Below are 50,573 nucleotides of genomic sequence, written 5' to 3' on the forward strand. Positions count from 1 at the left end.
GGGCTACAGATAGCCCCGCCGGCGTTTGAGGCGCGGGGTCTGGGGCGGAGCCCCAGGGAACGGAGGAAGGGCGGGGCGGGGAGAACTACCTCTGGGTCAGCGACAGCAGGTCTCGGGCCGGGCCAGCCGGGCGGGTGCCCGTGGGCCAGACGGCGCGCAGCGCCCGGGCCAGGGCGGCGCCAGGCACCGGCACCGACACCAGCCGCCGCGCCGCCAGCTCCTCCACCAGCGCGAGCTCCGACAGGACACACGGCCCCGCCCCGCTGAGCGCCGCCGCCTTGACGGCGGTGGTCGAGGCGAGCTCCAGCAGCGGCTGGGCCAGCCCCCCGGACGCGGCGAGCGCGGCGTCCAGCACCTGCCGCGTCCCCGACCCCCGCTCGCGCAGGATCAGCGGCGCCCCCGCCAGCTCCCCCGGCTCCACTCCGCGCGAGCGCCGCGCCCAGGGGTGGGTCGGGGCCACCGCCACCACCAGGCGGTCCTGGGCGATGACGGCCGAGTCCAGCCCCTCCGGGACGGTCAGCCCCTCCACGAAGCCCAGGTCGGCCTCGTGCGCGAGCACCCGCTGGGCGACGTCCGCCGAGTTCCCCGCGTGCAGCGAGACCGCCGTCCCCGGCCGCTCCCCGCGCAGGGCGATCAGCCACCCGGGCAGCAGGTACTCGGCGATGGTCATGCTGGCGGCCACCCGCAGCCGCGAGTCCCGCCGCCCGCGCAGCGCCTGCGCGCCCGCGTCGAAGGCCTCGGCGGCCTCCACCACCCGCCGGGCCCAGTCCGTGACCAGCGCACCCTCGGCGGTCAGCGTCGAGCCGCGCGGGGAGCGGTCCACCAGGGCGACGCCCAGGCGGGTCTCCATCGCCCGGATCCGGCTGCTCGCCGCCGGCTGCGTGATGCCCAGCCGGCGGGCCGCGCCGCTCAGGCTGCCGACCCGGGCCACCGTGAGCAGCAGCTCCAGCGCGCCCAGGTCCGGCACGCGGTGTGCGAGCGGAACCGTCTCCTCGTTACCCATAACATCAGTTTATGGCCTTATAGACGTGCGGCCTCTGCCGTACGGCCCTGGTCGACGGGACGCTGGACCCATGGCCACCACCGCCCCCGTGCACTTCCGAACCACCTCCCCCGCCGCCCCCCGGGCCCACAAGGCCCCGCGGCTGCGGGAGCTCGGCCCCAACTGGTACGCCTCCGTCATGGGCACGGCGATCATCGCCAACGCCGGCGGGACCCTCCCCTACCAGCTCCCCGGCCAGCGGGTCTTCTGCGAGCTGCTCTGGGCGCTGTCCGCCGTGGCCCTCGCCGTCCTGCTCGCCGCCCGCGCCGGGCACTGGCGCCACCACCCCGACCGGGCCCGCGCCCACCTCCTCGACCCCGCCGTGGCCCCCTTCTACGGGTGCCTGTCGATGGCCCTGCTGGCCGTCGGCGCCGGCACCCTGATCGTCGGCAAGGACCTGATCGGTACGGGCGCCGCCGTCGCCGTGGACACCGTGCTGTTCACCGCCGGTACCGCCGTCGGGCTGGTCATGGCCGTCGTGGTGCCCTACCTGATGGTGGTCCGGCACAAGGTCGAGGCCTCGCAGGCCAGCCCCGTCTGGCTGCTGCCCGTGGTCGCCCCCATGGTGTCCGCCGCCGTCGGCCCCCTGCTCGTCCCCCACCTGCCCGCCGGGCAGCCCCGGGAGGCCCTGCTGCTGGCCTGCTACGCGATGTTCGGGGTCAGCCTGCTGGCGGTCCTGCTGCTGCTCCCCCTGGTCTTCGGCCGGCTGATCACCCACGGTCCCCTGCCCCTGGCCCTGACCCCCGCCCTGTTCCTGGTCCTCGGCCCCCTCGGCCAGTCCACCACCGCCGTCAACCAGCTCGCCGACGTGGCGCCCGGCGCCATCGACGCCCCCTACGCCGGGGCGCTCGGCGCCTTCGCCGTGGTCTACGGGGTCCCCGTCATGGGCTTCGCCCTGCTGTGGCTGGCCCTCGCGGCCGCGATGCTGGTCCGGGCCGCCCGGCAGGGCATGGGCTTCGCGATGACCTGGTGGGCGCTCACCTTCCCCGTCGGCACCTGCGTGACCGGAGCCGCCGGACTGGCCCGGCACACCGGACTGGACGCCTTCGCCTGGCTGGCCGCCGCCCTGTTCCTCGGCCTGGTCACCGCCTGGGTGCTCGCCGCCGGGCACACCCTGCGCGGGCTGCTCACCGGACGGCTGCTCCCCGCCGCCGGGTGAGCGGCTACCGCGCCGCCCGTACGGCCGCCGCCAGGACCTGAGGGGCCTCCGCCAGCGAGGGCCCGTACCAGGTCAGGTGGCGGCCGCTGACGAGCGCGGACGGCAGGCCCGGGAAGGCCTCCGGGCCGTCGGCGGCGGTGAAGCGGTAGGGCTCGTCGGGCAGCACCACCAGGTCGCAGCCGCTCTCCGCGAGCTCCTGCGCCGGCACCCTCGGATACCGCTCCGGGTGCCCGGCGTACGCGTTGCGCACCCCCAGCCGGGCGAGGAGGTCGCCCGCGAAGGTGTCCCGGCCCAGCACCATCCAGGGCCGCCGCCAGATCGGCACGAAGGCCGTCCACTCCCCCGCGGGCTCCACGGCCGCCCAGGCCTCCTCGGCCCGGTCCAGCCACGCGGGCCGCTCCAGCCCCAGCGCCCCCACCAGGAGCCGGTCCAGCTCGGAGAAGGCCTGCGGGAGGTCCCGGACCTCGGTGACCAGCACCTCCAGCCCGGCCGCGCGCAGCTCCGCCACGTCGGGGGCCCGGTTCTCCTCCTCGTTGGCGACCACCAGGTCCGGGCGCAGCTCCACGACGGCCCGTACGTCGGGGTTCTTGGTCCCGCCGATCCGCCGGGCCTCCCCCAGCTCCGCCGGGTGCGTGCACCAGTCGGTCACCCCGGCCAGCAGGCCGGGCGCGCTCACCGCGACCGCCTCCGTCAGGGAGGGCACGAGGGAGACGACGCGCACCGGCTCAGCGCCCCGGAGCGGGCGGCTCGGAGGTGGCGTGGATGTGGTCGCCGACAGCCACGACCAGCAGCCGGGTGTCGTCGCTGACGGCCCTCCAGCGGTGGCGCACCCCGCCGGAGAGGAACAGCGCGTCCCCGCTCTCCAGCCGGTAGGCGCGGCCCTCGGCCTCCACCTGGCAGGCCCCGGAGACCACGTACATCAGCTCGTCGTTGCGGTGCTGGTACTCGCGGCCGGCGTCCTGGTCACCGTTGAACTCCAGCGCGTGCAGCTGGTGGTGGCCCCGGACGAGGGGGCGTACGCCGCCCACCGGCCCGAGTCCGGAGTCGTCGCCGGCCCGCACCAGGTCCACCGTGCGGGCGGTGTCGGAGGCGGCGAGCAGGTCGACCGCCGTGGTCTCCAGGGCGTCGGCGACCCGCTCCAGCGAACGCATGCTGGGGCGGGCGCGCTCGTTCTCTATCTGGCTGAGGAAGGGCACGGACAGTCCGCTGCGCGCCGACACCGCGGCCAGCGTGAGGTGGAGCGCGCGCCGCCGCTTGCGCACGGCGACGCCCACCCGCAGCGGCTGCTCCTTGGCGTCCTTCTCCTTGTCGTTGACGTCGAGGTCGCCGGCACCCGGAGCGCCCGCCCGGGCGTATCCGAATGCCGTGCCGTTCCCGCCGTCCGTGGCGTCCGCTGCGTCGGCGATGTGTCCGTCTTCCTTGCCGTTCATGTCGGGGCTGCCCTCCCCTACCCGTCGTCGCACATCGGTGTGCTGTAAGCACCTTACGCAGCAACCGCCCCCGGATTCGCGCGCAAGGGACCTCCGGGCCGTTCCCCGGCCGATTCCCGTACCCGGCCGGTCACCCTGCGTGGCCGCGACCGGCCCGCCACAGCACACGGTCGCCGTCGAGGATCACCGCGTCGCCGCCGGGGCGGACCAGGAGCCGGGCTCCGGGGTGGCCGGCGGTGCCGCTGCTCCAGGCCGCCGCGCCGTCGGCGGTGCGCACGGTGAGCTCGCCGTCGGCCGAGAAGGCGGCCCCGCTCCCCTTGCCCGCGGTGCCGGCGCTCCACAGGGGCTCGCCGGAGGGGTCGAGGAGGGCGAGGTCCCCGTCGGCGGCGAGGGTCAGCCGGGCGGCGCCGGCGTCGAGGACGTCGCCGGCGCGCAGGACGGTGCCGGGGTGGACCTCCACGGAGACGTCGAGCCTGCCTTCGGCCAGGGCCGTCAGGGTGGGGATCGAGGGGGTGAAGGCGTAGAGGGCGCCCTCGGTGTGGATGAAGCGGCCGAAGTCCAGGGTGGTGGCGCGGCTGCCGGTGCCGGACTCGCTTTCGAAGGCGACCGGGGAGCCGGGGCCGAGCACGGGGTCGGAGCCGGTGCGCGGGTTGCGGCCGGCCGGGAAGTCCGGCTCGTTGATCCACTGTCTGGCCACGAACTCGAACTGCTGGACCAGGTCGGCCTGGTAGGCGATGAACACCAGGCCGCGGGAGGCCCCGTTCGTGCCCCGGCCGGGCTCCTGCTGCGGATCGTACGCGGGGCCGTAGGGGATGCCGCGCCGGATGATGCGGTGGGTGTCGGTGACGGCGGGGTCCAGCGGGGGGCGGCCGGGGAGGGGGACGATGCCGTCGCGCGGGTTGCCCTTGCGGATGTGCGCGAACAGCGGGGTGCGCCAGCCCTGCGGGTCGTCGCGGTAGGAGACGGCGGTCGGGCCGGTACCGGCGGGGCAGGGCTGTTCGGCAAGCGGGCAGCCCGCGACGGGGGTGCCGCCGGGCCAGCGGCCCACCAGCCGGGCGGCGAGCCAGGTGTCGGTGGCGTCGGCGGGGGCGGCGCCGGCCCGCTTGAGGTCGGCGAGCCGCTCGCGGACCTGCGCCCACCAGCCGGGGACGTCCTGGGCGAGCCTGCGGACCACCTGGAAGGAGCCCCCGGTGGCCCAGGCGGGCAGCCCCGCGGGCCGCTGGCCGGCCTTCTCCCGGCCCACGAGGAACTCCCCGGCGGGGACCAGCCGGGCGCCGGGCTTGCCCAGGACGGTGTTCCCGGTCGCCGGGTCGGGGGCGTGGAAGCCGCGCACCCCGGGCTGGCTGATGCCGTCGGTGAACCCGAAGTGCTCGTGCCCGCGCAGCGCGCCGGGCAGGGTACCGGCGTCCTGCCGGAAGACGAGCACCCCCTGGGCGGGCCCCAGGGCGTTCAGGTGGCGGTCGACGGCCGCGGCGAGCTTCCTGGGGTCGTCCGCCGCGAGGTTGAGGACCGCGTGCACGGCGCGGTGCGGCCCCTCGCCGCCGAACAGCCAGGACTCGGGGGAGCTGTCGCCGGTGTCCCCGAGCGCCTCGGCCCGCTGGGCGGGGCCCTGGGCGAAGGCCTCGGCGGTGCTGCCGGGCGCCACGGCCGGGAAGGGGTCCCGCCCGGCCAGGAAGGCCAGGCCGGCATGGGTGAGGGAGAGCCCGGTCCACTGGGCGGAGAGGGAGGCCGGGTCCGTGCCGCCCGCCTTGACCCGGGCGGCGCTGAAGGCGGCGTTGAACTTCGCCATCTCCTCCGTGGTGGAGATCTCCGGCAGCAGCCGGCGCAGCCAGCGCCGGGCCAGGACCGGCTCGCGGAAGCGCAGGAACAACAGGCAGGCCTGGTCCTTGCGGGAGCCCGCCAGGATGTCGCCCTGGCTGCTGCGGTCGGAGCGCAGGGGCAGGTCCGCGGCGCCGTCGGCCCGGGCGGGTGCGGCCGCCGCGGGGACGGCCGCCGCGGGTGCGGCGGCCGACGGGGCCTGCGCGCTCGCCGCGGCCGCGGTGCGGGGGCACACGGCCAGCGCGGCGGCGGCCACCGCTCCGGCCCTGATGACGGTCCTGCGGGCGGGTGCGGTGGACTCGGCGGCATCCATCGGGGCTCCTGGGTGGGGCTGGGGCGGGACCGGGCGCGGCCGAGCGGCCCGCCGGTGATCAACACCCTCGGGGAGGAAGCCCCTGCGCGCTCGCCGGACGCACTGTTTGAGTGGTCATTCACCCACCAGGGGTGACGGGCTGCGGCCGGGCGGCGTTACGGCATCATCGCCTGCATGACGACGACCACACGACGGCTGATGCTCCTGGACACCGCGTCCCTCTACTACCGCGCCTACTTCGGCGTCCCGGACTCCGTGAAGGCCCCGGACGGCACCCCGGTCAACGCGGTGCGCGGGCTCCTCGACTTCATCGGCCGGCTGGTGCAGGACCACCGCCCCGACGACCTGGTGGCCTGCATGGACGCCGACTGGCGGCCGCACTGGCGGGTGGAGCTGATCCCCTCGTACAAGGCGCACCGGGTCGCGGAGCTCTCGGAGTCGGGCCCGGACCTGGAGGAGACCCCGGACACCCTCGCCCCGCAGGTCCCGGTCATCGAGGCGGCGCTGGACGCGTTCGGCATCGCCCGGGTGGGGGTCGCCGGGTACGAGGCGGACGACGTGATCGGCACCCTGACGGCCCGCGCCACCGGCCCGGTGGACATCGTCACCGGCGACCGGGACCTCTACCAGCTGGTCGACGACGCCCGGGCGCGCCGCGTCCTGTACCCGCTCAAGGGCGTGGGCACCCTCCAGGTCACCGACGAGGCCTGGCTGCGCGAGAAGTACGGGGTGGACGGCCCCGGCTACGCGGACCTGGCACTGCTGCGCGGCGACCCGAGCGACGGCCTGCCGGGCGTCCCCGGCATCGGCGAGAAGACGGCCGCCAAGCTGCTGGACGCGTACGGGGACCTGGCCGGGATCATCGCGGCGGTCGACGACCCCGAGTCGAAGCTGACCCCCACCCAGCGCAAGCGCCTGGACGAATCCCGCCCCTATCTGGCGGTGGCCCCGAAGGTCGTCAAGGTGGCGGCGGACGTCCCGCTGCCCCCGTTCGACCCGGCCCTCCCACAGGCCCCCGCTCGACCCGAGATGGTCGACGCGCTCGCCCATCGGTGGGGTCTGGGAGGAGCAATGTCACGCCTGAGCAGCGCGCTGCGCCGATAAGGTGCTAACTTAGGTAATCCTAAGCTTCGTAAGTACCAGGGGAGAGACCGTGGCAGAAGGACGCGCCCGTACCGTCGGCACCGCAGTGGTCGTACGCACCGAACGGCTGACACCGCACATGGTGCGCCTCGTTCTCGGCGGCGACGGACTGGCCGGATTCGGCGCGGGCGCGTACACCGACCACTACGTCAAGCTCCTCTTCGAACCCGAGGGCGTGCGGTACGCCGAGCCCTGGGACCTCGACGTGATCCGCGCGACCCACCGCCGCGAGGCCTGGCCCCGCCAGCGCGCCTACACGGTCCGCGCCTGGGACCCGGAGCGGCTGGAGCTGACCCTCGACTTCGTCGTCCACGGCGACGAGGGCCTCGCGGGCCCCTGGGCGGCCCGCGTCCAGCCCGGCGAGCCGGTCCACTTCCTCGGCCCCGGCGGCTGCTACGCCCCGGACCCGGTCGCCGACTGGCACCTCCTCGCGGGCGACGAGAGCGCCCTGCCGGCGATCGCCGCCTCGATGGAGCGGATGCCGCGGGGGGCGCGGGTGTACGCCTTCGTGGAGATCGAGGGCCCGCAGGACGAGCAGGACATCGCCACCCCGGACGGCGTCACCCCGATCTGGCTCCACCGCGGCGACCGCCCGGTGGGCGCGGCCCTGCTGGAGGCCGTCACCGGCCTGGACTTCCCCTCCCCGGACGTCCACGCCTTCGTCCACGGCGAGGCGGGCTTCGTGAAGGAACTCCGCCGCCACCTGCGTCTGGAACGGGGCATCGCGCGCGAGCGGCTGTCCATCTCGGGGTACTGGCGCCACGGCGAGACGGACGAGGGCTGGCGGGCCATCAAGCGCGACTGGAACGCCACGGTCGAAGCCGAACAGGACGTCCCCGCCGCAGCCGCCGCCTGACCCCTGCGGGGTGCTCCGCCGTCGCCGCTGCGCGGAGCCTCTCCCCGCCCCGCCCTTCCTCCGTTCCTCCCCCAGCTACCGCTGGGAGGTGCCCCCAGGGGCTCCGCCCCAGACCCCGCGCCTCAAACGCCGGCGGGGCTATAGCCCCGGGGCGGGGAGACGGCTCCGCGCAGCGGCCTCACCGCGCACCAAACCCACCCGAACGCCACAATGGCGACATGCGTACGCACCGCGCCGCCGCATTCGCCGGGGCGGCGATCCTGCTCACCGCCGGGACGGCCACGGCGGCGGAGCCGACTCCGCCCCCGCCGCCCAAGCCCCTCATCGGCGACGCCGCCGTCGCCAAGGCGGTGGCCCGGCTCGACGCCACCGTGGCGGACGTCATGCGCCGCACCGGCATCCCCGGCGTGGCGGTGGCCGTCGTCCACCGCGACAAGGTGCTCTACCTCAAGGGCTTCGGCCTCCGCCGCACCGGCGAGGCCGCCACCGTCGACCCCGACACCGTCTTCCAGCTGGCCTCCGTCTCGAAGCCGATCTCCTCCACCGTCGTCGCCGGAGCCCTCCGCGACCCCGCCGACTGGGACCGGCCCCTCGGCTCCTCCCTCCCCGGCTTCGCCCTCAAGGACCCCTGGGTGACCTCCCACGTCACCCCCGCCGACCTCTTCTCCCACCGCACCGGCCTCCCCGACCACGCCGGCGACCTCCTCGAAGACCTCGGCTACGACCAGTCGTACATCCTCGGCCACCTCCGCGAGGAGCCCCTCACCCCCTTCCGCGCCAGTTACGCCTACACCAACTTCGGCCTCACCGCCGCCGCCGAGGCCGTCGCCCGCGACCACGGCACCAGCTGGCAGAAGCTCAGCGCGGACACCCTGTTCAAGCCCGCCGGGATGACGCACACCAGCACCGAGTTCTCCGCCTACGCGAACGCCGCCGACCGCGCCTACGGCCACGTGAAGAACCCGGACGGCACCTGGAGCCCCCGCTACGTCCGCGACGCCGACGCCCAGGCCCCGGCCGGCGGGACCAGCTCCACCGCCCGCGACATGGCCCGCTGGCTGCGCCTCCAGCTCGGCGACGGCGTCCTCGACGGGAAGCGGATCATCCCCGCCGACCACCTGAACCGCACCCGCCTCCCCGAGATCGTCTCGCAGGCTCAGACCTTCCGCGGCGTCCCGCAGTTCTACGGGCTCGGCTGGAACGTCAGCTACGACGACGCCGGCCGGCTGCGCCTGGGCCACTCCGGGGGCTTCGAACTCGGCGCCAACACCAACGTCACCATGCTCCCCCTCGAACAGCTCGGCATCGTCGTCCTGACCAACGCGGCCCCGGTCGGCCAGGCCGACGCCATCGCCCTGGACTTCTTCGACACCGCCGAACACGGCGGGCCCACCACCGACTGGCTGGCCCTGACCGCCTCGGTGTACGCCCAGGAGCTCAACGAGGGCCACCGCTCGGCCACCGACTACGCCCACCCCCCGACCGGCGCAGCGCCCGCCAAGGCGGCGAGCACCTACACCGGCACCTACGACAACCCCTTCTACGGCCCCGCCACCGTCACCGCCGACGCCAAGGGCGCCCTCACCCTCTCCCTCGGCCCCAAGCCCCTGCGCTTCCCCCTGACCCACTACTCCGGGGACACGTTCAGCTTCGAGACCGCCGGCGAGAACGCCGTCGGCCGCACCGGGGTGACCTTCTCCGACGGCAAGGTCCGCATCGAGTACCTGGACGCCGAACACCTGGGCACCTTCACCCGCCGCTAGAGCGGGCCCCCTACCCTGGTCCCGGTGAGCCGCAGATCCCACATCCCTCCCGCACCCCTCCCCCAGCAGGACGGCATCGACCCCGTCCGGATGCGCCTGCCCCCCGACCCCGAAGGGCGCTGGCCGCACCTGGGCGACTACCTGACGGAGCGCTACGCCGGCACGCGCGGCGCCGAGTCCATGGCCCGGCTGCTCGCCCAGGGCCGGGTGCTCGGCGAGGGCGGGCGGGTGCTGCGACCGCAGGACCCCTACGAGCCCGGCGGCTGGCTCTGGTTCCACCGGGACATGCCGGCCGAGCCCGCCGTCCCGTTCCCGATCCGCGTCGTCCACCGCGACGCGCACCTCCTGGTGGTGGACAAGCCGCACTTCCTGGCGACCACCCCGCGCGGCAGCCACGTCACCCAGACCGCCCTGGCCCGGCTGCGCCGCGAGCTGGACCTGCCCGCGCTCAGCCCCGCGCACCGCCTGGACCGGATGACGGCCGGGCTGGTGATGTTCAGCATCCGCCCCGAGGACCGCGGCGCCTACCAGCTGCTGTTCCAGCAGCGCCGGGTCCGCAAGGAGTACGAGGCCCTCGCCGCCCACGACCCGGCCGTCTCCCTGCCCCGGACCGTCCGCAGCCACATCGAGAAGGTCCGCGGGCAGATGGCCGCGGTCGAGGTCGCGGACGCCGAGCCCAACGCCGAGAGCCTGGTCGAACTCGTCGAGACCCGCGGCACCCTCGGCCGCTACCGGCTCACCCCGCACACCGGGCGCACCCACCAGCTGCGGGTGCACATGAACAGCCTCGGCCTGCCCATCCTGGGCGACCCGGTCTACCCGGTGGTCGCCGACCCGGCCGACCCGGCGGACTACCGGCGCCCGCTCCAGCTGCTGGCCCGCACCCTGGCCTTCACCGACCCGGTCACGGGCCTCGCCCACCGCCTGGAGACGGGCCTGACCCTCCAGGCCTGGGACGACCCCGAGGGCTGGACGGCGGGCCCGCCCGCCGGCTAACGCCCGGGGGCCACGCCCGCGATGCGCAGCGCCGCGTCCGCCGCGGCTTCCGCGAGGGCCGCCGCGGGACGGGCCGGGTCGCAGCGGCGGACCAGCATGACCCCCTCGACGAGGCCGAAGACCAGGTCGCCCCGCACGGCCAGGGCGGCCGTGTCCGCGGCCAGTTCGGCCCCCACCGGGATCGCGCCGAGCAAGGCCCGGTAGTTGTCGCGCAGTTCGTCGCGCATCCGGCGGAACGGCTCCAGAAGGGGCCGGTGCAGCTCGGGCAGCAGGTAGAGGGCGCCCAGGTTGTGCGGCCCGCCGCACAGCAGCAGGACGTCCGAGCGGCACAGCTCCCACAGCCGGCGCGCGGCGGGCCGGCCGGTCTCGGCCAGCAGCCGGCGGGAGAGCGCGAGGGACGGGGCGACCGTGGACTCCAGGAGCTCGGCGAGCAGTTCCTCCTTGCCGCCGAAGTAGTGGTACATCGTGGCCTGCCGCATCCCGGCCCGCTCGGCCACCGCCCGCGTGGTGGTGGCCGCGTACCCCCGCACCGTGAACAGCTCGGCCGCCGCGCAGAGGAGTTCCTCGCGCGGCGGCCGGCCGCTCGGCGCTCTCAGCTGATCGGCACGCGGCCGACCGACCCGTCTCGGCCCTTCGTCACTTCCCCCGCTCATGCTCCGATCGTCGCACAGGAGGCGGCGACGGGATCATGGCCAGAGATGAGATCCGGCCGTCCACGAGCTCGGAGGAAGCCCCAAAGGGGGCTACCCCACCGAGCTGTAGGCCACGACACCCCGCAGCAGGGCGTCGACGGCCTTGCGGGCGTTCTTCGCCACCGTGCTCCCGCCGGACGAGGACGGCGGGGCGGTGGAGGCCGGTGCCGCCGCCGCGATCTGCCCGAGGACGTCGATGACCTGCTTGCACCAGCGCACGAAGTCACCGGCCGGCATCTCCGCCTCGCGCAGCACCTCGTCCAGGCTCTTGTCGGAGGCCCACTGGTAGGCCGCCCACGCGAAGCCGAGGTCCGGCTCGCGCTGGCCCACGCCCTCCGCCTGGTTGATGCGGTGCTCCTCCTCCAGGGCGTCGAGCCGGCCCCAGATGCGGACCATCTCACCGAGCGCCGCCTTCGCCGGGCCGTTCGGCACCTTCGGCGGGGCCGCGTCGTCGGACTGGCGGGCCTCGAAGACCAGCGCGGAGACGCAGGCGGCCAGTTCGGCCGGGTTCAGCCCCTCCCACACGCCCTCGCGCAGGCACTCCGAGGCCAGCAGGTCCAGCTCGCCGTAGAGCCGGGCCAGCCGCTTGCCGTGCACGGTGACCTCGTCCTCGCGCAGGTAGTCCAGCTCGGTGAGCAGCGCGTGGATCCGGTCGAAGGTGCGGGCGATGGTGTTCGTCCGGCCCTCGATGCGCCGCTCCAGCTGCTGGGTGTCCCGCTTGAGCCGGTGGTAGCGCTCCGCCCAGCGGGCGTGGTCCTCGCGCTCGTCGCAGCCGTGGCAGGGGTGCGCCCGCAGCTCGGCGCGCAGCCGGGCGATCTCGCGGTCGTCGGCCGCCGCGGCCCGGCCGCGCCGCTGCCGCTCGGGCTGGACGTTGCCGGCCTTGTTGCGCAGGGCGGTCGCCAGGTCCCGGCGGGACTGCGGGGAGCGCGGGTTGAAGGTCTTCGGGATCCGCATCCGGTCGAGGGCCTCGACCGGCACCGGGAAGTCGATCGCGGCGAGCCGCTTGACCTGCCGCTCGGCGGTGAGCACCAGCGGCCGCGGGCCCTCGTGGTACTCGTACCCTCGGTGCCCGTTGCTCCGGCCGCCCGGCACGCCCGGGTCCAGGACCAGAGCGAGCCCGGCGAACTTGCCCGTGGGGACGTGGATGATGTCGCCCGGCTTGAGCTTCTCCAGCGAACTCGCCGCCTGGGCGCGGCGCTGGGCCGCGCCCTGCTTGGCCAGGTCGGTCTCGCGGTCCTTGAGGTCGCGGCGCAGCCGCGCGTACTCCTCGAAGTCGCCGAGGTGGCAGGTCATGCCCTCGCGGTAGCCGTCGAGGCCCTCCTCGTTGCGCTGGACCTGGCGGGAGATCCCGACGACCGAGCGGTCGGCCTGGAACTGCGCGAAGGAGGTCTCCAGGAGTTCGCGGGAGCGGTGCCGCCCGAACTGCTGGACCAGGTTGACGGCCATGTTGTACGAGGGCTTGAAGCTGGAGCGCAGCGGATAGGTGCGGGTGCCGGCGAGGCCGGCGAGCTGCACCGGGTCCATGCCGCGCTGCCAGAGCACCACGGCGTGGCCCTCGACGTCGATGCCGCGGCGGCCGGCCCGGCCGGTGAGCTGGGTGTACTCGCCGGGGGTGATGTCGGCGTGCTGTTCGCCGTTCCACTTGACGAGCTTCTCCAGGATGACCGTGCGCGCGGGCATGTTGATGCCCAGGGCGAGGGTCTCCGTGGCGAAGACGGCCTTCACCAGGCCGCGGACGAACAGTTCCTCCACGACCTCCTTGAAGGTGGGGAGCATGCCCGCGTGGTGGGCGGCGATGCCGCGTTCCAGGCCTTCGAGCCACTCGTAGTAGCCCAGGACGTGGAGGTCCTCGGCGGGGATGGAGGCGGTGCGCTCCTCGACGATCTCGCGGACCTTCAGGCGCGCGGTGTCGTCGTTGAGCCGCAGGCCCGCGTAGAGGCACTGCTGGACGGCGGCCTCGCAGCCGGCCCGGCTGAAGATGAAGTTGATGGCCGGGAGCAGGTCGTCGTTGTCCAGGCGGGCGATGACCTCGGGGCGGCCGGGGGTCCAGATGCGGCTGCGGGAGCGGCGTTCGCGCTCGCGGTCGGCCTCGCGGACCATCTTGCCGCGGCGCCGGTCCTTGGGGCTGTAGCCGCGGGTGTTCTCCTCGCGGGCCATGCGCAGCAGGTCGGGGTTGACCTCGCGGCGGGTGGAGCCTCGGCCTCCGTGGTCGGACTCCTCCTCGAAGAGGTCGTAGATCCGCCGGCCGGCCATGACGTGCTGCCACAGCGGGACGGGCCGCTCCTCGGAGACGATCACCTCGGTGTCGCCGCGGACGGTGTCGAGCCAGTCGCCGAACTCCTCGGCGTTGGAGACGGTCGCGGAGAGCGAGACCAGCGTCACCGACTCGGGGAGGTGGATGATCACCTCTTCCCAGACGGCGCCGCGGAAGCGGTCGGAGAGGTAGTGCACCTCGTCCATCACGACGTAGCCGAGGCCGCCGAGCGCCTGGGAGCCCGCGTACAGCATGTTGCGGAGCACCTCGGTGGTCATCACGACCACGGGGGCATCGCCGTTGACGCTGTTGTCACCGGTCAGCAGGCCGACCTTGTCGGCGCCGTAGCGCTTGACGAGGTCGGCGAACTTCTGGTTCGACAGGGCCTTGATGGGCGTCGTGTAGAAGCACTTGCGGCCCTGCTGGAGGGCGAGGTGCACGGCGAACTCGCCCACGATGGTCTTGCCCGAGCCGGTCGGGGCGGCCACGAGGACGCCCTTGCCGGCCTCCAGTGCCTTGCAGGCCTCGACCTGGTACGCGTCCAGGTCGAATTCGTACATCTCGCGGAAGGGGGCCAGGGCGGAGGCCTCTTCGGCGGCGCGGATCCGGGCAGCGGCGTACCGCTCGGCGGGTGAGAGTTCTTCGGTCATCTTGCCCTCGAGCCTACCCGTCGCCCCTGACAACAGTCCCGATCATTTATCCGATCAGCCGGAGGGCGCCGGGGACGCACTCGGCGGTGACCGGGAGGGGGCCCAGGGGCTCGCCGTCCGCGTAGGCGGTCAGGCCGGGCGCCTCCAGGACCACTTTCGCGGCCCGGTGGACGGTGACCGCGGGGTGGCCCAGGTGCGTCCCCTGGTAGACCTGCGGGAACACCTTGAGCAGGGTGGCGCGGGAGCAGGCGCCGACGACGGTGACGTCGAGGAGCCCGTCGTCGGGCCGGGCGCCGGCGCAGATGCGCATCCCGCCGCCGTACGAGGTCCCGTTGCCGACCGCCACGAGCGTGGCCTCGGTCTCGACGGCGGGCCCGTCGTCGAGGGTGATCCGGTAGGGCCGGGGCCGGAAGGCGGCGAGCTCGGCGAGGATGGCGAGGTCGTACTTGAAGCGGCCGAGCGGCAGCCGCATCCGGTTGCCGCGGTCGTTGACCCGCGAGTCGAAGCCGGAGCACAGCACGGTCCCGTACCAGGTGTCGCCGACGCGGCCGAGGTCGATCTCCCGGATCCGGCCCTCCTTGAGGGCCTCGGCGGCCAGCCGGCCCGCGCGGGCCGGTTGCCGTACGGGCAGGCCGAGGGAGCGGGCGAAGTCGTTCCCGGTGCCGGCGGCGACCACGCCGAGCGGTGTGAGGGTGCCGGCCAGGGCCTGGAGGGCCAGGGAGACGACCCCGTCGCCGCCGACGGCGATCACGGCGCCGGTGCCCCCGCGGACGGCGGCGCGCAGCCGTGCGAGGGCGTCGGCGGCGTCGGCGCCGACGACGGTCCGCACCGAGAACCCGGCCTCACGGAGCGCGGAAGCGGCCGGCTGCGCGGCGTGCGCGCCCCGGCCGCGTCCTGCGGTGGGATTGACGAAGAGGGTGATCTCTGCGCTCATCCCGGGGAATCTACCTGTCAGGTGGCGTCGTCGTAACCGTTGATCTGGCGGCGGCCGCCGTCGGACTGCTCGGGCAGTACGGAGGGGGCCGGGGCCGTGTCCGCCCCGCCGATGGTCGAGGGGGTCAGGTCCAGCTCCGAGGCCTCGTCGTCGTCGAGGTCGGCGTCCGGGTTGGCGCGCCGGCGGCGGCGGTCGTTGAGCAGGCACACCCCGAGGGCCAGGAAGTACAGGGCCACGATCGGGGAGGCCAGGGTCAGCATGGTGATCGGGTCGCCGGTGGGCGTGGCGAACGCCGAGAAGATCGTGATGCCGAGGACCATGATCCGCCACCAGCTGCCGAGCCGCTTGGCGCTGAGGATCCCGGTGAAGTTCAGCAGGACCAGGATCAGCGGGAGCTCGAAGGCGAGGCCGAAGACCACGACCATGCGCGTCACCAGGTCGAGGTAGTCGTCGACCGGGAGCAGGTTCTTGACGTGGTCGGGGGTGAAGCCGAGGAGGATCTCCGCGGTCTGCGGGAGGATCTTGTACGCGAGGATCGCGCCGGCCAGGAACAGCGGGGCGCCGACGGCCACGAAGCTCAGCGTGTACCGCTTCTCGTTCTTGTGCAGGCCGGGGGCGGCGAACGCCCACAGCTGGTACAGCCACACCGGGGCGGACAGCACCATGCCCGCGGAGAGACCGACCTTGAGCGCGATGGAGAACGGGCCGGTCAGACCGTTGGCCGTCATCTCGGCGCAGGGGGCGCCGTTGCGCTGGTGGGTGGCACCGTTCACGCAGCCGACGGAGGAGAGCATCGGCTCCAGCAGGAAGTCGATGATCGGCCGGTAGAAATAGGCGCAGACGATCGTGATCAGACCGATCGCCAGGACCGACTTCAGCAGGCGGTTTCTCAGCTCACGCAGGTGCTCGACGAGCGGCATCCGCCCTTCGGCGTCCTTCGGACCCCGATCTCGTTTCCCCTGCTTGCGGGCGGACTTGAGCAACCCACGTCCCTTGTCTCGTTGCAAATGACCGGCGTGCCGGGGGGAGGCCCCCCGGGTGTCAGCCCTGGGCGGTGCGGCCGGGCTCGCCGACCGGACGGGAGCTGGTCACGTCACCGGGGGCGGCCTGGATGGTCCGCGGGGCGACGGGCTGCTGGGTGTCGGCGGCCGGAGCGGCGGCGGGCGCGTCGTCGGCCTCGCCGTCCTTCTTCATGGCCTTGGCCTCGCTCTTGAGGATACGGGCCGACTTGCCGAGCGAGCGGGCCATCTCGGGGAGCTTCTTGGCGCCGAACAGAAGCACGATCACAGCGATGATCAGAAGGATCTCGAGGGGCTTCAGATTGCCGATCATGTGTGTCTTCCTTACTCACCGAAACGGCTGGTTTGTGGTGGCCTCGTGGTACCGGACAGGCATCGTCCGGTACCTCTCTGACATGGATCGTAACCCCCGGGAGTGAACGCCCGGCAATCCCCGGGGGTGTCCGCGCTTGCCTGCGGCTCCGACGGTACGGGTCCGGCCGCGCGGTTTCCATAACCGGTACGTGAACGCCTGCGTACCGAGCGGCTAGGTCCGCAGCGAGCCCTCGCGCCGCGCGGCCCCCGCCAGGTCGGCCGCCGCCCGCTCCAGGTCCCCCGAGGCCTCGGTGATCCGGCGGCTGGCCGAGGCCACCTGGCCCGACAGCCGCCGTACCTCCAGGAAGACCCGCAGGGCCAGCACGGACAGGACGGCGACCCCGAGGAAGCCCAGGGCAATCGCAAGCATCGGCCACAGCATGGGACGAGCCTAGCGCCCCGCCCTCACAGGCTGCGCAGGGTGCTCACTCCCCCGCCGGTCAGCAGCTCCACGATGCGCTCACCGGCGGGTTTGCGGACCTGCGCGGAGCACTCGGGGCAGGTGAAGGAGTAGAACGTGGTCCGCCGGCTGCCGCCGATCGCCAGCCGCAGGGCGTCCGCCGCGAGCTCGAAGCGGGCCCGGCACTCGGGACAGGCGGCCTTGAAGGTGACCGGTTCCGCACCGGAAGATGGCGACATCTCTCCGCGCTCCCTCTAGACCTGTTCCCCGTACCCCGCGAGTGCTTCTGTGGCGGCCTTGCGGGCGCTGCGGGCCAGCTCGGGCGGCGAGACGATGCGCCCGTCACGGCCCAGGCGCAGCGCGAGCCGCCGCAGGGAGGCCGGGTCGGGGCTGCGCAGCACGATCCGCAGGCCCCCGTCGGGCAGCTCGTCGGCGCTGTCGTGCGGGTAGTACTCGGCGACCCAGCGGCCGCCGGGGCCGACCTCGACGACCACCTCGGGGTCCTCGGCGGCCGGCTGGACCAGGCCCTCCGACAGGTCCCGGGGCTCGATGGCGGGCGGTTCGGCGCGCTCGTCGAGGAGGCGGATCTCGGCGACCCGGTCGAGGCGGAAGGTGCGCCGGGCCTCCGAGAGGTGGCACCAGCCCTCCAGGTAGGTGTGCCCCACCGCGAAGAGGCGGATCGGGTCGACGGTGCGCTCGGTGAGCTCGTCGCGGGCGGGCGAGTAGTAGCGCAGCCACAGCCGGCGCCGCTCGGAGATGGCCCGGTCGACGTCGGCGAAGACCCCGCCCTCCGACTCGAAGGTCACCGACAGCCGGGAGCTGGCCCCGGCGGCCTCGCCGGCGGCCGCCTCCAGCTTGGCGGTGGCCCGCTGCAGGGCGTCGCGGTCGCTCTCGCGCAGCCCCGGCAGGGTGGCCACCGCACGGGCGGCCACCAGCAGGGAGGTGGCCTCGTCGGCGGCCAGCCGCAGCGGCTCGGCGGTGGACTCGCCCGAGGCGTCGGCGTTGTGCCACCAGATGCGGTCGCCGTCGGTGTCGATGTCGAGCAGGTCCCCGCCGCGGAAGCTGGTGCCGCACATGGGCAGGACGTCGAGGTCCGAGATCAGCTCGTCCTCGGTGATCCCGAACGCGCGGGCGACGTCCGCGACGTGCGCCCCGGGGCGCTCGCGCAGGTAGGTCACCAGGGACAGCATCCGGCGGGTCTGGTCGATGGCGTTCGCGGCCATGCTGGTACGTCTCCCCCTCAGGGCGTAGCTAGTGAAGTTCCTGGTCAGCCCTGGGCGACGGCGCGCAGCCGGTCGACCACGTCGGCCCGCAGGTCCGCGGGCTCCACGACCACGACGTCCGGGCCGAACTCCACGAGCCAGGCGTCCAGCCCGTGCCCGTAGGGGATCTCCAGCTCGTCCCAGCCGTCGGCGCCCTCGCGCACCGCGGTGGCCTTGGCCCGCAGCGGGTAGCCGGAACCGGCGCGCAGCCGGATCAGCGCCGACCGCTGGGCGCCCTCCCCGGCCCACGCCGCCACGGTCTCCCGCACGGTCACCACGTCGGGGACCTCGGCGGTGTACTTCCCGGCCCGGGAGCGGACCTTGCCGGTGATCCGGGAGAGCCGGAACACCCGCTCCGCACCGCGGTCACGGTCGTAGCCGGCCAGGTACCAGTGGCCGCGCCAGCACTCCAGGGCCCACGGCTCGACCTGGCGCGGCTCGGGCCGGGCGGCGTTGGACTTGCGGTAGTCGAAGACCACCGGGCGGCGGTCCCGGCAGGCCAGCATCAGCGGCTCGAAGGCCGCCTCGTGGACGGGGATGCGCGGCTCGATCGCACTGTGCTGCCCCTCGTACGGGTCGCCGGCCTCCGGCATCCCGCCCGCGCGCAGCTTCTGCAGGGCGCCGCTGGCCGCGCCCGCGAGGCGGGCCTGCTGCCAGACCTTGGCGGCCAGCCCGAGGGCGGCGGCCTCCTCGGCGTCCAGGGAGACGGGCGGCAGCCGGTTGCTGTCGCGGCGGGCCAGGTAGCCGGTCTCGCCCTCCAGGTTCTCCACCGTCTCGATCACCAGGCCGAGTTCGCGCAGGTCGTCCTTGTCCCGCTCGAACATGCGGTTGAAGGAGTCGTCGTTCCCGGCTTCGAGGTAGGCCTCGATCGAACCGCGCAGCTCGCGCTTGCTGAGGGGACGTCGGGTCCCCAGCAGACACAGCGCCAGGTTCATCAGCCGCTCGGCCTTGGCAATCGCCATCGACGCCCTTCCCCCACTTGCTCGACACACTCGTGACCGTTGACCGTACCGCCAAGCCGCTCCCCGGCAAAAGCGAGGGCCCCCGCCTCACGGCGGGGGCCCTGCGCGGTGACTGCCCGTGGATCAGGCGGCCATCAGGTCACAGACGAAGATCAGCGTCTCGCCCGGCTTGATGGCGTCGCCGGCGCCGCGGTCGGCGTAGCCGAGGTGCGGCGGGATGACCAGCTTGCGGCGGCCGCCGACCTTCATGCCCTGGATGCCCTTGTCCCAGCCGGCGATGACCCGGCCGGCACCCAGCGGGAACTGCAGCGCCGAGCCGCGGTTCCAGGAGGCGTCGAACTCCTCACCGGTGGAGTAGGCCACGCCCACGTAGTGGACCGAGACCACGGAGCCGGCCTTGGCCTCCGCGCCGTCACCCTCCCAGATGTCCTCGATGACCAGGTCGGCCGGGACCGGGAAGTCGGGGAAGTCGATCTCGGGCTTCTCGAGCTTGTCGCTCACGGAACTGCTCCTCATGCGTACGGATGCGGGCCCCTGACCGCGGAGGCGGAAAAGGGCAACCCCACCAGTCTTACACTGCGGCGACGATGTCCACGACGAAGACGAGCGTGGAGTTGGCCGGCAGGTCCTCACCCTGGGCCTGGTCCTTGTACGCCTGCTCCGGCGGGATCACCAGCAGCACGCGGCTGCCGACCTTCTTGCCCACCAGGCCCTTGTCCCAGCCCTCGATGACCTTGCCCTGGCCGATCTTCGTCGAGAACGGCTGCCCGGTCTTCCAGGAGTTGTCGAACAGCTTCGCCGCGTCCTTGCCCTGGTTCGGGGCCCACGCCGCACCGCTGTACTGCATGTAGACGGTCTGGCCGGACTTGACCTCCGGGCCCTTGCCCTCGATCAGGACCTTGTCGACCAGCTCCTTCGGCGGGTCGTTCTTCGGGATCGTGATCGTCGCCTCCTTGTCCTCGTCGGCCTTGACCTGCGGCAGGTCCGACGGGATGGGGGCCTGGGTGCCCTCGGCCTTCTTCGGCGGGACCTGGTCCACGTCGATCACGAAGACGATGTTGTCCTTCGGGCCCACGCCCAGCTTCGGCTGGCCCTGGTCACCGAAGGCCGCGGCCGGCGGGGCCACGACCAGCAGCCGGCTGCCGACCTTCTTGCCGAGCACGCTCTCGCCGAACACCGGCAGGATGTCCGTCGAACCGGCCTTGAACGGCACCGGCTCGCCGTCCTGGTCGTAGGAGCTCGGCAGGTCCTTGCCGCTCTTCCAGACCTTGCCCGTGAACCGGGTGATCACGAAGTCGTCCTTCTTGACCTCCGGGCCGGTGCCCTCCTTGAGCACGTTCACCACGAACTTGCCGCTCGGCTCACCCTTGGGGACCGTGATCTCGGCCTTCTTGCCCACGTCACCGGCCACCGTCGGCATCGGGTCGGCCGAGGCGACCGGCTTGGGCACCTCGGCGGGCTTGGAGGCGGAAGCCGACGGAGAAGCGTCCTTCTTCCCGGAGCCGTCGCCCCCTCCGCAGGCCGCGGTGAGCATCAGAGCCGGCACGATGAGCGCGGCAGCAAGTCGGCGTCGCACAGTGGTCCTCAGGGTCGCTGGAATGGTCCGTCGTAGCGGCCCACTCTACGGGCTGACCCCTGCGCCACAAGGCTCTGGCATGCGAGGACCCCGCACGCGAACGCGTACGGGGCCCCCGGCCGCACCGGTCACATACCGGCGATCAGCTTCTCCACCCGGTCGTCCACCGACCGGAACGGGTCCTTGCACAGCACGGTGCGCTGCGCCTGGTCGTTGAGCTTGAGGTGGACCCAGTCGACGGTGAAGTCCCGCCGCTGCTCCTGCGCCCGGCGGATGAAGTCCCCGCGCAGCCTCGCCCTGGTCGTCTGCGGGGGCACCGACTTGCCCTCGAAGATCTTCAGGTCGTTGCAGACCCGCTCGGCCTGCCCCTTGCGCTCCAGCAGGTAGTACAGACCCCGCCGGCGGTGGATGTCGTGGTACGCGAGGTCTATCTGGGCGACCCGCGGGTTGGACATGGTCATGTTGTGCTTGGCCCGGTAGCGCTCGATCAGCTGGTACTTCATGACCCAGTCGATCTCCCGGCCGATCCGGTCCAGGTCCTCGGCCTCGATGGCGTCCAGGGTGCGGCCCCACAGCTCCAGCACCCGCTCCACGGTCCCGGTACGGATCCCCCGCCGCTCGGCGAAGTCCAGGGCCTTGTCGTAGTACTCGCGCTGGATCTCCAGGGCGGAGGCCTCGCGGCCGCTGGCCAGGCGCACCTTGCGCTGGCCCGTGATGTCGTGGCTGACCTCGCGGATCGCCCGGATCGGGTTCTCCAGGGTCAGGTCCCGCATCACCGTGCCCGCCTCGATCATGCGCAGCACGAGGTCCGTGGCGCCGACCTTGAGCAGCATCGTCGTCTCGGACATGTTGGAGTCCCCGACGATCACGTGGAGGCGCCGGTAGCGCTCCGCGTCCGCGTGCGGCTCGTCGCGGGTGTTGATGATCGGACGGGAACGGGTGGTGGCGGAGCTGACGCCCTCCCAGATGTGCTCGGCCCGCTGGCTGACGCAGTAGACCGCGCCCCGGGGGGTCTGCAGCACCTTGCCCGCGCCGCAGATCAGCTGGCGCGTGACGAGGAAGGGAATCAGGATGTCCGCCAGACGGGAGAATTCACCGTGCCGGGCCACGAGGTAGTTCTCGTGGCAACCGTACGAATTGCCCGCCGAGTCGGTGTTGTTCTTGAACAGGTAGACGTCGCCCGCGATTCCCTCCTCGTGCAGGCGGCGTTCGGCGTCGACGAGCAGGCCTTCCAGAATGCGCTCGCCCGCTTTGTCGTGGGTGACCAGTTCGGTCAGGCTGTCGCATTCGGGTGTTGCATATTCCGGATGCGATCCCACGTCGAGGTACAGGCGGGCGCCGTTCCGCAGGAACACATTGCTGCTGCGGCCCCATGACACGACACGGCGGAAGAGGTAGCGCGCCACTTCGTCAGGAGACAGTCGGCGCTGTCCCCTGAACGTGCACGTGACGCCGTACTCGTTCTCCAGCCCGAAAATGCGGCGGTCCATGACTGAACATTACGCCTTCTGCCCTCTTCTGAAACCGGGTTCGAGAGCGGCGTTCCGATCAGTTTTTGATCAACTGCTCCGAAGCGGCCCCCGCGGACCCCGCCACGGTCCGGCTGCGGCCGCCCTTCGCGAGCACCCGCTGAGTGGCCGTCAGCACCAGGAACGCCGCCACGCCCGCGCCGCCCGCCACCGCGAAACCGGCCGTCGCCCCGCCCAGTTCCACCGCCGGACCGGCCGCCGCCGTACCGATGGCCGCGCCCACACCGAAGAAGGTCACCAGCCACGAGAAGGCCTCGGTCACCGTGCCCGCCGGGGCGTGCCGGTCCACCACGATGAACGCACAGGCCAGCGAAGGGGCCAGGAACACGCCCGAGAGGGCCGCCAGTGCCGCCATCGCCACCGGCCCGACCGTCACCATCAGCGGCAGGTAGCCCACCGCCAGCAGGCCCACCAGCAGCCGCAGCCGCCGCTCCGGAGCCCCCGCCCACTGCCGGCCGCCGTAGAACACACCGCCGACCAGCGCGCCCAGGCCCAGCGCCGCCATCAGCCAGCCGTACACCGCCTGCCCGCCGTGCCCGTCGGAGTACGCCATGGCCGCCACCGCGATCGAGCCCAGCGCCATGCCCACGAAGAAGAACGCGCCCAGCAGCGCCAGCAGCCCGCGCGAGCGCAGCGCGCCCAGCCAGTGCGCCTCGCGCGGCGCCGAGCGCCAGGTACGGGAGGGCTCCGAGAGCACCACCATCAGCACACCGGCCAGCCCCACGGCGTTGAGCACCAGCAGCGCGGCGGCCGGGGACCACAGCGCGACGCACAGCGTCACCAGCAGCGGGCCCACCGTGTACATGATCTCCTGGGCCACCGCGTCCATCGCGTACGCGGCGTGCACCCGCTCCTCACGGCCGCCCAGCACCGTCGGCCACAGGGCCCGCAGCCCGCCCTCCAGGGGCGGCGTGAACAGACCCGAGACCAGCACCGCCGCATAGGCGGCCGCCATCGAACCCGTCCCGGCCAGGGCCAGCCACACCATGCCCAGCGCGGAGACCAGCGCCGCCGGCAGCTGCACCCGCGTCTGCCCGTACAGGTCCACCGCCCGGCCCAGCAGCGGCTGCCCCACCGCGTTGGCCAGCCCGTACGCGGCCGCCAGCGCGCCCGCCAGGCTGTAGCTGCCGCCCTCGGAGCGGACGAAGAGGACGATCGCGATGGCGGCGGTGGCGTTCGGCAGCCGGCCCAGCAGCGTGCCCGCCAGGAGCCTCGCCGCGTACCGGGTCCTGAGCAGCTCCGCGTAACCCGCGGCCATGGGTGCCCCCTTCTGCCCGGACTCTCCGCCCGGGGTAATACGTATAACTCGACCCGTCATACGTACCATGGCCGCAGACCCGGGGTCCACCCCGCCGACCAGCCCCACCCGCCCCACCTGGCACTTCAGGAGCATCCTGTGACGAGACCCACCAGCCGCGACGTCGCCACCGCCGCCGGGGTCTCCCAGGCCACCGTCTCCCTCGTCCTCGGCGACAAATGGCGCGGCCGCGTCTCCGAACGCACCGCCGCCCACGTCCGCGAGACCGCCACCACCCTCGGCTACCGCCCCAACCTCGCCGCCCGCAACCTCCGCCTCGGCAGCACCCGCACCGCCCTCCTCGTCGTCCCCGCCCTCACCAACGAGTTCTTCGCCCGCGTCTACACCGGCGCCGCCCGCGTCGCCGCCGCCCACGGCTTCGGCGTCGTCCTCTACCCCTCCCCCGACGGCACCGGCCCCGCCCGCGACCCCTTCGCCTCAGCCCGCGCCGCCATCGACGGCGTCATCGCCTCCTCCATGGCCGCCGCGGCCCTCGACGCCATCGGCGGCGACGACCTCCCCCTCGTCATGCTCGACAGCGACCCCACCGCCGGCCGCGCCGCCGCCCACGTCAACCTCGCCATGACCGACGGCGTCCGCCAAGCCGCCGCACACCTCCTCGACCACGGCCACCGGCGCTTCCTCCACCTCGCCGCCGACGTCGACACCTGGACCTTCCACATCCGCGCCCGCGCCCTCGCCGCCCTCCTCGGCCCCACCACCGAGCTGCGCACCGTACGGGCCGCCCTCGCCGTCGACGCCGCCCGCACGGCCATGGAGACGGCCCTCGCGGACCCCGCGGACCGCCCCACCGCGATCCTCTGCGACGACGACGTCCTGGCCGCCGGCGCCTGCAAGGCCGCCCGCCGCCTGGGCCTGCGCGTCCCCGAGGACCTCTCCGTCACCGGCATCGACGACCTGGGCCTGGCCACCGCCGTGGAACCCGAGCTCACCACCGTCCGCCTCCCCGCCGAGCAGGTCGGCGAACACGGCATGAACGCCCTCCTCGCCGTCCTCGACGGCCGCCCCTGGACCGCCCCCGACATCCCCGTCGAACTCGTCGTCCGCGACTCCACCGGCCCCGCCCCGGCCACCGCCCCCTGACGCACGAAGGCCCCGGCCCGCCCCCGCTCGGGGGACGGACCGGGGCCTTCCCGACCCTCTCCGGAACTACTCGGCGTCGTCCTCCGGCGCCTCGTCGTTCGACACGGCGTCCACCTGGGCCGCCGCCGGAACCTCCGCCTCCAGCAACCGCGCCAGCTGCCGGCCCCGGATCCGCTTGAACTTGCGCTGCTGCGACCGCGTACGGTCCAGCACCGCGACCTCCAGCCGCTCCGCCGGAATGGCCTTGTCGGCCCCGTTGGCCTGGCTGGACAGCGCCTGCACCGCCAGCTTCAGCGCCTCGGACAGGGTCATCCCGTCCTGGTGCCGCTGGTCCAGGTAGTTGCTGATCTGCTCGGCGTTCCCGCCGACCGCGACCGAACCGTGCTCGTCCACGATCGAGCCGTCGTGCGGGAGCCGGTAGATCTGGTCCCCGGCGGCCGTCGCACCGACCTCGGCGACGACCAGCTCCACCTCGTACGGCTTCTCGCCGGCCGAGGAGAAGATCGTGCCGAGGGTCTGCGCGTACACGTTCGCCAGACCGCGCGCCGTCACGTCGTCACGGTCGTAGGTGTACCCGCGCAGATCGGCGTAGCGGACGCCGCCGATGCGCAGGTTCTCGTACTCGTTGTACTTGCCGGCGGCCGCGAAGCCGATCCGGTCGTAGATCTCGCTGAACTTGTGCAGCGCGCGGGACGGGTTCTCGCCGACGAAGACGATGCCGTCGGCGTACTGCAGCACGACGAGGCTGCGGCCGCGGGCGATGCCCTTGCGGGCGTATTCCGCCCGGTCGGCCATGGCCTGCTGGGGTGACACGTAGAACGGAGTCGACACCGGTTGTCCGTCCCTTTCTTCTGGGCGACGAGAGGACTGGTCAGAGCAGGGCGGCGCGCGGTCCGTCGGGCTCCTGGAGCCGACGGTCCGTCACCTTGCGGGCGAGCGCCTGCGACTCGTCCTCGTCCAGCCTGCGGAAACCCTCGTCGGTGATGACGGTGACGATGGGGTAGATGTGGCGGTAAAGGTCCGGGCCGCCGGTCGCCGAGTCGTCGTCGGCGGCGTCGTACAGCGCCTGCACGACCAGCGTGGTCGCCTGCTCCTCCGTCAGGTCGGGGCGGTAGAGCTTCTTCATGGAGCCCCGGGCGAAGATGGAACCGGAACCGGTGGCGGCGTAGCCGTGCTCCTCGGAGCGGCCGCCGGTCACGTCGTAGGAGAAGATCCGGCCCTTCTCCTTGCCCTCGTCGTAGCCGGCGAAGAGCGGCACGACCGCCAGCCCCTGCATGGCCATCCCGAGATTGCTCCGGATCATGGTCGAGAGCCGGTTCGCCTTGCCCTCCAGGGAGAGCGTCGCCCCTTCGACCTTCTCGAAGTGCTCCAGCTCCAGCTGGAACAGCTTCACCATCTCCACGGCCAGGCCGGCCGTACCGGCGATGCCCACCGCGGAGTACTCGTCCGCCGGGAACACCTTCTCGATGTCCCGCTGCGCGATCATGTTCCCCATGGTCGCCCGCCGGTCACCGGCGAGGACGACCCCGCCGGGGAAGGTGGCGGCGACGATGGTCGTCCCGTGCGGGGCCTCGACGACCCCCTCGGGAAGCTTCCGGTTCCCCGGCAGCATCTCGGGCGCGTGCGCGCCCAGGAAGTCCATGAAGGACGACGACCCCGGCGTCAGGAAGGCTGCCGGTAGACGCCCTGTGCCACGAGTGTTGGGTTCCACAGGTTTCCTTCCACGTAAGCGGCTGCACGCCTTGTGACGTCCGGCCGATCTTGAACTACGCCCCGGACCCTACCCGTCCGATGATCGTGACCAATCCATCCGCCGGGCGGCGCCGGCGGCCCTCGCCGCCGTACGCCGCCTCACGGTCACGCCATCCGGACCGGGGCCCGCTTCGGGGTAGATCCCGGCCACCCCCACGACGCCGGCGCAAGGCCGGACCGTTCTCGTGGACATGCCCCCACCCCAGCGAATGACCTTCGAATCGAAGGCCAAGAGGTATTACTGACCACCCTTTTGCACGAAGGAGCGCACGAAGTCCTCGGCGTTCTCCTCGAGCACATCATCGATTTCGTCCAGGACGGAGTCGACGTCGTCGGAGAGCTTTTCCTGTCGTTCCTTGAGGTCGGACTGCGCTTCCGCGGCCTGCTCCTCGACCTCTTCGGTCGAGCGAGTGGCCTTCTGCTGTCCGCCGCCGGTGTCCTTGGTCGCCATGTCTACCTCACCCCGCTCGGTTCGCGCGCTCACACGGAGAGACCCCGGGATTCGGGACCTCTCAAGATCAGACCCTACGCCGGACCCTACAAGGAGGGTCCGGCATTCGTCCCCGTACTTTCACAACGTCCGGCTGTCTTCATGATTCCCTCGCCGGGCGCCTTTCAGGCCCGCTCACTGCCCCGAAAGCACCCGCACCAGGTCCTCCGCCGTACGACAGCGGTCCAGGAGCTCCTTGACGTGCTTGCGGGTCCCCCGCAGGGGTTCCAGGGTCGGGACCCGCTGGAGGGAGTCGCGGCCCGGGAGGTCGAAGATCACCGAGTCCCAGGAGGCCGCCGCGACGTCGTCCGCGTACTGCTCCAGGCAGCGGCCGCGGAAGTACGCCCGGGTGTCCTCCGGGGGCTTGCTCTCGGCCCGCTCGACGGCCGGCTCGTCCAGGAGCCGCTTCATCTTGCCGCGGGCCACCAGGCGGTTGTACAGCCCCTTCTCGGGCCGTACGTCCGAGTACTGGAGGTCCACCAGGTGCAGCCGCGCCGCGTCCCAGCCGAGTCCGTCGCGCCTGCGGTAGCCCTCCAGGATCTCCCGCTTGGCGATCCAGTCCAGCTCCCCGGCCAGGCTCATCGGATCGGTCTCCAGCCGCCCCAGCACGTCCTCCCAGCGGCTCAGGACGTCCTTGGTCTGCTCGTCGGCGTCCGTGCCGAACCGCTCGTCCACGTACTTCCTGGCCAGCTCGAAGTACTCCATCTGGAGTTGTACGGCGGTCAGCGTGCGCCCGCTGCGGAGCGTGATCAGGTGCTGGAGGTCGGGGTCGTGGGAGACCTGGTGCAGGGTGCGCACCGGCTGGTCCACGGCCAGGTCGACGCTGATGAACCCGTCCTCGATCATGGACAGGACCAGCGCGGTCGTGCCCAGCTTGAGGTAGGTGGAGATCTCGGAGAGGTTCGCGTCCCCGATGATCACGTGGAGCCTGCGGTACTTCTCCGCGTCGGAGTGGGGCTCGTCGCGGGTGTTGATGATGGGGCGCTTGAGGGTGGTCTCCAGGCCGACCTCGACCTCGAAGTAGTCCGCGCGCTGGCTGATCTGGAAGCCGTGCTCGCGTCCGTCCTGGCCGATGCCGACGCGGCCGGCGCCGGTGTAGACGAGGCGGGAGACGAAGAAGGGGGTCAGGTGGCGCACGATGTCCGAGAAGGGGGTCTCCCGCTTCATCAGGTAGTTCTCGTGCGTGCCGTAGGAGGCGCCCTTGTTGTCGGTGTTGTTCTTGTAGAGGTGGATCGGCTGGGCGCCGGGCAGCTGGGCGGCCCGCTCGGCCGCCTCGGCCATGATCCGCTCGCCGGCCTTGTCCCAGAGCACCGCGTCGAGGGGGTTGGTGATCTCCGGGGAGCTGTACTCGGGGTGCGCGTGGTCGACGTAGAGCCGTGCGCCGTTGGTGAGGATGACGTTGGCGAGGCCGATGTCCTCGTCGGTCAGCTGGCTGCTGTCGGCGGCCTCGCGGGCGAGGTCGAAGCCTCGGGCGTCCCGCAGCGGGTTCTCCTCCTCGAAGTCCCAGCGGGCGCGTCGCGCCCGGTGCATCGCCGCCGCGTAGGCGTTGACGATCTGGGACGAGGTGAGCATGGCATTGGCGTTCGGGTGCCCGGGGACGGAGATCCCGTACTCCGTCTCGATCCCCATTACTCGCCGTACGGTCATGCGGCCCTCCTTGCCCGGCGGCGCTCCCGTTCGGGGGCGGCGCTCAAGTACCGCTGGTGCTCCGGTGCGTCATGTGCGGTGCCCGTCCCGCACTGCGCGACCGGCGGTACGGATGAGCCTAGAACCACTCCGCGCTGGTGGGGAGATCATTTCAGTCATTGACTTCGCCTTGTCACGGCCGGAAAAGGCGGGCGGTAAAGCAGGCGACTGCGGGTGCCGTGTGAGGCACCCGCAGCCGCCTCGCACCGTCAGAGGTACTGACCGGTATTCGCCACCGTGTCGATGGAGCGTCCGGTGTCCGCGCCCTGCTTTCCGGTGACGAGGGTGCGGATGAATACGATCCGCTCGCCCTTCTTTCCGGAGATGCGGGCCCAGTCGTCCGGGTTGGTGGTGTTCGGCAGGTCCTCGTTCTCCTTGAACTCGTCCACGCAGGCCTGGAGGAGGTGGGAGACGCGGAGGCCCTTCTGGTTGTGCTCGAGGAAGGCCTTGATGGCCATCTTCTTGGCCCGGTCGACGATGTTCTGGATCATCGCTCCGGAGTTGAAGTCCTTGAAGTACAGGACTTCCTTGTCGCCATTGGCGTACGTGACCTCGAGGAAGCGGTTTTCCTCGCTTTCCGCGTACATCTGTTCGACGACGGTCTGGATCATGCTGTGGACGGCCACCTGGGGAGAGCCGGAGTGCTCGCTCAGGTCGTCCGTGTGCAGCGGCAGCGAGGCCTTGAGGTACTTCGCGAAGATGTCCTTCGCGGCCTCGGCGTCCGGGCGCTCGATCTTGATCTTCACGTCGAGGCGTCCGGGCCGCAGGATCGCCGGGTCGATCATGTCCTCGCGGTTGGAGGCGCCGATGACGATGACGTTCTCCAGGCCCTCCACACCGTCGATCTCGGCGAGCAGCTGCGGGACGATGGTGTTCTCCACGTCCGAGCTGACACCGGATCCGCGGGTGCGGAAGAGGGACTCCATCTCGTCGAAGAAGACGATGACGGGGGTGCCCTCGCTCGCCTTCTCGCGGGCACGCTGGAAGACGAGGCGGATGTGCCGCTCGGTCTCGCCGACGTACTTGTTGAGGAGCTCGGGGCCCTTGATGTTCAGGAAGTAGGACTTGCCCGCCGCCTGTCCGGTCACCTCGGCGACCTTCTTGGCAAGGGAGTTGGCGACCGCCTTGGCGATGAGCGTCTTGCCGCATCCGGGCGGGCCGTAGAGCAGGATGCCCTTGGGGGGCCGCAGTTCGTGCTCCTTGAAGAGGTCCGGGTAGAGGTAGGGCAGCTCGACCGCGTCGCGGATCAGCTCGATCTGGTCGCCCAGGCCGCCGATCTTGTCGTAGTCGATGTCCGGGACCTCTTCGAGGACGAGGTCCTCGACCTCGCTCTTGGGGACCACCTCGTACACGTAGCCGGAGCGGGGCTCCAGCAGCAGGGCGTCGCCGGGGCGGATGGTGATGTCCAGGAGCGGCTCGGCGAGCCTCACCACCCTCTCCTCGTCGGTGTGCCCGACCACCAGGGCGCGCTCGCCGTCCTCGAGGATCTCCTTGAGGGTGACGATGTCCCCGGCGCGCTCGAACTCCATGGCCTCGACCACGTTGAGCGCTTCGTTGAGCATGACCTCCTGGCCGCGCCGGAGGTCTTCCGGGTCGACGCTGGGGCTGACGTTCACGCGGAGCTTGCGGCCGCCGGTGAAGATGTCGACGGTGCCGTCTTCGTTCGCCTGAAGGAAGACACCGAAGCCGGCCGGCGGCTGCGCGAGCCGGTCGACTTCCTCCTTGAGGGCCACGATCTGGTCGCGGGCCTCACGGAGGGTGTTCGCCAGTCGTTCGTTCTGCGCGGATACGCCTGCCAGATTCGTCTGGAGCTCGACGATCCGCTCTTCGAGAATCCTCGTGTGACGCGGAGAGTCGGCGAGCTTGCGGCGCAGGACGGCGATTTCCTGCTCGAGATAGGCAACCTGGCCAGCGGGGTCCTCAGACCCTCGCCCGGGCCGGATGCCGCGGTTGATGTCGTCGTCGTGGGCTGCCACGGTCCTCACCTCCTCCAAGGGGAGCTGGACGCTTCCTGACCCTACCTGGGCTGGTGGTGATTGAAACCCCTAGATCACAAAGACGGTAGGGGTGTGTCCGATCTTCACCCTTGCGTACTCCCTCACGCCAGGGAAATACCCACCCTTCAACATCGGAAAGCAGCCGGTTGTAAGGTCGAACTGTTCAACACCCGTCCGGGCCCGCGCGACTTGCCGGGAGCCGCTTCCGGAACGGTTCGATCAGAGCAGGGAACGGCAGGAGATATGACCGTGCAGCAGGAGGTTCCGACGGGTGGTTCCGGCGGCGCCGGAGAGCCCCTCGAGGTCTGGATCGACCAGGACCTCTGCACCGGGGACGGGATCTGCGTCCAGTACGCCCCGGAGGTGTTCGAGCTGGACATCGACGGTCTGGCCTATGTGAAGAGTCCGGAGGACGAGCTCCTCGTGGACCCCGGAGCGACCACTCCGGTTCCGCTGACGCTGCTCCAGGACGTGGTGGACTCGGCGAAGGAATGCCCGGGCGACTGCATTCACGTAAGGCGCGTTTCGGACAGGGTCGAGGTGTACGGCCCGGACGCCGAGTGACGGTTCAAACACGTCCGGCGGTCGAGTCCGTAAGCTCCTGGCGGAATGTTCCGCCGGTCCAGCGCCACTTGGCGAGCTGCTTGACGTCGGGGCTGTAGCGGGGCACGGAGGGCGAGGAGTAGCCCAGCAGACTCGCGGTGACGGTCCGGTCGCGGACCGTCAGGTCGGTCGCGGTGCGGCGCTTGGCGGCGTCGAGCAGGGTGGCGACGACGCGGGGCCGGGCTCCGGGCGCGGCTTCCTGGGTCAGTACGTAGATGGCGTGCGGCGGGGTGCCGGAGCCGGCGTCGCAGCGTACGGCGGCGACGGTCTCCGGGCGGTCGTCGCCGTCGAGGTCGCCCTCGGCGGTGGCGGTGACGGTCTGCGCGGCGCCCTTGCAGTCGAGCGGGTAGGTGACCGCGTGGGCGTCGGGGGCGGTGGCCCGCGGGCCGGCGGCGGTCTCGGGGGCGGGGGTGGCTCCGGTGGCCCGGTCGGGCTGGAGGAGGCCCGCGCCGGCTATGACGGCGGCCATGGCGGTGGCCGTGGCGACCCAGTGGACGGGCTTGGTCCGGTGGTGCGCGGGGTGTTCGGGCAACAGGTCTTCCAACGACGGGGCGGGGTCGGTGGGGCTGTGCGTCACGCGGGGTGTCTCCTGTACGAAGGGTGACGGTGAGCCAGCATCGTGCCACACCTCACACCGCGGTGGAACGGCCGGGTCCGCACCGGTCGGCGTGGGCAACGAAAAGGCGCTGTGGCGCAGTTCCGGGAGTGTTTCCGGGAACTGCGCCACAGCGCTTTCGTGTTGGGTCGCCGCCCGGGGCCGGGCGGCGGGGCGGTCCTACGCGGAGCGGTCGCTGCCCGGGCCGTCGTAGTCCTCGCCGTAGGCGCCCTTGGCGGGGCGGCGGCGGCGCATGGGCGGCTCGACGCCGTCCGCGAGGCGGCGGGCGGTGACGAGGAAGCCGGTGTGGCCGATCATCCGGTGGTCGGGGCGGACGGCGAGGCCTTCCACGTGCCAGTTGCGGATCATCGATTCCCAGGGCTGCGGCTCGGCGAAGCAGCCGATCTCGCGGATGGACTCGACGGTCTTGGACAGCTGGGTGGTGGTGGCCACGTAGCAGCAGAGGATGCCGCCGGGGACGAGGGCCTTCTTGACCGCCTCGAGGCACTCCCAGGGGGCGAGCATGTCGAGGATGACGCGGTCGACGTCGGTCTCGTCCAGGTTGTCCTGGAGGTCGCCGACGGTCAGCTTCCACGCGGGGTGGGGGCCGCCGAAGTAGCGCTCGACGTTGGCGGTGGCGATCTCGGCGAAGTCCGCGCGGCGCTCGTAGCTGTGGAGCATGCCCTGGTCGCCGATGGCGCGCAGCAGGAAGCTGCTCAGGGAGCCGGAGCCCACTCCCGCTTCCACGACGCGGGCGCCGGGGAAGATGTCGGCGAAGGCCAGGATCTGGCCCGCGTCCTTGGGGTAGACCACGGCGGCGCCGCGGGGCATGGACAGGACATAGTCGGGGAGCAGGGGGCGCAGCGCGAGGTAGGCGACGTTGCCGGTGGTGCGGACAACGCTGCCCTCGGGAGCGCCGATCAGCTCGTCGTGCGGGAAGGAACCCTTGTGGGTGTGGAAGTTCTTCCCGGCTTCGAGCGTGAACGTGTAGTGGCGGCCCTTGGGGTCGGTCAGCTGTACCTGGTCCCCGACCTCGAAGGGCCCGCGTCGGCGGGCGGCACCGGTCGGTTCGGACATGTGACCAGTGTATTGGCTTCAGGACTGGGGCCGCGCCATGGCCTTCACGAAGGCCTTCTCGACGTCGAGGGCGGACAGGACGCCGTAGATCTCGCCGCCGGTCTCGAGGACGAGGTATTCGGTGGCGGGGGTGGTGCGGAGGTGGTCGAGGAGGGCTTCGCCGGTGAGTTCCGCCGAAACCTTCATGCCGTCGGTGAGGTCCTGGGCGAGGGTGCTGACGGCGACCCAGGGGCGGCGGTGTTCGGGGACGGAGGCGATGGCGGTCTCGCGGACGATGGCGGTGGGGTCGCCCTGGCCGTCGACGACGACGAGGGCGCGGGCTCCGGCTTCGTCGGCGCGGCGGAGGGCTTCGGAGAGGGGGGTGGCGGCCTGGACGGGGATGGCGCGGCGGGTGAGGGTGCGGGCGCGCAGTTCGGGGAGGTGTTCGCGCAGGCGGGCCATGCGCAGGCTGTTTCCGGCGCCGGTCCAGATGATCGCGGCGAGGATGGCGGCGAGGAGGGCGTCCATGACGGTGTCCATGCCGCCGATTTCGCGGGTGGGGTTGCCGAGGACGCCGGTCTGGGTGATGAGGGGCAGGCCGATGAGGACGGTGACGGCGAGGGCGCGGCCGACCCAGGCGGCCGCGACGGTGCCGGTCATGGGTTTGCCGGTGAGGCCCCAGATGAGGGCGCGGAGCATGCGGCCGCCGTCGAGGGGGAGGCCGGGGAGCAGGTTGAAGGCGGCGACGAGGAGGTTGGAGACCATCAGGCCGGCGAGGAGTACGCCGGGGACGCTGGCGGGGTCGACGGCCTTCATGCCGAGGTAGAAGATCCCGGCGAGGAGGAGGGAGAGGAGGGGGCCGACGAAGGCGAGGACGAATTCGCGGCCGGGGGTCTCGGATTCCTTCTCGATCTCGGAGACGCCGCCGAAGAACTGGAGCTGGATGCGGCGCACGGGGAGTTTGAAGCGGAGTGCGGCGATGGTGTGCGCCAGTTCGTGGACGAGGACGGAGGCGTAGAAGGCGACGGCGAAGAAGAGGGAGACGAGGTAGCGGGCGGGGCCGAGGTCGGGCAGGATCCGGTCGAGCTGGTCGCCGAAGACCCAGGTGATGAGGGCGGCGACGAGGAACCAGCTGGGCGAGACGTAGACGGGTACGCCGAAGGGGCGGCCCATGAGGATGCCGCCGCCCGGTTCGGAGCGCTTGGCGGGGCGCTCGCCGGTTTCGTCGGTGTCTGCCACGTCTGTCCTTCGTTCGGTGCGTTTGCTTCCAGTGTGGTCCACGTCGTGGGTGGGGCGGCGTGGGGGCGCTGTTGCGCGGTGTGATGCTCCGATCATGCAGGGCGATGGGCCAGGAGTCGATGGTATGCGCGTGCTGTCGGTCCCGGGTCGTAGGGTTTTACGCATGACGACGATCCCCGGCGCCGGTTCCGCCGACGCTTCCCCGGGTGCTGCCCGGCCCGCCTCGCTGTCGCCTTCGCGGGCGGGCGATTTCATGCAGTGCCCGTTGCTGTACCGGTTCCGGGTGATCGACCGGTTGCCGGAGAAGCCGAGTGCGGCGGCGACGCGGGGGACGCTGGTGCATGCGGTGCTGGAGCGGTTGTTCGACCATCCGGCTGCGGAGCGGACGGTGCCGCGGGCGAAGGAGCTGCTGCCGGGCCAGTGGGAGCGGCTGCTGGAGGCGAAGCCGGAGCTCTCGGAGCTGTTCCCTTCAGGGGACGGGGGCGCGGGGCTGGCGGGGTGGCTGGCGGAGGCGGAGGCGCTGGTGGAGCGCTGGTTCACGTTGGAGGACCCGACGCGGCTGGAGCCGGTGGAGCGGGAGTTCTTCGTGGAGACGGAGCTGGAGTCGGGGCTGCGGCTGCGCGGGATCATCGACCGGGTGGACGTGGCGCCGACGGGTGAGGTGCGGATCGTCGACTACAAGACGGGCAAGGCGCCGCGGCCGGAGTACGCCGAGGGTGCGCTGTTCCAGATGAAGTTCTACGCGCTGGTGGTGTGGCGGCTGAAGGGTGTGGTGCCGCGGCGGTTGCAGCTGGTGTACCTGGGCAGTGGTGACGTGCTGACGTACGACCCGGTGGTGGCGGACCTGGAGCGGGTGGAGCGCAAGCTGCACGCGTTGTGGGAGGCGATCTCGGAGGCGACGGAGACGGGCGACTGGCGGCCGCGGCCGACGAAGCTGTGCGGCTGGTGTGACCACCAGGCGGTGTGTCCGGAGTTCGGGGGCACTCCCCCGGTGTATCCGCTGGCGGTCGTGCCGAGGCCGGGGCGCCCGGAGGGTTCCTGAGGGCGGGGCCAGGGCAGAATGGGCGGCGCCGAAGCCGTCCGATGAATTCGAGGTACCTCCTGTGGCGATCCGCGTCCTGCTGGTCGACGACCAGCCACTGCTGCGCACCGGCTTCCGGATGATCCTGGAGGCGGAGCAGGACCTGGTGGTGGTGGGTGAGGCCGGGGACGGTCTGCAGGCGCTGGAGCAGGTGCGGGCGCTGCAGCCGGACGTGGTGCTGATGGACATCCGGATGCCGCGGATGGACGGGGTGGAGGCGACGCGGCAGATCACGGGTCCGGAGCGGAACGGGCCGGCGAAGGTGCTGGTGCTGACCACGTTCGATCTGGACGAGTACGTGGTGGAGGCGCTGCGGGCGGGGGCGAGCGGGTTCCTGTTGAAGGACGCTCCGGCCAATGAGCTGGTGCAGGCGATCCGGGTGGTGGCGGCGGGCGAGGCGATGCTGGCGCCGAGCATCACGCGCCGGCTGCTGGACAAGTACGCCGGTCATCTGCCGTCGGGTGAGGAGAGCGTCCCGGACGTGCTGGGGACGCTGACCGAGCGCGAGGTGGAGGTGCTGAAGCTGGTGGCGCGGGGGCTGTCGAACGCGGAGATCGCGGCGGACCTGTTCGTGAGCGAGACGACGGTGAAGACGCACGTGGGTCATGTGCTGACGAAGCTGGGCCTGCGCGACCGGGTGCAGGCGGCGGTGTACGCGTACGAGAGCGGTCTGGTGCGGCCGGGCGCGCAGTAGCCTGCGCGTTCCGGACGCGCGTCCGCCCCGGCTCCCTTCGCGGGTGCCGGGGCGGACGTGTGTCCGGGGCGGGTCAGCCCTTGCTGATCTCCCAGAAGCGGAAGACCGTGGAGGCGTCCAGGGACCACTGGAGGCCGGTGACGTTCTGGCGGGCGACGGCGTACTGCTTGCTCTGCCAGAGCGGGAGGATCGGGAGCTCGTCGGCGACGATGTCCTGGAGGCGGGTGTAGTCCGGGTTGGCCGCGGTGCGGTCGGACTTGGTGGAGGTCGAGGGGATGATGGTCCCGCTGATCTCCTTGTTGTCGTAGTTGTTCATCAGGACGTTGTCGGGCCCGAAGAACGGCTGGGTGAAGTTGTCGGCGTCCGGGTAGTCGGGGACCCAGCCCTTGACGTAGACGCCGTACTTGCCGGCCTTGATGTCCTTCTCGTACTGCTCGAACTCGACGGACTTCACGTCGGCGTCGAACAGGCCGCTCTCGTTGAGCTGCTTGGCGATGACCTGGAACTGCTGGTCCGTGGAGGGGCCGTAGCGGGTCGGCGTGGAGTACAGCGTCAGCTTGATCTTGCCGGTGATGTTGGCGGCCTTGAGGACGGCCTTGGCCTTCTCGGGCTGGGGGCTGCCGCCGTAGCGGTCGAAGTAGGGGGTGGTGTGTCCGGCGATGCCGGCCGGGACGATCGAGTACAGCGGGACGGCGGTGCCGGAGTACACGTCCTTGACGAGGGCGTCGCGGTCGACGAGGTACGCGATGGCCTTGCGGACGGGGAGCTTGCCGACGACCGGGTCGTTGACGTTGAAGACCATGTGCTGGACTTCGGCGCCGGTGCCCTGGACGACGTCGACCTTGTTGTCGCCGGTCTTGGTGGCGGCGAGGCCGGCGATGTCCTTGGCGGCGAGGCCGCGGAAGGCGAAGTCGACGTCGCCGCTCTCCAGGACGGTCTTGAGGCCGGCCTGGTCGCCGTTGAAGAACTTCAGGGTGACGCCGGTGTTGCGGGCCTTGGCCTTGCCGCTGTAGGTGTCGTTGACGGAGAAGTTGGCGCTCTTCTCGCTGAAGGAGTCCAGCTTGTAGACGCCGGAGCCGATGGCCTTGTTGTCGGTGCGGAGCTTGTCGGCCGGGTACTCGGCGTGGTCGACGATGGCGCCCGCGCCCGACGCGATCTTGCTCGGGAAGGTCGCGTCGGGGGTCTTCAGCTTGAAGATCACCGTGCGGTCGTCGGGGGCGTCGATGCTCGCGATGGAGGCGAGCATGACGGCCGGGCCGCTGGGGTCGTTGATCTTCAGGGTGCGCTCGAAGGAGAACTTGACGTCCTTCGAGGTGAGGCTGTGGCCGTTGCTGAACTTCAGGCCGGAGCGCAGGGTGCACTTGTACACCCTGCTGTCGCCGCCCTCGAAGTTGCAGGCCTGCGCGGCGTCCGGCTCGGGCGTGGTGCCGCCCTTGGGGAAGCTGAGCAGCGACTGGAAGACGTTGTTGAAGAGCAGCCAGGAGCCCGGGTCGTAGCCGGACGCCGGGTCGGTGGACTTCACCTTGTCGGATATGCCCATGACCACGCCCTTGCCGTCGCCGGCGGCCGAGCCGTCCTGCGAACCGCAGCCGCTGAGCAGCGCGGCGGCCGTGGCCGCCCCGAGCGGGGCCACCAGCCACTGGTTACGTCTCTTCACGCGATGTCCTTCACAGTTCTTGTCTGATCCTTGCGCCGGCCTGCGACGTCCGCCGCCGGTTGCCGCCGGTCTCAGCCGCTGACGCCCCGGCCGAGTTCCCACAGCTGGAGGTCGGAGATGGCGTTGACCGACCATTCCACTCCGGTGATCCCGTCGCGGGCGGCGACGTACTGCTTGCCCTGCCACAGGGGCAGGACCGGTACGTCGTCGGCGACGATGTCCTGCATCTCCGTGATCGCGGGGACGGCGACGTTGCGGTCGGCGGCCTTGCGGGACTCGGGGATGAGCTTGGTGCGCACCGTGGTGTTGGCGTACGGCGTGCCCAGGAAGTTGTCCTGCTCCAGGAACGGGGCGAGGAAGTTGTCGGCGTCCGGGTAGTCGGGGAACCAGCCGAGCCCGTAGGCGGCGTAGTCGCCCTTCTTCTGGGCGGGGCGGAAGTCGGCCCACTCGTTGCCCTGGACGGTGATGTCGAACAGCTGGGTGGAGTTCAGCTGGGTCTTGAGGGCCTGGAACTCGGCCGCGGTGCCGTCGCCGTAGTGGTCGGTGGTGTAGTTCAGCGTCAGCTTGACCGGGGTCTTGATCCCGGCGGCCTTCAGCAGGTCGGCGGCCTTGGCGGTGTTGGCCTCGCCGTACTTGTTGAAGAAGGAGTTGACGTGGCCGTTGACGGTGGTGGGGACCAGCGAGTACAGGGGCTGCGCGGACTTGCCGTAGACCTTGGAGATGACGTTGTTGCGGTCGACGGCGGCGGCGAGGGCCTGGCGCACGGCCTTGTCCTTGACGGCCGGGGCGTCGGTGTTGAAGCCGATGTAGCGGATCTCCAGGCCCGGCATGGGGACGAGCTTGACGCCCTTGGGGGGCTTGGCGGAGAGCTCGGTGATCTGGGCCGGGGAGAGCGTGCGGGAGACCATGCTGATGGAGCCGTCGGAGAGCGCCTTGGTGGCCGCGGCCGAGTCGGGGAAGGTGCGCAGTTCGACCTTGTCGTTCTGCAGCTTGATGTCGCCCTTGTAGTGCGGGTTCTTGGTGAAGACGGCCCGGACCAGGTGGTTGTCCTTGACCTCGGGCTTCATCGTGTACGGGCCGGAGCCGTCGACGGCGAAGCCGTTGCGGAGCTTCTTGGCGTCGTAGTTCTTCTCGCTGACGATGCCGGCCGCGGGGGTGGCGAGCTTGTACGGGAAGGTCGCGTCGGGGGTCTTCAGGTGGAAGACGACGGTGTCGGTTCCCTTGACCTCGACGGTGTCGAGGGTGGAGAGGAGCGAGGAGGGGCCGTTCTCGTCCTTTATGGCGCGGACCCGGTCGATGGAGAACTTGACGTCCTTGGCGGTGAGCGGGTCACCGTTCGCGAACTTCAGGCCCGGCCGCAGGGTGCAGCGGTAGCTCTCGTTGTCGTTGTCGGTGAAGCGGCAGTCGGAGGCCGCTTCGGGGACGGGCTGGCCGCCGCCGCGCGGGGTGTGCATCAGCGTCTGGACCGTCTGGCGCAGGATGTTCCACGTGGTGGCGTCGTACGCGTAGGCGGGGTCGAGCGGGGCGGGGGCGTAGTCGGCTGCCTCGAACCGGTCGGTGGTGCCGACGACGATCGCTCCGGACCCTGCTCCCGTTCCGCTCGCGCTGCCGCATGCGGACAGCGCGGGGGTGAGCAGGCCTATCGCGGCCGTCAGCACCATGGTCTTGCGGTTCATGCTGGAAGTACTCCCTCACCCGGCACTTGTTAAGCGGCGTAGAGGGCACTGCGCGGCGGTCGCCCGTTCAGGGCGGAACGATCGGGCCGGTGTTTGACGATCGGTCCACGCGCGTGCCGGCGCAAGGGTGTGCGGCCGGTACGGCAGAGGTGCGTGCGGAGTGCCCGCGATGACATTAGTGGCCCGGGACGGGGTGGCTGGAACCAGCAGGAGTTGGGGCGTAATCGCACCGTGATGGGCGCGGACTGACCGCTTATGCCGGAGTCTTCGCAGATGGTGTCAGGAGATGATCAATCCGGACACATGGGAAGCCCCTGGAGGCTCGGGGCAGGTCCGGCGAAGGCTGCGCGGGTGACCAAAGTCACCCGCTCCGCCCACATCGTCGGGATGGAATTTCGGCCTCCGGACCCGGGTACGGAAGATCCTTCCGCGGGAGGGGGGACCCGCGCCCGTTCCGTCCGGTACGGACGGTGTGCGCTCAGTTCATCGGAGTGATGAGGGAGCGCAGGAAGGACAGGTCCACGTCCTCCAGCGAGCGCACGACGGTGCGGCCCGGGGCGGGCTCGATCAGGCCCACGGAGGGCACGGCCACGACCCGGCAGCCGGCCGCCTCCGCGGCCGCCACCCCGGTGGCGGTGTCCTCGATGACGGCGCACCGCGAGGGGTGCGCGCCGAGGCTCTTCGCGGCGAACAGGTAGGGGTCGGGGTGGGGCTTGGTGCGGGGGACCTCGTCACCGGCGACGGTGAGGTGGAAGCGGTCGCGGCCGAGCGTGAGCAGGACCTGGTCGATGACGCGGCGGTGGGAGGCGGAGACCAGGGCGGTGGGCACGTTGTGCCGGGCGAGCTCGCTCAGCAGCCGTTCGGCGCCGGGCATCAGGGGGACCTGCTCGGCGATCCGGGCCTCGAAGCGCTCGTTGAGCAGGACGCTCAGCTCGGCGAGGCCGATCTCGGCGCCGGTCGCCTCGATCAGGAAGGAGGCGCTGCGGCTCATGGGGCCGCCGACGACCACGTCCCGCCAGGCCTCGTCGAGGCGGTGGCCGAGCTCCTGGAAGATCTGCGCCTCGATCTCCCACCAGAACCCCTCGGTGTCGACGAGGGTGCCGTCCATGTCGAGCAGCACCGCCTGCAGGGCGTGCCCGTCGGCCGTGTGGACGACGGGAGCGGGAACGGTGCTGGTCATGCGTACGCCTCTCTCCGGGGACGACAAGGCCGGTCACCTCGGAGCCGTGGGGCATCCCCCTCGGGAACAGGTGACCGGCCTGTATGGGACCGACCAGTGTACGCCGGTCTGTGTCAGCGTGCGTTGAAATATTTCGCTTCGGGGTGGTGGATGACCAGAGCATCGGTGGACTGCTCGGGGTGGAGCTGGAACTCCTCCGAGAGGTGGACCCCGATCCGCTCCGGCTCCAGGAGGGTGGCGATCTTCGCCCGGTCCTCCAGGTCGGGGCAGGCCCCGTAGCCGAGGGAGAAGCGGGCTCCCCGGTACTTGAGGTCGAACATGTCCTCGATGGCGGCCGGGTCCTCGCCGCCGAAGCCGAGCTCGGAGCGGACGCGGGCGTGCCAGTACTCGGCGAGGGCCTCGGCGAGCTGGACGGACAGGCCGTGCAGTTCGAGGTAGTCGCGGTAGGAGTCGGACTCGAACAGCTTGGCCGTGGCCTCGCCGATCTTCGAGCCGACGGTGACCACCTGGAGGCCGATGACGTCGGTCTCGCCGGATTCCTCCGGGCGGAAGAAGTCCGCGAGGCACAGGCGCCGGCCGCGGCGCTGGCGCGGGAAGGTGAACCGGGTCCGCTCGTTGCCCTGCTCGTCCAGGATGAGCAGGTCGTCGCCCTTGGAGACGCACGGGAAGTAGCCGTAGACCACGGCCGCTTCCAGGAGGTTCTCGGTGTGCAGCTTCTCCAGCAGGCCGCGCAGGCGCGGGCGGCCCTCGTTCTCGACGAGCTCCTCGTAGGTGGCGCCGCCGGCGCGGGCCTGCTTGAGGCCCCACTGGCCCTTGAACAGCGCGCCCTCGTCCAGCCAGGAGGCGTAGTCCTTGAGCGGGATGCCCTTGACCACGCGGGTCCCCCAGAAGGGCGGGGTGGGCACCGGGTTGTCGACGGCCACGTCGGACCGGCCGCCCGGCTGCTCGGGCTCCTCCACCTGGAGGGCGGGAGTGTCCCGCTTGGCGACGCGGCGCTGCTTGAGCTCGGGCAGGGTGGCGCCGGGGACGCCGCGCTTGACGGCGATCAGGGCGTCCATCAGCCGCAGGCCCTCGAACGCGTCACGGGCGTAGCGGACCTCGCCCTCGTAGATCTCGTGGAGGTCCTGCTCGACGTAGGCCCGGGTCAGGGCGGCGCCGCCCAGGATGACCGGGTAGTCGGCGGCCAGCTTGCGCTGGTTGAGCTCCTCCAGGTTCTCCTTCATGATCACGGTGGACTTGACCAGGAGACCCGACATGCCGATGACGTCGGCCTTGTGTTCCTGGGCGGCTTCCAGGATCGCGGAGACGGGCTGCTTGATCCCGATGTTGACGACGTTGTAGCCGTTGTTGGTGAGGATGATGTCGACGAGGTTCTTGCCGATGTCATGGACGTCGCCGCGGACGGTGGCGAGCACGATCGTGCCCTTGCCCTCGTCGTCGGTCTTCTCCATGTGCGGTTCGAGGTAGGCCACCGCCGTCTTCATCACCTCGGCCGACTGGAGCACGAACGGCAGCTGCATCTGGCCCGAGCCGAACAGCTCACCGACGACCTTCATCCCCTCCAGCAGGGTGTCGTTGACGATGTCGAGGGCGAGGCGGGTCTGGAGGGCCTCGTCGAGGTCCGCCTCCAGGCCGTTCTTCTCCCCGTCGATGATCCGCCGCTGAAGCCGCTCCTCCAGGGGCAGCGCGAGGAGCTCCTCGGCGCGGCCGGCCTTCAGGGACTTGGTGTTGACCCCCTCGAACAGGGCCATCAGCTTCTGCAGCGGGTCGTAGTCCCCCTCGCGGCGGTCGTAGATCAGGTCCAGGGCGGTGCTGACCTGCTCCTCGTCGAACCGCGCGATCGGCAGGATCTTCGACGCGTGGACGATCGCCGAATCCAGACCCGCCTTCACGCACTCGTCCAGGAAGACGGAGTTCAGCAGGACGCGGGCGGCCGGGTTCAGACCGAAGGAGATGTTCGACAGACCCAGCGTCGTCTGCACGTCCGGGTGACGGCGCTTGAGCTCGCGGATCGACTCGATCGTCGCGATCCCGTCCCTGCGCGACTCCTCCTGACCCGTGCAGATCGTGAAGGTGAGGGTGTCGATGAGGATGTCCGACTCACGGATCCCCCAGTTCGACGTCAAGTCCTCGATGAGGCGCTCCGCGATCGCGACCTTGTGCTCGACCGTGCGGGCCTGGCCCTCCTCGTCGATCGTCAACGCGATCAGCGCCGCCCCGTGCTCCTGCGCCAGACGGGTCACCTTCGCGAACCGCGACTCCGGACCGTCACCGTCCTCGTAGTTCACCGAGTTGATGACGGCGCGCCCGCCCAGCTTCTCCAGACCCGCCTGGATCACCGGGACCTCGGTGGAGTCCAGCACGATGGGAAGGGTGGAAGCGGTCGCGAAACGGCCCGCCAGCTCCTGCATGTCCGCGACACCGTCACGACCCACGTAGTCCACACACAGGTCCAGCATGTGCGCGCCCTCACGGATCTGGTCCCGCGCCATCTCCACACAGTCGTCCCAGCGCGCCTCCAGCATCGCCTCACGGAACTTCTTCGACCCGTTCGCGTTCGTCCGCTCACCGATCGCCATGTACGAGGTGTCCTGACGGAACGGCACCGTCTGATACAGGGAAGCCGCCCCCGGCTCGGGCTGGGGGGTGCGCGCGGTGATCGCCGTACCGCGCACCCGCTCCACGACCTGCCGCAGGTGCTCGGGGGTCGTCCCGCAGCAGCCGCCGACCAGCGACAGCCCGTACTCGCGGACGAACATCTCCTGCGCGTCCGCCAGCTCCGACGCCGACAGGGGGTAGTGTGCCCCCTGCTTCGTCAGCACCGGCAGACCCGCGTTCGGCATGCACGACAGCGGGATGCGGGCGTTGCGGGCGAGGTAGCGCAGGTGCTCGCTCATCTCCGCCGGACCCGTCGCGCAGTTCAGACCGATCATGTCGATGCCCAGCGGCTCCAGGGCCGTCAACGCCGCACCGATCTCCGAACCCAGCAGCATCGTGCCGGTGGTCTCGACGGTGACGGAGCAGATCAGCGGGACGCTGACGCCGAGGGCGTCCATGGCGCGGCGGGCGCCGATGATGGAGGACTTGGTCTGCAGGAGGTCCTGGGTGGTCTCGACGAGCAGCGCGTCGGCGCCGCCGGAGATCAGGCCTTCGGCGTTGACCTGGTAGGCGTCGCGGATCTGGGCGTAGGTGATGTGCCCGAGGGTGGGCAGCTTGGTGCCGGGGCCGATGGAGCCGAGGACCCAGCGCTGCTGTCCGGTGGAGGCGGTGAACTCGTCGGCTACCTGGCGGGCGATGCGGGCGCCGGCCTCGGAGAGCTCGAAGTTGCGTTCGGGGATGTCGTACTCGGCCAGGGCCGCGTAGTTCGCTCCGAAGGTGTTGGTCTCGACGCAGTCGACGCCGACCGAGAAGTACGCCTCGTGGACCGAGCGCACGATGTCGGGGCGGGTGACGTTCAGGACCTCGTTGCAGCCTTCGAGCTGCTGGAAGTCTTCCAGGGTGGGGTCCTGTGCCTGGAGCATGGTTCCCATGGCTCCGTCGGCGACGACCACGCGGGTCGCGAGCGCCTCTCGGAGGGCATCGGCCCGGGTCTGGGTGTCTGCGGGCGGGTTCGGCAACGAGGCCATGGTTGAGCTCCCTGGGATGCGACGGCTGTCGGCTTTGCACCCCCGCTGTGTCAGGGGTGCACGCGGTCAGGGTAACCGCGCCGCACCCGCCCCGGTGAGGGCGTCCCACGTGGCGGACTGCATTCTGTGCGCGGGAGTCGCACGGACGGGTGCCCTGGTCGGCGGCTCACCGGAGAACACCCAAGCATGCACGAGGTCGGCATCGACCGATAGTGTTCGGCATGGTCGAACTACGTCAGCAGGAGGCTGCGCGATGGCACGGAACATCCAGTCGCTCGAACGAGCCGCTGCGATGCTGCGGCTCCTGGCCGGCGGGGAGCGCCGGCTGGGCCTGTCGGACGTGGCGTCCGCCCTGGGCCTGGCCAAGGGCACGGCCCACGGGATCCTGCGCACCCTGCAGGCCGAGGGCTTCGTGGAGCAGGACCCGGCGTCGGGGCGCTACCAGCTGGGCGCGGAGCTGCTGCGGCTGGGCAACAGCTACCTGGACGTGCACGAGCTGCGCGCGCGGGCGCTGGTGTGGACGGACGACCTGGCCCGGGCGAGCGGCGAGAGCGTGTACGTCGGGGTGCTGCACCAGAGCGGGGTGCTGATCATGCACCACGTGTTCCGGCCGGACGACAGCCGTCAGGTGCTGGAGGTGGGGGCCATGCAGCCGCTGCACTCCACGGCCCTGGGCAAGGTGCTGTCGGCCTACGACCCGGTGGCGCACACGGAGGCGCTGGACGCGGAGCGAGAGGCGTTCACCCCGCGCACGGTGACCGACGCGGTGGGCTTCGAGGAGGTCCTGGACCTGACCCGGGCCCGCGGCTGGGCGGCCGACGTGGAGGAGACCTGGGAGGGCATCGCCTCGGTGGCGGCGCCCATCCACGACCGGCGCCGGATGCCGGTGGGCGCGGTGGCCGTCGCGGGCGCCGTGGAACGGGTCTGCGGGGAGTCCGGGGAGCCGCGTCCGGCCCTGGTCGCCTCCGTACGGGACTGCGCCCGGTCGGTTTCGCGCGATCTCGGAGCAGGCCGGTTCTGAGCTTGACCTGACCCCCTTCGGTCCACCCTTTGGCGGCTTTCGGCGCCATTCGGGTGGACCTTTTCGTTTCCGGACCGACCATTGGCCGGATTTGGGCGATCGTACCGAGTGGTAACGATCCGGTTCTTTGGCCTGGTCAGGCCTTGACGCGTTCTGAACCCAGGCGGAAAACTGCCGTTCATCGGTCGGCATTGTCGAACACCTACCGGCAATACGCGTTAGGCTATGGGCGAGGCCATGGACCGGTGAAGCACTCACCGAGTGTGCGGACGACCGGAGGGACCCGGTGTCCGCGCACCCCTGGACGTAAGACAAAGGAGTCGCGGGTGTCCAGCTCCGACATCTTCATCGGCGAGACCATCGGTACCGCCCTGCTCACTCTGCTCGGCGGCGGCGTGTGCGCCGCCCTCACGCTCAAGAGCTCCAAGGCCCGCGGCGCGGGCTGGCTCGCGATCACCTTCGGGTGGGGCTTCGCCGTCCTGATCGCCGCCTACGTCTCCGCGCCGAAGTCCGGCGCGCACCTCAACCCGGCGGTCACCGTCGGCATAGCCGTGAAGACCGGCGAGTGGGGTGACGTCCCGGTCTACCTGGCGGGCCAGCTGCTCGGCGCCATGATCGGCGCGGTCCTGATGTGGATCACCTACTACGGACAGTTCCGCGCCCACCTGGCGGACCCGGAGAACATCAAGGACGCCAAGCTCGGTCCCGAGGACCCGCACCCGCACGACGTCGCCGGCCCGGTGCTCGGCATCTTCTCCACCGGCCCCGAGATCCGCAACGTGGTCCAGAACCTCGCCACGGAGATCATCGGCACCTTCGTCCTCGTCCTCGCGATCCTCACCCAGGGCCTCCAGGACGACGGCAAGGGTCTCGGCGTCATCGGCGTCCTGATCACCTCCTTCGTCGTCGTCGGCATCGGCCTCTCCCTCGGCGGCCCGACCGGCTACGCCATCAACCCGGTCCGCGACCTCGGTCCCCGCATCGTCCACGCCCTGCTCCCGCTGCCCAACAAGGGCGGCTCCGACTGGGGGTACTCCTGGATCCCGGTGGCCGGCCCGCTCGTCGGTGCCCTGCTCGCCGGCGGTCTGTACAACATCGCGTTCGCCTGATCAGCTTCGGCCGCGTTCGTAAGATCCGCACCGCCCTCCTGATTCCGCCTACTCAACAGATCTGCCAGGAGCAGCCACCATGACCAGCAGCACCGGCCCCTTCATCGCCGCGATCGACCAGGGCACCACCTCCTCCCGCTGCATCGTCTTCGACCGCGACGGCCGCATCGTCGCCGTCGACCAGAAGGAGCACGAGCAGATCTTCCCGAAGCCGGGCTGGGTCGAGCACGACGCCACCGAGATCTGGACCAACGTCCAGGAGGTCGTCGCCGGCGCCATCGCCAAGGCCGAGATCACCGCCGCCGACGTCAAGGCCGTCGGCATCACCAACCAGCGCGAGACCACCGTCCTGTGGGACAAGAACACCGGCGAGCCGGTGCACAACGCGCTGGTCTGGCAGGACACCCGCACCGACGCCCTGTGCAAGGAGCTCGGCCGCAACGTCGGCCAGGACCGCTTCCGCCGCGAGACCGGCCTGCCGCTCGCGAGCTACTTCGCCGGCCCGAAGGTCCGCTGGCTGCTCGACAACGTCGAGGGCCTGCGCGAGCGCGCCGAGGCCGGGGACATCCTCTTCGGCACCATGGACTCCTGGGTCATCTGGAACCTCACCGGCGGTGCCCAGGGCGGTGCGCACGTCACGGACGTGACCAACGCCTCGCGCACCATGCTGATGAACCTGCACACCCTGGCGTGGGACGAGAAGATCGCCGAGTCGATGGGCGTCCCGCTCAACGTGCTCCCCGAGATCAAGTCCTCCGCCGAGGTCTACGGCCACGTCAAGGACGGCGTCCTCGCCGGTGTCCCGGTCGCCTCGGCGCTCGGTGACCAGCAGGCCGCCCTCTTCGGCCAGACCTGCTTCGCCGAGGGCGAGGCCAAGTCCACGTACGGCACCGGCACGTTCATGCTGATGAACACCGGCGACAAGATCATCAACTCCTACAGCGGCCTGCTGACCACGGTCGGCTACCAGATCGGCGACCAGAAGCCGGTCTACGCCCTGGAGGGCTCCATCGCCGTCACCGGCTCGCTGGTCCAGTGGATGCGCGACCAGATGGGCCTGATCAAGTCCGCGGCCGAGATCGAGACCCTGGCCTCCTCCGTCGAGGACAACGGCGGCGCCTACTTCGTGCCGGCCTTCTCCGGCCTGTTCGCGCCGTACTGGCGTTCCGACGCCCGCGGTGTGATCGCCGGCCTCACCCGGTACGTCACCAAGGCGCACATCGCCCGTGCCGTCCTGGAGGCCACCGCCTGGCAGACCCGCGAGATCACCGACGCCATGACCAAGGACTCCGGCGTCGAGCTGGCGGCCCTCAAGGTCGACGGTGGTATGACCTCCAACAACCTGCTGATGCAGACGCTCTCGGACTTCCTGGACGCCCCCGTGGTCCGTCCCATGGTCGCCGAGACCACCTGCCTCGGCGCCGCCTACGCCGCCGGCCTGGCCGTCGGCTTCTGGCCGGACACCGACGCCCTGCGCGCCAACTGGCGCCGCGCGGCGGAGTGGACCCCGCGCATGCCCGCCGACCAGCGGGACCGCGAGTACAAGAACTGGCTCAAGGCCGTCGAGCGGTCCATGGGCTGGATCGACGACGAAGACGCCAGCTGACGCACCAGCTGTCGAATCGACGAGGAGCTGAAGAGACATGAGCACCCTGCAGAGCGTCCCCGCACTGGGCACGCACCCGACCGCCGGCTCGAACCCGAGCCGCGCCGAGACCCGTGAGCAGCTGGCCAAGGCCACGTACGACCTGCTGGTCATCGGCGGTGGAATCCTGGGCACCTCGGTGGCCTGGCACGCCGCGCAGTCGGGTCTGCGGGTGGCCATGGTGGACGCCGGCGACTTCGCCGGCGCCACCTCCTCCGCCTCCTCGAAGCTGGTCCACGGCGGTCTGCGCTACCTGCAGACCGGCGCGGTCAAGCTGGTGGCCGAGAACCACCACGAGCGGCGGGTGCTGGCCAAGGACGTGGCCCCGCACCTGGTCAACCCGCTCACCTTCTACCTGCCGGTCTACAAGGGCGGCCCGGTGGGTGCGGCCAAGCTGGGCGCGGGCGTCTTCGCCTACTCCGCCCTCTCGGCCTTCGGCGACGGCATGGGCAAGGTCATATCCCCGGCCCGTGCCGTCGCCGACAACCCCGGCCTGAAGACCGACAACCTCAAGGCCGTCGCGGTCTACTACGACCACCAGATGAACGACTCCCGCGTCGCCGTGATGACGGTCCGCGCGGCCGTCGAGTCGGGTGCGGTCGTCCTCAACCACGCCGAGGTCACCGGCCTGCGCATGACGCGCGGCCGGGTCTCGGGCGCCGAGCTCAAGGACCGCCTCGACGGCACCGAGTTCGGCGTCGACGCCCGCGTCGTGCTCAACGCCACCGGCCCGTGGGTGGACCACCTGCGGCGCATGGAAGACAAGCACGCGCTGCCGTCGATCCGCCTCTCCAAGGGCGCGCACATCGTCATGAAGCGCAAGTCGCCGTGGAAGGCCGCCATGGCCACCCCGATCGACAAGTACCGCATCACCTTCGCCCTGCCGTGGGAGGACCAGCTCCTGCTCGGCACCACGGACGAGGTCTACGAGGGCGACCCGGCGGACGTGCGCGCCACCGAGAAGGACATCCAGCAGATCCTGGACGAGGCCGCCTTCTCCATCAAGGACACCGACCTCGACCGCTCGCTGATGACGTACGCCTTCGCCGGCCTGCGCGTGCTGCCCGGCGGCCCCGGCGGCGTCGAGAAGGCCAAGCGCGAGACGGTCGTCTCCGAGGGCGCGGGCGGCATGCTGTCCGTGGCCGGCGGCAAGTGGACCACGTACCGCCACATCGGCCGCGTGGTCATGGACAAGCTCGCCAAGCTCCCCGGCAGCCCGCTGACCGAGGACATGGAGCCGGTGAAGTCCCTCGTGCGCCGCGTCCCGCTGCCCGGTGTCGCCAACCCGAACGCCGTCGCGCACCGCCTGCTGGTGGACCGCGAGCCCGGCGCCCGGATGGACCCGCTCACCGCGCGCCACCTGGCCTCGCACTACGGCTCGCTGGCCTTCGACATCGCCCGTCTGGCGAACGAGGACCCGGCGCTGGCCGAGCGCATCCACCCGGACGGCCCGGAGATCTGGGCGCAGGTCGCCTACGCCCGTGACCACGAGTGGGCCGAGACCGCGGACGACGTGCTGCGCCGCCGTACGACGGTGACCGTCCGCGGCCTGGACGACGAGTCCGTGAAGGCCCGCGTCGAGGAGATGCTGGCCCGCAAGGCATAGCTCGTACGCAGGTGGGGAAGAGGGGCGGTTCCGAGGGGAACCGCCCCTCTGTCGTGGGCTGTGGCGGCCGACCCCACAAGGCTTAGGCTTTCCCACGTACACAAGGAACTTCGGAAGGAGACCTGGGTGATCGAGCTTGAGGGCGTGCCCGAGCTGATCGACCCGGTCATGGTGGCCGCGTTCGAGGGCTGGAACGACGCGGGTGACGCCGCCTCCGGTGCGGTGGCGCACCTGGACCGGGAGTGGAAGGGCGAGGTCTTCGCGGCGCTCGACGCCGAGGACTACTACGACTTCCAGGTCAACCGGCCGACGGTGTTCCTGGAGCACGGGGTCAGGAAGATCACCTGGCCGACGACGCGGCTGTCGGTGGTCCGGATCGGCGGCGCGAAACCGCGGGACCTGGTGCTGGTGCGGGGCATCGAACCGTCCATGCGGTGGCGGTCGTTCTGCAACGAGCTGCTCGGTTTCGCGCACGAGCTGGGCGTGGAGATGGTCGTCATCCTCGGCGCGCTCCTCGGGGACACCCCGCACACCCGGCCGGTACCGGTCAGCGGGGTGACGTCGGACCCGGACCTGGCGCGGACGATGGACCTGGAGGAGACCAAGTACGAGGGTCCGACCGGGATCGTGGGCGTGCTCCAGGAGGCCTGTACGCACGCGGGGGTTCCGGCGGTGTCGCTGTGGGCGGCGGTGCCGCACTACGTGTCGCAGCCGCCGAACCCGAAGGCGACGCTGGCGCTGCTGAACCGGCTGGAGGACCTGATCGACGTCAGGATCCCGCTCGGGGAACTGCCGGAGGACGCGCGGGCGTGGCAGCTGGGGGTGGACCAACTGGCCGCCGAGGACAGCGAGGTGGCGGAGTACGTCCAGACGCTGGAGGAGGCGCGGGACACGGCGGACCTCCCGGAGGCGTCGGGGGACGCGATCGCGCGGGAGTTCGAGCGGTACCTTCGGCGGCGGGATCCGTCGGCGGGCGACCCCTCGGACGGGTCGTACCTGCGGGACACGTCGGGAGGTCCCCGCGCCCCCAAGCGCAAACCGGAGCCTTCGGCCGAGGAGCCCCCGGCGACCCCGCCGGAGCCGGACGAGCCGCGGGACGAGTCCCCCGAGGCCTGACGGTCCGATTCGGGCGGGCGGGGTACGGCTGCCGCTGCGCGGGGCCGGTCCCCTACCCGCCCTTCACCCGTTCTGGGGGGGGGGGGGGCCCCCCCCCCCCCCCCCCCCCACACCCCCCCGGGGGGGGGGGGGGGCGGGGGAGCGCGACCCCCCGGGGGGGGGGGGGCGGGCGGCGGGGGTGGCCACCGCGA

At 71.5% G+C, this 50,573-nt stretch carries 42 protein-coding genes and 1 pseudogene; 14 read left to right on the forward strand and 29 right to left on the reverse strand.

The genetic code is table 11. From position 1 onward, the window contains the following. Positions 1 to 85: 85 nt before the first annotated feature. Positions 86 to 1,003, reverse strand: coding sequence for a LysR family transcriptional regulator (locus tag ACFVXK_RS13010; RefSeq protein ID WP_389611565.1), 918 nt, complete (start codon positions 1,001 to 1,003; stop codon positions 86 to 88). 70 nt (positions 1,004 to 1,073) lie between these two features. On the opposite strand from ACFVXK_RS13010, the gene ACFVXK_RS13015 reads away from it, so the two are divergent. Beyond that, the gene (locus ACFVXK_RS13015) at positions 1,074 to 2,201 is read left to right on the forward strand and encodes a TDT family transporter (RefSeq protein ID WP_389611566.1); all 1,128 of its coding nucleotides are present in this window, start codon (positions 1,074 to 1,076) and stop codon (positions 2,199 to 2,201) included. Positions 2,202 to 2,205: 4 nt separating this feature from the next. Here ACFVXK_RS13015 and ACFVXK_RS13020 read toward each other — a convergent pair whose 3' ends face one another. From ACFVXK_RS13020 to ACFVXK_RS13030, 3 genes are all read right to left on the reverse strand, one after another. Further along, positions 2,206 to 2,922 carry a helical backbone metal receptor gene (locus ACFVXK_RS13020; RefSeq protein WP_389611567.1) on the reverse strand — a complete coding sequence of 239 codons (717 nt, stop codon included), beginning with the start codon at positions 2,920 to 2,922 and terminating at the stop codon, positions 2,206 to 2,208. A gap of 4 nt (positions 2,923 to 2,926) precedes the next feature. Then, positions 2,927 to 3,631 (reverse strand): helix-turn-helix domain-containing protein, encoded by a 705-nt coding sequence (locus ACFVXK_RS13025; protein ID WP_389611568.1) that lies wholly within the window; start codon positions 3,629 to 3,631, stop codon positions 2,927 to 2,929. Positions 3,632 to 3,761: 130 nt separating this feature from the next. Next, on the reverse strand, positions 3,762 to 5,762 hold the full coding sequence (locus ACFVXK_RS13030; protein ID WP_389611569.1) for a peroxidase: 2,001 nt from the start codon (positions 5,760 to 5,762) through the stop codon (positions 3,762 to 3,764). 198 nt (positions 5,763 to 5,960) lie between these two features. On the opposite strand from ACFVXK_RS13030, the gene ACFVXK_RS13035 reads away from it, so the two are divergent. The 4 genes from ACFVXK_RS13035 (at position 5,961) to ACFVXK_RS13050 (ending at position 10,520) form a co-directional block, all read left to right on the forward strand. After that, positions 5,961 to 6,866: a 5'-3' exonuclease H3TH domain-containing protein gene (locus ACFVXK_RS13035; RefSeq protein ID WP_389611599.1), complete on the forward strand. Its 906-nt coding sequence runs from the start codon at positions 5,961 to 5,963 to the stop codon at positions 6,864 to 6,866. A gap of 49 nt (positions 6,867 to 6,915) precedes the next feature. Further along, positions 6,916 to 7,761 carry a siderophore-interacting protein gene (locus tag ACFVXK_RS13040; protein WP_389611570.1) on the forward strand — a complete coding sequence of 282 codons (846 nt, stop codon included), beginning with the start codon at positions 6,916 to 6,918 and terminating at the stop codon, positions 7,759 to 7,761. 218 nt (positions 7,762 to 7,979) lie between these two features. After that, complete coding sequence (locus ACFVXK_RS13045) at positions 7,980 to 9,524, forward strand: serine hydrolase (RefSeq protein WP_389611571.1); 1,545 nt, start codon at positions 7,980 to 7,982, stop codon at positions 9,522 to 9,524. A 24-nt stretch (positions 9,525 to 9,548) separates the two neighbouring features. After that, on the forward strand, positions 9,549 to 10,520 hold the full coding sequence (locus tag ACFVXK_RS13050) for a pseudouridine synthase (protein WP_389611572.1): 972 nt from the start codon (positions 9,549 to 9,551) through the stop codon (positions 10,518 to 10,520). On the opposite strand, the gene ACFVXK_RS13055 is transcribed toward ACFVXK_RS13050, so the two are convergent. The 13 genes and pseudogenes from ACFVXK_RS13055 to ACFVXK_RS13115 form a co-directional block, all read right to left on the reverse strand. Next, the gene (locus ACFVXK_RS13055) at positions 10,517 to 11,173 is read right to left on the reverse strand and encodes a TetR/AcrR family transcriptional regulator (protein ID WP_389611573.1); all 657 of its coding nucleotides are present in this window, start codon (positions 11,171 to 11,173) and stop codon (positions 10,517 to 10,519) included. The two genes, ACFVXK_RS13050 and ACFVXK_RS13055, sit on opposite strands and share 4 nt — an antisense overlap. 90 nt (positions 11,174 to 11,263) lie before the next feature. Continuing rightward, positions 11,264 to 14,116: a DEAD/DEAH box helicase gene (locus ACFVXK_RS13060; RefSeq protein ID WP_389611574.1), complete on the reverse strand. Its 2,853-nt coding sequence runs from the start codon at positions 14,114 to 14,116 to the stop codon at positions 11,264 to 11,266. Positions 14,117 to 14,162: 46 nt separating this feature from the next. Further along, positions 14,163 to 15,050 (reverse strand): diacylglycerol kinase, encoded by an 888-nt coding sequence (locus tag ACFVXK_RS13065; protein ID WP_389611575.1) that lies wholly within the window; start codon positions 15,048 to 15,050, stop codon positions 14,163 to 14,165. A gap of 17 nt (positions 15,051 to 15,067) precedes the next feature. After that, positions 15,068 to 16,033 (reverse strand): twin-arginine translocase subunit TatC, encoded by a 966-nt coding sequence (gene tatC / locus ACFVXK_RS13070; RefSeq protein WP_389611576.1) that lies wholly within the window; start codon positions 16,031 to 16,033, stop codon positions 15,068 to 15,070. 58 nt (positions 16,034 to 16,091) lie between these two features. Next, positions 16,092 to 16,382 (reverse strand): Sec-independent protein translocase subunit TatA, encoded by a 291-nt coding sequence (gene tatA / locus ACFVXK_RS13075; RefSeq protein ID WP_042814548.1) that lies wholly within the window; start codon positions 16,380 to 16,382, stop codon positions 16,092 to 16,094. A gap of 213 nt (positions 16,383 to 16,595) precedes the next feature. Continuing rightward, positions 16,596 to 16,805 (reverse strand): hypothetical protein, encoded by a 210-nt coding sequence (locus ACFVXK_RS13080; protein WP_389611577.1) that lies wholly within the window; start codon positions 16,803 to 16,805, stop codon positions 16,596 to 16,598. A gap of 23 nt (positions 16,806 to 16,828) precedes the next feature. After that, complete coding sequence (locus ACFVXK_RS13085; protein ID WP_389611578.1) at positions 16,829 to 17,062, reverse strand: hypothetical protein; 234 nt, start codon at positions 17,060 to 17,062, stop codon at positions 16,829 to 16,831. Positions 17,063 to 17,077: 15 nt separating this feature from the next. After that, the gene (locus tag ACFVXK_RS13090; protein ID WP_389611579.1) at positions 17,078 to 18,046 is read right to left on the reverse strand and encodes a helix-turn-helix transcriptional regulator; all 969 of its coding nucleotides are present in this window, start codon (positions 18,044 to 18,046) and stop codon (positions 17,078 to 17,080) included. Between the two features lie 44 nt (positions 18,047 to 18,090). Continuing rightward, positions 18,091 to 19,047: a helix-turn-helix transcriptional regulator gene (locus tag ACFVXK_RS13095; RefSeq protein ID WP_389611580.1), complete on the reverse strand. Its 957-nt coding sequence runs from the start codon at positions 19,045 to 19,047 to the stop codon at positions 18,091 to 18,093. 123 nt (positions 19,048 to 19,170) lie between these two features. Next, the gene (locus tag ACFVXK_RS13100; RefSeq protein ID WP_389611581.1) at positions 19,171 to 19,563 is read right to left on the reverse strand and encodes an FKBP-type peptidyl-prolyl cis-trans isomerase; all 393 of its coding nucleotides are present in this window, start codon (positions 19,561 to 19,563) and stop codon (positions 19,171 to 19,173) included. A gap of 55 nt (positions 19,564 to 19,618) precedes the next feature. Then, positions 19,619 to 20,623, reverse strand: a complete 1,005-nt coding sequence (locus tag ACFVXK_RS13105; RefSeq protein WP_389611582.1) for an FKBP-type peptidyl-prolyl cis-trans isomerase — start codon at positions 20,621 to 20,623, stop codon at positions 19,619 to 19,621. 128 nt (positions 20,624 to 20,751) lie between these two features. Further along, positions 20,752 to 22,113, reverse strand: a complete 1,362-nt coding sequence (gene pafA / locus ACFVXK_RS13110) for a Pup--protein ligase (RefSeq protein WP_358892895.1) — start codon at positions 22,111 to 22,113, stop codon at positions 20,752 to 20,754. 9 nt (positions 22,114 to 22,122) lie between these two features. Continuing rightward, positions 22,123 to 23,410, reverse strand: a pseudogene (locus ACFVXK_RS13115) (MFS transporter). Positions 23,411 to 23,548: 138 nt separating this feature from the next. Between ACFVXK_RS13115 and ACFVXK_RS13120 the strand changes: the two are divergent. Next, entirely contained in the window at positions 23,549 to 24,553 is a 1,005-nt protein-coding gene (locus ACFVXK_RS13120; RefSeq protein WP_389611583.1) for a LacI family DNA-binding transcriptional regulator, read from the forward strand. A 66-nt stretch (positions 24,554 to 24,619) separates the two neighbouring features. On the opposite strand, the gene prcA is transcribed toward ACFVXK_RS13120, so the two are convergent. The 5 genes from prcA to arc form a co-directional block, all read right to left on the reverse strand. Then, a complete protein-coding gene (gene prcA / locus ACFVXK_RS13125; RefSeq protein WP_389611584.1) occupies positions 24,620 to 25,384 on the reverse strand; it encodes a proteasome subunit alpha in 765 nt (254 codons plus the stop codon). A gap of 40 nt (positions 25,385 to 25,424) precedes the next feature. Then, positions 25,425 to 26,264, reverse strand: a complete 840-nt coding sequence (gene prcB / locus ACFVXK_RS13130; RefSeq protein WP_389611585.1) for a proteasome subunit beta — start codon at positions 26,262 to 26,264, stop codon at positions 25,425 to 25,427. A gap of 279 nt (positions 26,265 to 26,543) precedes the next feature. Continuing rightward, the gene (locus ACFVXK_RS13135) at positions 26,544 to 26,756 is read right to left on the reverse strand and encodes a ubiquitin-like protein Pup (protein WP_042803062.1); all 213 of its coding nucleotides are present in this window, start codon (positions 26,754 to 26,756) and stop codon (positions 26,544 to 26,546) included. A 174-nt stretch (positions 26,757 to 26,930) separates the two neighbouring features. Beyond that, complete coding sequence (dop, locus tag ACFVXK_RS13140; protein ID WP_389611586.1) at positions 26,931 to 28,442, reverse strand: depupylase/deamidase Dop; 1,512 nt, start codon at positions 28,440 to 28,442, stop codon at positions 26,931 to 26,933. Positions 28,443 to 28,690: 248 nt separating this feature from the next. Beyond that, positions 28,691 to 30,457 (reverse strand): proteasome ATPase, encoded by a 1,767-nt coding sequence (arc, locus tag ACFVXK_RS13145; RefSeq protein ID WP_125598779.1) that lies wholly within the window; start codon positions 30,455 to 30,457, stop codon positions 28,691 to 28,693. Positions 30,458 to 30,721: 264 nt separating this feature from the next. On the opposite strand from arc, the gene ACFVXK_RS13150 reads away from it, so the two are divergent. Beyond that, positions 30,722 to 31,042, forward strand: coding sequence for a ferredoxin (locus ACFVXK_RS13150; RefSeq protein WP_389611588.1), 321 nt, complete (start codon positions 30,722 to 30,724; stop codon positions 31,040 to 31,042). A gap of 4 nt (positions 31,043 to 31,046) precedes the next feature. On the opposite strand, the gene ACFVXK_RS13155 is transcribed toward ACFVXK_RS13150, so the two are convergent. From ACFVXK_RS13155 to ACFVXK_RS13165, 3 genes are all read right to left on the reverse strand, one after another. Continuing rightward, positions 31,047 to 31,658, reverse strand: coding sequence for a hypothetical protein (locus tag ACFVXK_RS13155; RefSeq protein WP_389611589.1), 612 nt, complete (start codon positions 31,656 to 31,658; stop codon positions 31,047 to 31,049). A 198-nt stretch (positions 31,659 to 31,856) separates the two neighbouring features. Next, positions 31,857 to 32,753 carry a tRNA (adenine-N1)-methyltransferase gene (locus ACFVXK_RS13160; RefSeq protein ID WP_202202287.1) on the reverse strand — a complete coding sequence of 299 codons (897 nt, stop codon included), beginning with the start codon at positions 32,751 to 32,753 and terminating at the stop codon, positions 31,857 to 31,859. Positions 32,754 to 32,771: 18 nt separating this feature from the next. Then, the gene (locus tag ACFVXK_RS13165) at positions 32,772 to 33,971 is read right to left on the reverse strand and encodes a site-2 protease family protein (RefSeq protein WP_389611590.1); all 1,200 of its coding nucleotides are present in this window, start codon (positions 33,969 to 33,971) and stop codon (positions 32,772 to 32,774) included. 163 nt (positions 33,972 to 34,134) lie between these two features. Here ACFVXK_RS13165 and ACFVXK_RS13170 point away from each other — a divergent pair, with 163 nt between their 5' ends. Beyond that, complete coding sequence (locus ACFVXK_RS13170) at positions 34,135 to 35,013, forward strand: RecB family exonuclease (protein WP_389611591.1); 879 nt, start codon at positions 34,135 to 34,137, stop codon at positions 35,011 to 35,013. A 61-nt stretch (positions 35,014 to 35,074) separates the two neighbouring features. Continuing rightward, positions 35,075 to 35,746 (forward strand): response regulator transcription factor, encoded by a 672-nt coding sequence (locus tag ACFVXK_RS13175; protein WP_045947088.1) that lies wholly within the window; start codon positions 35,075 to 35,077, stop codon positions 35,744 to 35,746. A gap of 73 nt (positions 35,747 to 35,819) precedes the next feature. On the opposite strand, the gene ACFVXK_RS13180 is transcribed toward ACFVXK_RS13175, so the two are convergent. From ACFVXK_RS13180 to metH, 4 genes are all read right to left on the reverse strand, one after another. Next, entirely contained in the window at positions 35,820 to 37,403 is a 1,584-nt protein-coding gene (locus tag ACFVXK_RS13180; RefSeq protein ID WP_389611592.1) for an ABC transporter substrate-binding protein, read from the reverse strand. Positions 37,404 to 37,474: 71 nt separating this feature from the next. Further along, positions 37,475 to 39,079 (reverse strand): ABC transporter substrate-binding protein, encoded by a 1,605-nt coding sequence (locus ACFVXK_RS13185; protein WP_389611593.1) that lies wholly within the window; start codon positions 39,077 to 39,079, stop codon positions 37,475 to 37,477. Between the two features lie 478 nt (positions 39,080 to 39,557). Continuing rightward, positions 39,558 to 40,259 (reverse strand): HAD family hydrolase, encoded by a 702-nt coding sequence (locus ACFVXK_RS13190; protein WP_389611594.1) that lies wholly within the window; start codon positions 40,257 to 40,259, stop codon positions 39,558 to 39,560. Positions 40,260 to 40,372: 113 nt separating this feature from the next. Then, positions 40,373 to 43,885 (reverse strand): methionine synthase, encoded by a 3,513-nt coding sequence (metH, locus tag ACFVXK_RS13195; protein WP_389611595.1) that lies wholly within the window; start codon positions 43,883 to 43,885, stop codon positions 40,373 to 40,375. Positions 43,886 to 44,138: 253 nt separating this feature from the next. On the opposite strand from metH, the gene ACFVXK_RS13200 reads away from it, so the two are divergent. The 5 genes from ACFVXK_RS13200 (at position 44,139) to ACFVXK_RS13220 (ending at position 50,382) form a co-directional block, all read left to right on the forward strand. Further along, positions 44,139 to 44,906, forward strand: coding sequence for an IclR family transcriptional regulator (locus ACFVXK_RS13200; protein ID WP_389611596.1), 768 nt, complete (start codon positions 44,139 to 44,141; stop codon positions 44,904 to 44,906). A 326-nt stretch (positions 44,907 to 45,232) separates the two neighbouring features. After that, entirely contained in the window at positions 45,233 to 46,015 is a 783-nt protein-coding gene (locus tag ACFVXK_RS13205) for an MIP/aquaporin family protein (protein ID WP_385533837.1), read from the forward strand. A 79-nt stretch (positions 46,016 to 46,094) separates the two neighbouring features. Then, a complete protein-coding gene (gene glpK / locus ACFVXK_RS13210; protein ID WP_344169170.1) occupies positions 46,095 to 47,621 on the forward strand; it encodes a glycerol kinase GlpK in 1,527 nt (508 codons plus the stop codon). Between the two features lie 37 nt (positions 47,622 to 47,658). Further along, positions 47,659 to 49,266 (forward strand): FAD-dependent oxidoreductase, encoded by a 1,608-nt coding sequence (locus ACFVXK_RS13215; RefSeq protein ID WP_389611597.1) that lies wholly within the window; start codon positions 47,659 to 47,661, stop codon positions 49,264 to 49,266. A gap of 126 nt (positions 49,267 to 49,392) precedes the next feature. After that, positions 49,393 to 50,382, forward strand: coding sequence for a PAC2 family protein (locus ACFVXK_RS13220; protein ID WP_389611598.1), 990 nt, complete (start codon positions 49,393 to 49,395; stop codon positions 50,380 to 50,382). The last annotated feature ends 191 nt before the right edge of the window (positions 50,383 to 50,573 follow it).

The organism is Streptomyces sp. NPDC058157, assembly GCF_042884105.1.
Classification (GTDB): domain Bacteria; phylum Actinomycetota; class Actinomycetes; order Streptomycetales; family Streptomycetaceae; genus Streptomyces.

Excerpts from the sequence above, each read along its gene's own strand:
- ACFVXK_RS13055 (WP_389611573.1), bottom strand. The coding sequence starts at position 11,173 with ATGAGCGGGGGAAGTGACGAAGGGCCGAGACGGGTCGGTCGGCCGCGT.
- tatA (WP_042814548.1), bottom strand. The coding sequence starts at position 16,382 with ATGATCGGCAATCTGAAGCCCCTCGAGATCCTTCTGATCATCGCTGTG.
- ACFVXK_RS13100 (WP_389611581.1), bottom strand. The coding sequence starts at position 19,563 with ATGAGGAGCAGTTCCGTGAGCGACAAGCTCGAGAAGCCCGAGATCGAC.
- ACFVXK_RS13025 (WP_389611568.1), bottom strand. The coding sequence starts at position 3,631 with ATGAACGGCAAGGAAGACGGACACATCGCCGACGCAGCGGACGCCACG.
- ACFVXK_RS13200 (WP_389611596.1), top strand. The coding sequence starts at position 44,139 with ATGGCACGGAACATCCAGTCGCTCGAACGAGCCGCTGCGATGCTGCGG.
- ACFVXK_RS13015 (WP_389611566.1), top strand. The coding sequence starts at position 1,074 with ATGGCCACCACCGCCCCCGTGCACTTCCGAACCACCTCCCCCGCCGCC.
- ACFVXK_RS13160 (WP_202202287.1), bottom strand. The coding sequence starts at position 32,753 with ATGTCCGAACCGACCGGTGCCGCCCGCCGACGCGGGCCCTTCGAGGTC.
- ACFVXK_RS13095 (WP_389611580.1), bottom strand. The coding sequence starts at position 19,047 with ATGGCGATTGCCAAGGCCGAGCGGCTGATGAACCTGGCGCTGTGTCTG.
- ACFVXK_RS13185 (WP_389611593.1), bottom strand. The coding sequence starts at position 39,079 with ATGAACCGCAAGACCATGGTGCTGACGGCCGCGATAGGCCTGCTCACC.
- ACFVXK_RS13190 (WP_389611594.1), bottom strand. The coding sequence starts at position 40,259 with ATGACCAGCACCGTTCCCGCTCCCGTCGTCCACACGGCCGACGGGCAC.
- ACFVXK_RS13060 (WP_389611574.1), bottom strand. The coding sequence starts at position 14,116 with ATGACCGAAGAACTCTCACCCGCCGAGCGGTACGCCGCTGCCCGGATC.
- pafA (WP_358892895.1), bottom strand. The coding sequence starts at position 22,113 with ATGGACCGCCGCATTTTCGGGCTGGAGAACGAGTACGGCGTCACGTGC.
- ACFVXK_RS13085 (WP_389611578.1), bottom strand. The coding sequence starts at position 17,062 with ATGTCGCCATCTTCCGGTGCGGAACCGGTCACCTTCAAGGCCGCCTGT.
- ACFVXK_RS13080 (WP_389611577.1), bottom strand. The coding sequence starts at position 16,805 with ATGCTGTGGCCGATGCTTGCGATTGCCCTGGGCTTCCTCGGGGTCGCC.
- ACFVXK_RS13215 (WP_389611597.1), top strand. The coding sequence starts at position 47,659 with ATGAGCACCCTGCAGAGCGTCCCCGCACTGGGCACGCACCCGACCGCC.
- ACFVXK_RS13090 (WP_389611579.1), bottom strand. The coding sequence starts at position 18,046 with ATGGCCGCGAACGCCATCGACCAGACCCGCCGGATGCTGTCCCTGGTG.
- ACFVXK_RS13170 (WP_389611591.1), top strand. The coding sequence starts at position 34,135 with ATGACGACGATCCCCGGCGCCGGTTCCGCCGACGCTTCCCCGGGTGCT.
- ACFVXK_RS13150 (WP_389611588.1), top strand. The coding sequence starts at position 30,722 with ATGACCGTGCAGCAGGAGGTTCCGACGGGTGGTTCCGGCGGCGCCGGA.
- metH (WP_389611595.1), bottom strand. The coding sequence starts at position 43,885 with ATGGCCTCGTTGCCGAACCCGCCCGCAGACACCCAGACCCGGGCCGAT.
- ACFVXK_RS13010 (WP_389611565.1), bottom strand. The coding sequence starts at position 1,003 with ATGGGTAACGAGGAGACGGTTCCGCTCGCACACCGCGTGCCGGACCTG.
- ACFVXK_RS13135 (WP_042803062.1), bottom strand. The coding sequence starts at position 26,756 with ATGGCGACCAAGGACACCGGCGGCGGACAGCAGAAGGCCACTCGCTCG.
- ACFVXK_RS13035 (WP_389611599.1), top strand. The coding sequence starts at position 5,961 with ATGCTCCTGGACACCGCGTCCCTCTACTACCGCGCCTACTTCGGCGTC.
- ACFVXK_RS13065 (WP_389611575.1), bottom strand. The coding sequence starts at position 15,050 with ATGAGCGCAGAGATCACCCTCTTCGTCAATCCCACCGCAGGACGCGGC.
- ACFVXK_RS13045 (WP_389611571.1), top strand. The coding sequence starts at position 7,980 with ATGCGTACGCACCGCGCCGCCGCATTCGCCGGGGCGGCGATCCTGCTC.
- ACFVXK_RS13030 (WP_389611569.1), bottom strand. The coding sequence starts at position 5,762 with ATGGATGCCGCCGAGTCCACCGCACCCGCCCGCAGGACCGTCATCAGG.
- dop (WP_389611586.1), bottom strand. The coding sequence starts at position 28,442 with ATGACCGTACGGCGAGTAATGGGGATCGAGACGGAGTACGGGATCTCC.
- glpK (WP_344169170.1), top strand. The coding sequence starts at position 46,095 with ATGACCAGCAGCACCGGCCCCTTCATCGCCGCGATCGACCAGGGCACC.